Raw genomic sequence first — 57,671 nt, forward strand, 5'->3', positions numbered from 1 at the left:
TTTTCAATATCTTTGGAACTCATAAATTTTGTTTTTTGTCACTCAAAATATATGAAAAAAAGGGCTTACTTTTAAAAGTAGCCCTTTCTGTTTAAAAATATTAATCGGTTAGTAGTGTAATTCTTTATAAACAAAAAAGGTTTTTTAATCTTCTATAAAATAACCGACAACTCAACTTGAAGGGCGCGAAAAAACGCTTTGAAAGAAGTGCTTTTTTAATTTTTCACAGGGAATTCCTAATAATTAAAGCACATCTATTCTCTATTTGTTTTTTATTACCCTGCAAAATCATTTGGGCCAGGATTTTTCCCATCGCTTCAAAATCGGTTGAAATAGTAGTGATTCCATTTTCTACAATCTTTTTCAATGGGGTTTCATTGTAGGACACAATACCGTAATCACTGCCCGATTTTAGGTTTTGGACCTTTGATTGTTCAATTACGCTTACTAAATCTCGATCGTTCGGAATAATGTACACTTCTCCTTTCTTTATTGCTCTGTTTCTAAATTCGGGGATTATTTCATAACAGAAATTATGGTCTGTACAGAAATTTTCGAAACCTATTTTCATTCCTAACGGCTCCCGAAATCCTGGGAATATCAATATGAGTTTCTCATATTTGTTTAACTTGTATTTTCCTTTTAGTAAGCCATTGTAGATGTCGCTAAGATGGTTTTGGTATATGGCAGGATATGATTTTAAATCTGGATTTGTTTGGTCTAATATATAGACGTCGTTAACTGGTAGGGTTTTTATAACGGAGGCCGCCTCAACTAAATTGGTGGGCATTATAATATATTTCGTATAATTTCCATTACTTTCATTTATTAGTTTTTTAAAAACCTGAATGTTAAAATGATGGAAAAAGATGTCAACTTGAGCCTTTTTTCCGATGTTTTCCAAAAAAGAGTTGTAGATATCCTCCTTGAAAATATTGAGCTCCTCAAATAATAAGAAAATCCTTTGTTTAGTACTTATTTCAATGCTTTTTATGTAGTACCCTTTTCCAAGAATAGCGTAGATTATTCCCCTTTTTTTTAATTCTTCATAAGCCTGTAAAACAGTATCGCGAGACAATGAAAATTCTAAGCATACTTTGTTTATTGAAGGTAATTTTTCATCTTTTTTCAGTTTGCCATCTTCTATAGTTTTTTCTATTGATGAGATGATCTGTTTGTATTTGGGTATTCCAAGATTGCTTTTAATCGAAATTGTTTTCATGAGACTGATTTTTTTGCAATATACAAAACTGGTAGGTACTGGTGTGTAAAATTTAATTATTATTTTAATTTCGCTTTTAGATATTGATAAAAAAAGAATAGAAAAAAAACACATATCATATTTTATGGCTAATTATATAATGAAATTCTTTGGTTTAACAGCTGTCGAGGACGTTATTGAGTCTTTTGATTTAAGTAACAAAAACGGCATGAAATTAACGGTTATAAACTATGGAGCCACTGTAGTGTCCTTAAAAATGCCATTAAAAACGGGTGAAGTCATTGATGTTGTTTTAGGGTTCGATAATTTAGAGGCATATCTAAAATCTTTTCATTTGAAAAGTCCTCCATATTTTGGAGCAACGGTGGGAAGATTTGCAGGAAGAATAAATAACCGTTTATTTAATTTAAATGGGAAACCCTTTCTATTAAATAAAAACAACAATAATCATTCTCTTCATGGAGGAATTGAGAATTTTAGCCAGAAAATTTGGATTGTAGAAAATATAAATGAAGGTGAAAATCCATCGATAACATTAAGTTATTTAAGTCCTGATGAGGAAGAAAATTATCCAGGAGATTTATCAGTAAAGTTAACTTATATCCTTTCTGAAGAAAACGAATTAATTATAGAATACCAGGCAAGTTCAAGTGAAGACACTATTGTGAATCTGACACATCACAGTTATTTTAATCTCGATGGGCACAAATCAGACATATTGAAGCAAGAGTTAATGGTTAATTCTAAAAAAATATTGGAAACTACAAATGAAAATATTCCAACAGGAAAGTTTTTAGACATTAGTGATTCTTCATTTGATTTTAGTAATCCTAAGAAATGCCCTTCTGAAATTGACACCACCTTTGTTTTCGAGAATAATGAGGAATTTGCAGCTTCCCTTTTCAGCAAAAATAATATGTTAAAAATGACTGTTTATACAGATCAACCAGGAATTCATATTTATGTTGGAGGCAATTGTTTTAATATTATAAAAGGAAAAGAAAACGTAGATTATCATTCACTGAGCGGAATTTGTTTTGAAACACAAAACTTTCCTGACGCCCCTAATCACAAACATTTTCCAAGTCCAGTTTTGAAAAAAGGGGAAATATATCACCATAAAACTATTTATAAATTTCAATCTTTTTAACAAAAAATAATTATAATAATTGCCAACAATTGGAGGCAATCCGTTAAGATTCTATGGAATAGTATCAGCATTATTCTTAAAAAATCAAGTTTAAAAAAATCAATAAAAATAACGTCAAGTTCCGAAGGATTACAAAAAGGAACACTTGCAATTTCTAAATAATGAATGACATTTTAATTAAAAATACAACTGCTTTTTTTAAAGAGGCATTTAATACTGAGCCACAAAAAGTAGTGCTTTCTCCCGGAAGAATTAACATCATTGGCGAACATATTGATTACAATGACGGTTATGTTTTGCCAGCTGCTATTGACAAAATTATTTGTTTTGCTTTCGAAAAAAACAATACAAATCAATCAAGAATAATTGCAATTGACCTTGGTGATGAATTCGAAATTAACCTTGCGAATTCCATTGAATTGTCTGACAATGTGTGGACAAATTATCTGAGAGGAGTTATTAATCAATTGAAAACAAAGGGTTTTAAGTTTGAAGGTTTTAACTGTGTTTTTAGCAGTAATATTCCTGTTGGTTCTGGGTTATCGTCCTCTGCGGCTTTAGAATGCGGCTTCTTATATGGTCTAAATGAGCTATTTAATTTGAATATAAAACCAGTTGATATTGCTTTAATGGGACAAAGTGCTGAACATTGGGTAGGAATCAATTGTGGAATTATGGATCAATTTTCTAGTGTGATGGGCTTAGAAAATAAAGTCATAAAAATTGATTGTAGAACATTGGAATATGAATATCACAATGCTGATTTTAATGATTATTCCTTGATTTTATTCGATTCGAATGTTAAACATTCCTTAATGACATCTGCTTATAATGAAAGACGAGAACAATGCGAAGAAGGTATTGCCATTGTAAAAAATAATTTTCCGGAGATAACTAGTTTTAGAGATTGTAACGAAGAGCATATTTTAGGGTTACAAGATGAAATGAGTCCCAATGTTTTTAGAAGGAGTCTTTTTGTAGTAAAAGAAATCAATCGTGTTATCCAAGCCTGTGAAGCATTAGATAAAGGAAAAATTGATGTTTTAGGGCAATTGATGTTTGAAACGCATGAAGGATTGTCTAGGGATTACGAAGTAAGTTGTGCTGAACTGGACATGATTGTCAATGCACTAAAAAAAGAGGATGCCGTAGTTGGTTCCCGATTAATGGGCGGCGGTTTTGGAGGTTGTACCATCAACTTGATAAAAAAAGGACATGAAGAAAGGATTAAAAAGAAACTTTCGGAACTTTATTTTGATGCTTTTGGAATAGAATTAAAAATTTATAATGTCAAAATCGGAAACGGCACATCACTTTATAACAATAACTAGGATGAAAAATTTTAACATCAACGAAGATCCGCATAGACGTTATAATCCGTTAATTAACGAATGGGTTTTGGTTTCTCCACATCGTTCAAAAAGACCTTGGCAGGGACAAAATGAAACAGTTAGCTCAGATTCTTTACCGGAATATGACCCAACATGTTATTTATGTCCAGGCAATGTTCGTGCGAATGGTGAGGTAAATCCAGCATATGAAAATGATTTTGTTTTTGAAAATGATTTTGCTGCCTTAAAACAGGAAGAAATTGCATTTGAAGAGAATGCAACCGAAACGTTTTTCAAGGCACGGCCAGAAAGAGGTATTTCCCGTGTAGTTTGTTTTTCACCAAAGCACAATTTGACTTTGCCAGAAATGTCTGTTGTTGCGATTGAAAATATCATTCATACTTGGCAAAAAGAATATATCGATTTGGGTAATGTAGATTACATCAATCACGTCCAAATTTTTGAAAATAAAGGAAGTGTGATGGGATGTAGCAATCCGCATCCGCATGGACAAATTTGGGCGCAATCGTCATTACCCACCGAAGTGGAGAAAACGCAAAATAACCAGAAAGCGTATTATGATAAACATGCAACTACACTTTTGCAAGATTATTTGCAAGAGGAATTAAAACTAAACGAACGTATAGTAATTGAGAATGATCATTTTGTGGCATTAGTCCCTTTTTGGGCAATTTGGCCTTACGAAACCATGATAATCAGCAAGCGACATTTTGGTAAAATTACTGATTTTACTGAAGATGAAACGACTGATTTTGCTTTGACATTGAAACAATTGACCACAAAATATGATAATTTGTTTGAGACTTCATTCCCGTATTCGTCAGGAATTCATCAGGCTCCAACTGATGGGGAATTACATCCTGAATGGCAATTTCATATGCATTTTTACCCACCATTATTGCGCTCTGCAACCGTAAAGAAATTTATGGTGGGCTACGAAATGATGGGAGAGTCGCAAAGAGATATTACTCCGGAAAAGAGTGCTGAAATTCTAAAAAACCAATCACAATCTCATTATAAGCATTCCATCTAAATTTCACAAAAAATAGCAAAAAATCAGTACCATAGATAATGAAACTAATAGAACAAATATCAAAAATAAAAGAAATACAAGAATGGGATATCATTGTGATTGGCGGTGGAGCTAGCGGACTTGGCACAGCTTTAGATTCGGCTAGCAGAGGATATAAGACAATTTTACTTGAGTCTGTTGATTTTGCAAAAGGAACTTCGAGTCGAAGCACCAAATTAGTTCATGGTGGAGTACGTTATCTAGAACAGGGTAATATTTCTTTAGTGAGAGAAGCTTTAAAAGAGAGAGGAATAATGGCTAAAAATGCGGAGCATTTGGTCAAAAACCAATCCTTTGTGATTCCAAATTACAATTGGTGGGGAGGTTATTTTTACACTATTGGACTAACTATTTATGATTTACTTGCGGGGAATTTAAGTTTAGGAAGGTCGAAATATATTTCAAAGAAAAAAACCATCGAATTGCTTCCTAATGTTGAAACAAAAGGTCTTGTAAGTGGTGTGATTTATCAAGATGGTCAGTTTGATGATTCCCGTTTAGCTATAAACATCGCTCAAACTGCTGTTGAAAATGGAGCTTGTTTATTAAATCATACCAAGGTCGTTAATTTATTAAAAAATGATGCAAACCAAATTATTGGTGTACTAGCAGAAGATCAAGAATCAGGAAAACGATATGAGATAAAAGGGAAAGTTGTAATTAACGCAACTGGGGTTTTTACAAATGCGATAATGAAACTAAACGATACGGTATATAAGAAATATGTAGTGCCTAGTCAAGGGATACATCTTGTATTTGATAAATCCTTCATGCCAAGTGAATATGCCTTGATGGTTCCAAAGACAAGTGATGGAAGAGTTTTGTTTGCAGTGCCTTGGCACGACAAAATAGTAGTAGGAACAACCGACACTTTAATCAAAAAGCACAGTTTAGAACCTGTTGCCTTAGAATCTGAAATAGAATTTGTTTTAGAAACGGCTCAAAGATTCTTGACAAAAAAACCAACTCGAGCAGATGTATTATCAGTTTTTGCAGGATTAAGACCATTGGCTGCACCAGAAAAAGAAGGAAAAAGCACTAAAGAAGTTTCAAGAAGTCACAAAATAATTATTTCTGAAACTGGATTAATTACAATAACTGGCGGGAAATGGACGACTTACAGAAAAATTGCCGAAGACATCATAGACAAGGCCATAACAGTACATCATCTAGAAAAAAAAGTGTGTAAAACTGAAGATATTGCGATCCATGGAAACAAAAAAACTAATGCTTTAGACCGGGAAAATCATCTATATATATATGGAACAGACATTCCTAAAATAATTGAATTACAAAATACACAACCTGAATTAAGCGAAAAGTTGCATCCAAATTACAACTACACTATGGCGGAAGTAGTGTGGGCAATACATCATGAGATGGCGCGAACGGTGGATGATGTTTTGGCCAGAAGAGTACGCCTGTTGTTTTTAGATGCAAGCGCCGCCATTGCTTCATGCGAAAAAGTAGCCAATTTATTGGCAAAAGAACTTGGTCATGATGAGATTTGGATTCGAAACCAAATATTAGAATTCAATACCATTGCCCAAGGATTTCTTTTAAATGAGCTATAAGAACCAATCAAAAATCTATAAATATTAACCATGCAAAACAAATTAATTTTAGCTCTAGATCAAGGAACAACTTCTTCAAAGGCAATCGTCTTCAATCACGACGGAGAAATCGTAAGCATATCACAAAAATCATTCGAACAAATTTTTCCTAAACCGGGATGGGTAGAACATGATCCAAATGAAATTTGGTCTTCGCAAATTAGTGTTGCTGCAGAAGTAATTGCCAAAGCAGGAATTTCCGGTAAAGAAATTGCAGCGATTGGAATTACTAATCAGCGAGAAACAACAATAGTGTGGGATAGAGAAACTAGCGAGCCTATTTATAATGCAATTGTTTGGCAAGATCGTAGGACAGCAGAATATTGTGATGAATTAAAGGCACAAGGTCATGCGGAGATAATCCAAAAGAAAACAGGTCTAGTTCTAGACGCCTATTTTTCTGGAACTAAAATAAAATGGATACTAGACAATGTACCGGGAGCCCGTGAAAAAGCAGAGCAAGGAAAACTATGCTTTGGAACCGTAGACACATGGCTAATATGGAAACTTACAAAAGGGGCAATGTTCTTGACAGATGTTTCAAATGCCAGCAGAACTCTATTAATGAACATTCATACTTTAGAATGGGATAATGAATTATTGGAATTGTTCGATATACCAAGAGCCATGTTGCCTGAAATAAAAGAAAGCAGCGAAATATTTGGAGAAACCTGTACGACCCTATTTGCTACAAAAATTCCAATCTCAGGTGTCGCAGGAGACCAGCAAGCAGCCCTTTTTGGGCAACTATGCACTGAACCCGGAATGGTCAAAAACACTTATGGGACAGGATGTTTTATGTTAATGAACACGGGAGAGAAACCCGTTTATTCTAATCATAATTTATTAACGACAGTTGCTTGGAAAATAAATGGAAAAACAACATATGCTCTAGAAGGCAGTGTTTTCGTGGGAGGCGCAGCAGTACAATGGCTTCGAGATGGTGCGAAAATAATAGATTCTGCCGAGGAAATTGAAGTTTTAGCGGCAAGCGTGCCAGATAATGGAGGTGTTTATTTCGTCCCTGCCCTAACAGGCTTAGGCGCACCTTACTGGGATCAATATGCGCGAGGAGCCATCCTTGGTATAACTAGAGGCACTACAAACGCACATATCGCTCGGGCTACTTTAGAAGGAATTGCTTATCAAGTATATGACTTAGTCAAAGCTATGGAGGCTGATTTTGGAAAAAAGGGAAAAGAATTAAGAGTTGACGGAGGTGCGGTTGTTAATAACTTATTGATGCAATTTCAATCAGACTTGTTTGATTTTAAAGTAATTAGACCAAAAACATTGGAGACAACAGCTTTAGGAGCCGCTTACCTAGCAGGATTAGCCATAGGATACTGGAAAAGCATAGATGACCTACAAGAACAATGGTCTGTTGATCGTGTCTTTTTACCGGAAATGCCACAAACAGAAGTAGAAAAATTAGTGAAGAACTGGAATAAGGCTGTTGGCCGAACGGTTAATTGGATAAAAGATTAATAACTAAAACTATATATTATGACACCATTTACAGCAGAAATTATTGGGACTATGCTAATGATTTTATTAGGCAACGGTGTAGTTGCAAATGTAGTTCTTAAAGAAACTAAAGGGAATAATTCAGGATGGATTGTAATTACTGCTGGCTGGGCTTTTGCGGTTTTTGTTGGAGTTACAGTAGCAGGTCCTATAAGCGGTGCTCATTTAAATCCGGTTGTCACTCTTGGTTTAGCTTTGATAGGCAAGTTTAAATGGTCTCAAGTCCCCGCTTATATTGCCGCACAAATAATTGGAGCCATGTTAGGTGCTTTTTTTGTTTGGCTTTCTCATAAAGATCATTTTGCCGCAACTGATGATGAAAACAAAAAGCTAGCATGTTTTTCTACAGGACCCGCTATTAAAAACACCTATTCTAATCTGATAAGCGAAATTACCGCCACTTTTGTTTTGATTTTTGTAATTTTTTACATTTCAGACCCCGAGATAATCCTCCATTCAGACAGTACCGCAAAAATAGGTCTTGGAACCGTTGGTGCCTTACCGGTAGCGATTTTAGTTTGGGCCATAGGGCTATCTTTAGGTGGCACAACAGGATATGCGATAAATCCCGCAAGAGATTTGGGACCAAGAATTATGCATGCACTTCTACCTATAAAAGGAAACAGCGAATGGAGCTATGCTTGGATTCCTATTATTGGACCTATAATAGGATCCGTTCTGGCGGCATCATTATATATGTTATTGCTCTAAAATCATAAATCGCAACGAGCTAATCTAGGATCTTATCTTTTTTGGATGAATCTGCGAATTTATTTTATCTTTTTAAAAGATTATCAAAACAAACAGTTACCATTATTAACCAAATTTTAAAACAATGAATCTATGAAAAAATGATATTCAAATCAATCTTGTCTATTTAAAAAATTTTACAAAAAAATAACTATTAATTAAACCAATTAAAACTATGTATTTATGAAAATTAAAAAAAATATAAACCAAATTTTAAGAATTAAAACGTTCTTAAAATCTAAACTCACCCTATCAGTAATTATTATGATCTCGTGTATTAGTTTACAGGCTCAAAATATTATCACAGGAAGTGTTATTGATCAAAAAACATCTCAAACAGTTATAGGGGCTTCTGTAAATGTTAAAGGAACTAATAACAGTACTATTACAGATATTGACGGTAACTTTAAAATTAATGTGGCAGATCCTAATGCTATCTTAATTTTTTCTTATGTAGGATACGCCAAAATGGAAGAAGCGTTAAATGGAAGAAAAACTGTAACTATTTTATTAAAAGAAGAACAGAATACTTTAAATGAGGTTGTTGTCATAGGATATGGTACTGTTAAAAAAAGCAGTGCGACTGGGGCTATAAGCAGTCTTAAAGCAAAACAACTTGATTCTCAGAGTAATACCAACTTAGGTAGTGCGATTCAAGGTAAGGTTGCAGGAGTTTCTATAGAATCCGCTTCAGGTGGTCCAGGTTCTGGAACCAGAATCCAAATAAGGGGAGCCGGTTCATTAAACAATAATACTCCTTTGATTTTGGTAGATGACATTCAAGTTCCATCTCTAAATAGTTTAAGTCCAAATGACATTGAATCAATTGAAATTCTAAAGGACGCTGCTGCTGCAGCAATCTACGGTTCAAGAGCTGCTAATGGCGTAATCATTATCACTACCAAAAATGGAAAAAAAGGCGATATTAAGGTTACTCTAGATGTATTTACTGGTATTTCTAGCGTAACGAAACAATTAGATTTATTGAATCAAGAAGAATGGGCAAAAGTAAGTACTGCGGCATATGCAGCAGCTGGGAAAGCACCATTACCTATTGCTGTTAATCCTCAAGTAGGAGGAGCTGGGGTTAATTATCAAGATGCAATCTTTAGAGCTGCACCTAATCAAAATTATTCTTTAGGATTTTTAGGTGGGTCAGATAATTTAAAATACAGTATGTCTTTAAATTATTTTAATCAAGAGGGTGTAATTAGAGAAACTAATTACGACCGTTTCAACATGCGAGTGAAATCAGATTATAAAAAAGGGATTTTCAAAATAGGAGAAACTATTTTATTAACCAAAGAAAAAAGAAAAGAAATGCCTGGTGTTCCTGGACAAGGTAGAAATGCAATTGGAGGTGCCATTACAATGATTCCAAGTTTTGCTGTTTATGATGAAAATGCAGTAGGAGGATATGGGGGTGCATCTGGTTCTGTAACGGATATTTTCAATCCTGTTGCGGCATTAAATCTTATCGATGTTACCAGTGATACCTACTCTGCTTTATTAAACACTTATGTTGAGGCTAACTTTTTTGATGGGTTAAAATATAAATTAAATTTAGGTGCGAATTTATCAGAATTCAAAAGATACTCTTATACTCCGCGTTATGAAGTGGGGGGTTTCTTTAAAAACTTAGATAATACCTTAGCACAACAAGATGATTTAAGTAAATATACTCAAGTAGAAAACACTTTAAATTATACAAAAACTTTTGGCAAACATTATGTAAATGCTTTGGCAGGATATACAGTATATAATAATACTTTGCAATCTGTAACAGGTTCTGTAAGTGGAATACCTGATGGTATACGTGTGCTTGCGGGTTCAAAACAACCTGCAATTAATGGTTTTAATGTCGAGAACAATTTAGTTTCATATCTAGGTCGTGTAATTTACTCTTTTGATGGTAAATATACTGTGACAGGTACTTTAAGACGTGATGGATCATCTCGATTTAGTCAAAATAACAAATGGGGTAATTTTCCATCTATTTCTGGAGCATGGGGTGTAAGTAAAGAGGCATTTTTCAGTAATCTAAAAACGCCTATATCAGATTTAAAATTACGTGCTAGTTATGGTGTGTTAGGAAATCAGGAAATTGGAGATTATCAATATGTAGGATCAATTACCTCAGGGATAAGTTATGGAACAGGAAATCCTAATTCATTATGGGTTGGTAATATCCAAACAGATTCTCCTGCACTAGGTTTAAAGTGGGAGTCTACTGCAACCACAGATGTTGGTTTAGATCTTGATTTATGGAATGGGAAGTTACAATACACTTTTGACTATTTCAAAAAGCAAACTTCGGATTTACTTTTGAGAGTGCCAATTCCATTGTCAGTAGGATCAAATAATAATCCTTATACAAATGCAGGGAATGTAACCAATAAAGGATATGAGATGAGTTTAACTTACAATGAAAAAATAGGGGAATTTAATTTCAATGTAACAGGTAATTTTTCAAGCATCAAAAACAATGTTGACGAATTGAGTACTGGAAGCCAGGTGTTAGAAGGAGCAAGAGGATCATTTCACGGTGCACCAGTAACATATAGTAAAGTAGGTTATCCTATTTATTCTTTCTTTCTAGTTGATACTGATGGGTTATTTAGATCTCAAGCAGAAATAGATGCACACAGTAAAAACGGAATCCCAATTCAACCAAATGCTCAAGTTGGGGATGTTAGATACGTTGATTACAATGGAGATGGGCAAATTAATGGAGATGATAGACATTATAAAGGAAGTGCTTTCCCTAAATTTGAATATGGATTAAGAATTCAAGGAGATTGGAAAGGAATTGATTGTACGATAGCTTTACAAGGTACACAAGGAAATAAAATTTACAATGGAAATAATACAGATCTTGAAACAGTAAGAGCAAATATTAATTATGCAAGTTCAACATTGGATTCTTTTACGTTTAATCCAAATTCAAATTTTCCAAGACTGGATATTGATGACAAAAACAATAATGGAGCTGATTATTCTGACCGTTTTCTTGAAAATGGATCTTACCTTAGAATAAAAACCATACAGTTTGGATATACAATTCCAAATGGTCTAACTAAAAGATTAGCTATCGATAAATGTAGAATCTATTTTGCGGGAGATAATCTTCATACGTTTACTAAATATTCAGGATATAATCCAGATGTGTCTTCGGATGCACTAGGTGGAAGAGGTATTGATTACAAATCATATCCTTTAAGCAAGACAATTACTTTTGGAATGCAACTTAACTTTTAAATCGATTAAAATGAAAAAGAAATCAATTATACTATTAATGACAGGACTTGTTTTATTAAGTTCATGTGATACTAATCTGGAATTAAACGACCCAAGTAAATTAACAACGGATTCTTTTTGGAAAACTGGCGCCGATCTTGAATCAGGGTTAGCAACAGTTTATAATACTCTTGTTGATAACAATAATGCTGGGTATTGGGAAATTCAGGCAATGCAACTAAAAGAAAACAGAACCGAAAATTTTGTTGCAAGAAACGATGTGCCAGACCGCTATGCAGTTTCTTCTTATAAAAATGATGCCGGTACAGGTGTGCCAGCAGAAATATACAAAGCGTTGTATATTGGGATTTTTCGCGCTAATCAAGTAATTAATAACGCCCCTCAAATCACAAATATCGATGAGACAAAAAGAAAACAATTAGTCGCTGAAGCTACCTTTTTGAGAGGATTAAATTATTTCAATTTAGTTAATGAGTATGGAGCCGTACCTATTTTTACTGAATTACCAAAAACGCAGGCTGATTATTTTAAATCGAAATCTACGGTAGCTGAAGTTTGGAATCAAGTTATAGCTGACTTTCAATTAGCAGCCAATAGTCCTTTGCCAGAAAACTATCCTGATACTTTTAAAGGAAGAGTTACAAAGAATGCAGCAATTGCTTTTCTTGGGAAAACGTATTTATACATGAAAGACTGGGCTAAAGCTGAAGAACAATTCGCTAAATTAGTAAATAACGAAGGAACTAATGGGTATGGGCTTCTTACTAATTATGCTGAATTATTTGACGGAAATCATGAAAATAGTAAAGAGTCAGTTTTCGAAATTCAGTTTAGCAGAGTTGGTGGAGGCACTATTTGGGGAGGAAATCCATCTGAAAGAACAAGAGCAACAACTATGGCTCAAGAATGTGCTCCTGGTGAAGTAGGTGGTTGGAATGAATTGTTGCCTACAACAGTATTATTAAATGCAATGACAAAAGAGAAAGCCGTTGGTGGAGCATTCGACCCAAGGGCTCTGGCTACTCTAGCTTGGAATTATCCAGGAAGCAGATATTATAATTCGGATTTTGCATCAAAATTTGGCGCAAATGCGATTTGGATTAGAAAAAATCAAAATTGGTGGAATAATGATGAAGGAGATTGGAAATCAGAATTGAATGAATATGCGATGCGTTATGCAGATGTTCTTTTAATGCTTGCCGAAGCAAAAACAATGCAGGGCAAGGTTGCTGAAGCAGCCCCTTTAGTTAAAAGAATTAGAGACAGAGCACTGTTAGCAGATATCTCAATGGTAGGATGGACAAAAGACCAAATGATGAAAGAGATTATGAACCAAAGAAATATTGAATTTGCTCGCGAAGGACTTCACTTCTTTGATTTACGAAGATGGGGAACTTTGGAAACAGTGATTAAAACGAGCCAAGTAGGTGGATACCAACTTTTCACTCCTAAATTTGCATATTATCCGATTCCACAAAGTGAATTGAATAATAATCCTAATATGACCCAAAACGCACCTTGGTAAGTGTGGATTTTGTTTAGTTAGTTTGTTTTACATAAGTGTTTGGCAAATGATTTTTTAAGATATTAACTCAATAATCATTTGTCATCTCTTATGTATTTTTTTACAATAGAGGTTTCCGAATAAAAACAAATTAAAATTTGATTAGGGTAGGACAAGTAAACCTTAAAAATAATTACTTTTTGAATTGTTTTAAAAGACGATTTGGAAACTATAAATTTGCTATAAATAATAAGATTCATATGAAAAAAAATACCTTTTTAACCTGCTTTTTTGCATTCACATCTTTAATTGTCAATGCACAAGAAAAGACAGTAAGTAATGATTGGGAAAATCCAGCAGTATTTCAGATTAATAGAGAGCCAGCAAAAGCAGCATTTTTACCTTATGCAGATGATGCTTCGGCGATTGCAGATGATTATACTCGTTCTCCTTGGTTTTTAACCTTGGACGGAAAATGGAAATTTAACTGGGCTCCTACACCTGATGAAAGACCAAAAGATTTTTTCAAAAAAGATTTTAATACTACTAATTGGAAAGAGATTTCGGTTCCTTCAAACTGGGAGTTAAATGGATACGGTATCCCAATTTATACAAATATTACATACCCATTTGTCAAAAATCCACCATTCATTGATCATGCTGACAATCCTGTAGGGTCTTACCGTCGTGCTTTCGAGTTGCCAGAAAACTGGAACGGACGACGTGTTTACCTTCATTTTGAAGCAGGAACTTCGGCAATGTATATTTGGGTAAATGGAGAAAAAGTAGGATATAGTGAAAACACTAAAAGTCCAACCGAATTTGATATCACTAAATATGTAAAAGAAGGGAAAAATCAGGTAGCTGTTGAGGTATATCGTTGGAGTGATGGTTCTTATTTAGAGGATCAAGATTTTTGGCGAATCTCGGGTATCGACCGTGATGTTTATCTTTATAGTACAACAAATACTCGTATAGCTGATTTTTTTGCACGTCCTGATCTTGACGCATCCTATAAAAACGGAAGTCTTTCCGTAGATTTGAAAATCAAGAACATGAATCCAGTTACAAAAAACAACCAAACGGTAGAAGCTAAATTAGTTGATGCAATTGGGAAAGAAGTTTTTAAGAAAATAATAAAAGTTAATGTCGGTTCTAATTCGGTGGAGTCAACCACTTTTGCGCAAAATGTTTCCTCCCCTAAACTATGGAGTAATGAAACACCAAATCTTTATACTTTATTACTTACATTAAAGGATGAAAATGGAAAATTTATTGAAACTGTTGCAACTCAAATAGGGTTCCGAAAAGTAGAGTTAAAGAACGGACAATTATTGGTTAACGGTATTCGAATCATGGTCCACGGGGTCAATATACATGAACATAACCCTAAAACTGGACATTATCAAGATGTAGAAACGATGATGAAAGATATCAAGTTGATGAAGCAGCTTAATATTAATGCCGTGCGATGTAGTCATTATCCAAATAATCTAAATTGGGTTAAACTATGCAATAAATATGGTTTATTCTTAGTTGATGAGGCTAATATTGAAAGTCATGGAATGGGAGACGAACCGTATATGACTGCAGAATTAAAATTAAAACACCCTTCATACCTTCCGGAGTGGAAAGCGGCTCACATGGATCGAATTTATAGCCTAGTGGAACGCGACAAAAATCAGCCATCTATTATTCTTTGGTCAATGGGGAATGAATGTGGGAATGGGCCTGTTTTTCAAGAGGCTTATAATTGGATCAAAAACAGAGATAAAACAAGACTGGTTCAATTTGAGCAAGCAGGAGAACAAGCTAACACAGATTTGGTTTGCCCGATGTATCCAAGTATGGATTACATGAAAGAATATGCTAAAAGAAAGGATGTAAAACGTCCGTTTATTATGTGTGAATATGCACATGCAATGGGTAACAGCAGTGGTAATTTTCAAGAATATTGGGATGTTATTCACAGCAGCAAAAACATGCAAGGAGGATTTATCTGGGATTGGGTAGATCAAGGATTTGAAATGACTGATGAAGTAGGCCGAAAATATTGGGCTTATGGAGGCGATATGGGAGGTCAAAATTATACGAATGATGAAAATTTTTGTCATAACGGATTGGTTTGGCCTGATCGTACGCCACATCCGGGTGCTTTTGAAGTAAAAAAAGTGTATCAAGATATCCTTTTCAAAGGAGTTAATCTAGATAAAGGAATTATCGAAGTCGAAAACGGCTTTAGTTATACCAATCTTGATAAATATCGTTTCAAATATGAAGTTCTAAAAAATGGAATAGTTCTCAAAACAGGATCTGTCGCTATTAGTCTTGCGCCACGATCTAAGAAACAAGTTGAGCTTGAATTGCCAAAATTAGTTGCCGAAGATGGAGTAGAATACCTTTTAAATATTTATGCCTATATCAAAGAAGGAACCGCAGTTTTGCCTCAAAATTTTGAAGTAGCTCGTGAACAATTTTCAATAGGAGAAAACAAATATTTTGTAAAAATAACAGATGCTGGCAAGAACCCAATTGTAAATGATACTAAAGAAGCTATTACTCTTAGTGCCGCAGGTGTTGAGGTGACAATAAATAAGAAGACGGGTTTAATGCAAGATTATAAATCTGAAGAAGTAAATTATTTCAACCAAATGCCAGTTCCAAATTTTTGGCGTGCTCCAACGGATAACGATTTTGGAAATAATATGCAGGTTTCTAGTAATGTGTGGAGAACTGTTGGAAGGTTTAGTAGTTTAAAAAACATTGAAATTAAACAAGAATCAGGGAAAACAATCGTAGTGTCTACTCTTTTCTTAAAAGATGTTGCTTCTACTTACACGATTACCTATACAATGAATTCTGATGGAAGTTTAACAATGTTGAATTCTTTCAAAGCTGGAGAAAATGCATTAGCAGAAATGCCTCGTTTCGGGATGATATTCTCACTTAAAAAAGAGTTTGATAATTTCAATTATTATGGAAGAGGACCATGGGAAAACTATCAAGACAGAAACACAGCATCTTTGAAAGGGATTTATGAGAGTAAAGTTGCAGATCAATATGTTCCTTATACGCGCCCTCAAGAGAATGGATACAAAACAGATGTTCGTTGGTTGAAACTTACCAATAATAATGGCAATGGAATTGAAATTGAAGGATTACAACCATTATCAGTAAGTGCGTTACATAATTATCCAGAAGATTTTGATCCAGGTTTGACCAAAAAATACCGTCATACCAATGATATTACTCCGCGACAAGAAGTTGTAGTGTGTGTAGACTTAGCTCAAAGAGGTCTTGGTGGAGACACCAGTTGGGGAGCTTTGCCTCACGAACAATATTTGCTAAATAATAAAGAATATAGCTATGGTTTTGTTATTAAGCCTATAAAAAAGTAATAGTAATTAAAAATTTTTCACTCCTGTTTTATAAATTATAAATGGGAGTGAACTAAATTGTGCGGGTGAAAGGGTGTCGTTAAAAATAATTATTATGAGAGAAAAATTTAAATTCTGTTTCGATAAAAAGTGTGTTTTTACATTGATTTTTATGTTTGGAACCATCAGTTTATGGGCTCAAAAGGTGACAATTCCTATTGCAACCAATAGCAATTTGATGTTGTTGCAAACAGACAAAGAGAATCGTTTGATGACAGTATATTTTGGTAAACCATTGGCAAATGTTAATGAGTATTCTTCCGTATCAGATACTTATAATTTCAAAGACGAAAATGCAGGAATTTATAATTCAACGTATACTCCAGCGGGCACTTGGAGTCTTTCGGAGCCAGCTATTCAAGTAAAACATGCTGATGGAAATCCTTCCTTGGAACTTAAATACGTAAGTCATAAAACAGAAATGGTTGATGCGAATTCATCTATTACCAGTATTGTTTTAAAAGATCCGGTTTACCCATTTGAGGTGACTTTGTTTTATAAAGTTTGGCCAAAGGAGAACGTAATCGAGCAATGGTCAGAAATAAAGCACAATGAAAAAAAGGCGGTTTTATTGCAAAAATTCGCTTCGGCTAATTTATATTTTACAAATAAAGATTTTTATTTGACTAGTTTTCAAGGTCAGTATCTAAAGGAAATGCAACCGATAGAGTCAAAACTGTTGCCTGGAATTAGAACAGTAGATTCTAAACTCGGTACTAGAGCAATGCTGCTTCAAAATCCTAATTTTATTTTATCTTTTGGAAAACCTGCATCAGAAACAGAAGGGACAGTTATGTTGGGGCAATTGGCTTGGAGCGGAAGTTTTAAGTTGGATTTTGAGGTAGACTCATACAAAAATCTTCGTCTTATCGCTGGAGTTAATCCGTATGCATCTGAATATCTTTTACCAGCAAATCAAGTTTTTAAAACACCATCTCTGATATATGCTTTGTCTAATAATGGTACTGGTGAGGCTAGTAGAAACCTTCACGATTGGGCAAGAAAATATAGAGTTTTGGATGGCGAAGGAGAACGTCTTACGTTGTTAAATAATTGGGAAGCGACTTATTTTGATTTTGATGAAAATAAAATTGCTAATTTGTTTAAAGATGCTAAAGAGATTGGAGTAGATATGTTCTTGTTAGACGATGGGTGGTTTGGCAATAAATATCCTAGAAACGATGATAAAGCAGGTCTCGGTGACTGGAAAGAAAATGCCAAGAAGTTACCTCATGGTTTAGGCTATTTAGTCAAAGAAGCCAAAAAAGAAGGAGTTAAATTTGGAATTTGGATTGAACCAGAAATGGTAAATCCTAAAAGTGAGTTATATGAAAAGCACTTAGATTGGGTAATTCGTCAACCGGAAAGGCCAGAAGTGTATTATAGAAATCAATTAGTTCTTGATTTATCCAATCCAGAAGTGCAGGATTTTGTGTTTGGAATTGTAGACAACCTTTTTGTAAAAAATCCTGAATTAGCATTTATAAAATGGGATTGTAATGCAGTTATTTACAACGCTTACTCAGCCTATCTTAATAAAAAAGGCATTCCACAGTCAAATTTATATGTCGATTATACAAGAGGATTGTATAAAGTACTCGAGAGAATCCGTGCAAAATATCCTAAAGTCCCTATGATGCTATGCTCAGGTGGAGGTGGTCGTGGAGATTATGAAATGTTAAAATATTTCACAGAGTTTTGGCCTAGTGACGACACAGAGCCTATAGAAAGAATATTTATGCAATGGGATTACTCCTATTTCTTTCCTTCTATTACTACAGACAACCATGTAACTGACTGGGGAAAACAACCCCTTAAATTCAGGATTGATGTGGCGAGTATGGGGAAGTTAGGGTTTGATATTGTGGCGAAAAAATTAAATGATACCGATAAATTATTCTGTAAACAAGCAATAGCAAACTATAACTCCTTCAAAGATGTCGTTTGGCATGGTGATTTGTACCGTTTAGTGAATCCACACGAAAATGATATTTCGGCATTAATGTATGTAAATAAAAATAAGAGCAGGGCAATCGTTTTTAATTATTTGGTAAATAATCGATTTATGTTAACCGCAACACCACTTCCTATAGTTTTGAAAGGATTAGATCCTAATAAAAAATATGCAATAAAAGAATTAAACGTATATCCAGGAGTCATTTCGACGATGCTTTCTGAAAATATTTTTTCAGGTGATTTTCTTATGAAAGTAGGAGTAAATCCAAATGTAAATTTATGGAGAACTAGTGTAATACTTGAAATAACAGAAGTGAAATAAAGTCTCAAATGAGGCATCAAAAAGACGTTGCAAAATAAAAAAATTATGAAAATATTAGTTACTGGCGGATTAGGGTTTATTGGTTCGCATACGGTAGTTGAATTACAAAGTGAAGGTTTTGAGGTTGTTATCATTGACAATCTTTCTAATTCGTCTGAAAAAGTTTTAAACGGAATAGTTGCTATAACTGGTATAATGCCAGTCTTTGAAAAGCTGGATTTAAGAGAGAAATCATTAGTACAGGATTTTTTCAAAAGACATTCTGATGTTTCAGGTGTAATTCATTTTGCGGCTTCTAAAGCAGTAGGTGAAAGTGTAGAAAATCCACTTTTGTATTATGAAAATAACATTAATACTCTAATTTATTTGCTTCAGGAATTGCAACAGAAACCGAAAACCCATTTTATTTTCAGTTCTTCTTGCACGGTTTATGGTAATGCCGAAATAATGCCGATTAATGAAAATGCATCGGTTAAACCGGCAATATCGCCTTATGGAAATACCAAGCAAATTGGCGAAGAAATTATTACTGATGTAACAAAAGTAAGTGGCATAAACGCTATTTTGCTGAGGTATTTTAATCCTATAGGTGCGCATTCATCAACAGAAATAGGCGAATTACCTATAGGAACTCCCCAAAATTTAGTGCCATTTATTACACAAACCGGAATTGGATTGAGAAAAGAATTATCCGTTTATGGGGATGACTACCCCACAGCTGATGGGACTTGCGTAAGGGATTATATACATGTTGTTGATTTGGCAAAAGCACATGTTATTGCTTTGCAGCGTTTATTAGACAGCAAAAATTTAGCTAAATTAGAAACTTTTAATCTGGGAACAGGAATTGGAAGCTCTGTTATGGAAGTTATCGCAGCTTTCGAAAAAGTAAGCGGACAAAAATTACCCTACAAGATTGTTGACAGAAGAGAAGGCGACGTGATTTCAGCTTATTCTGACACTAAAAAAGCGAACAGTAATCTGGGATGGCAGACAGAGTTGACTCTGGAAGAATCGATGGCAAGCGCTTGGAAGTGGGAACAGAAAGTTAGAAATAATTAATTCATTTCATATCCTAAAGATAGTCACAGTAAGATTATTTTTGAAAATAACATAAAAGCATTGGATGGTATTTGAAGATTAAAAATCGATTTTAAAGGCTATTTCATTCGAGAAAGCACATCAATTTAAACAACTTTAATTGCACCGTATAAAAAATATAATTCCGCATTACATTCACTGTAATGACGAAACATTTACTAATTCTTATTATAAACCAAATTACCTATGAACCAACATCTTGCCTTTGCAGATTATGCAGTATTTATTATTTATTTTATCATGGTATCTACTTATGGCTATACCATTTATCGGAAACGTAAAAAAACAGAACATGATGCCAAGGCTTACTTTTTGGCTGAAGGAACATTGACATGGTGGGCTATTGGAGCTTCACTAATTGCATCTAATATTTCTGCAGAGCAATTCATTGGAATGAGTGGAGAAGGCTTTTTTTTAGGAATAGCTGTTGCTGCATACGAGTGGATTGCCGCTATTGCTTTGATAATTGTAGCCGTCTGGTTTATTCCTGTTTACATAAAAAATAAAATTTATACGATGCCTCAGTTTTTGAAAACAAGATATAACGAATCAACCGCTTTAATTATGGCTGTTTTTTGGTTGTTTTTGTATGTTTTTGTAAATCTAACATCTATTCTATACTTAGGAGCCGTTGCCATAAACGGATTAGCAGGCGGTGAATATTTACATATTATCATGATTGGACTCGCTCTTTTTGCCTTGATAATCTCTTTGGGAGGGATGAAAGTAGTCGCGTATACCGATGTGATTCAAGTAGCGGTTTTAATAATTGGAGGATTGGTCACCTCCTACATTGCTTTGACTACAGTTGGACATTATTTTGGTGTTGGCGAAAATGCAATTGCGGGGTTTAAAGTACTGATGCGGGAAGCCCCTGAGCATTTCAAGATGATTATTCCAAAACCAACAGTCACTTCTTCTCAAAACGACATCAATAAGTACCTAACTTTTCCAGGAATGCTGTCTTATTTGGCCGGTATCTGGATTATAAATCTTAATTATTGGGGTTGTAACCAATACATTACCCAAAGAGCGTTGGGAGCTGATTTACAAACAGCCCGGACAGGTATTTTGTTTGCAGGGATCTTAAAATTGTTAATGCCCATAATTGTTATGTTGCCCGGTATTGCGGCCTATGTTTTATATCAAAAAGGTTACCTCCCCCAATTGGTGGGGGGCAAAGATGGAGCCTATTCAGCAGTGCTGACTTTTCTTCCAACGGGATTAAAAGGACTGTCGGTTGCCGCTTTGACGGCAGCCATTGTTGCTTCTTTAGCTGGAAAAGTAAATAGTATTTCCACCATTTATACCTTGGATGTTCATAAAAAATACATTCAAAAAGAGGCTGGAGAAAGACAACAAGTCAACATTGGAAGAATGGCAGTTTTTGCAGCGATGCTTTTGGCTGTTTTATTTACCTGGAATGATGTACTAGGAATTGGCGGGGTAGGTGGTTTCACTTACATTCAAAAATACACTGGTTTTATTAGCCCAGGGGTATTTGCTATGTTCTTCCTTGGTATGTTCTGGAAAAGAACTACAGGAACTGCAGCTATAGTGGGTGTGATTACAGGTTTCTTATTGTCAGTGTTGTTTAATGAATTTGCTCCTGCTCTATTTGGGAATGAAACGTTTTTATACACCGCTTACAACAATGGTAAAGGGGCTTTCGAAATCCCATTTCATATTTGCATGGGATTGTCATTTGTATTTACCATGTTACTCATGATTGCAGTAAGTTTTGCTGGACCAAAAGTGAATCCAAAAGCATTTGAATTGGATACTGAAATGTTTAAGTTGAAACCGCAAACCACGGTGTTAATTGTAATCACTCTTTTAATTATTTTTGCATTGTATGTTAAGTTTTGGTAAAATATATGATTTAAGGCAACCTTTAAAAACTCTTCAATTTGTTTAAACTATTGATTATTTGTACCTTATAACAATGGAGCAGTCTAAAAGACATGAGATTAAGGATTTTTTGACCAAGAAATTTGGCTTACCAAACTAAGTCAGCTAGGCGACCCAATAGAAAAGCTAAACGAAGGAGTAGATTTTGAAATATTTAGAATAATTTTAGAGTCAGGCTTTGAGAAAATTGCCAAAGGAAAAGGTGGTCGTCCTAGGTTTGATTATGTAATGATGTTTAATTTATCTATTTTTGTTTAATAATCAATATCGATTATTTAGGACTAGTCATTAATCCAAAAAAACAAGTATGAAAAAAATTCTAAAATTTAGCTTTAGCGCCATTTTACTTTTTTCGGTAAGTCTTATTTATTCTCAAGACAACGATAAAAAAGAAAACTCTCAGAAAAAAGACACGCTAGAAACCCAACTCAACACTCTTGATGAAATTGTCGTTGTAGGAAGTAGAAGCCCTAACAAAAGCAAACTAGAAACTGCTGTTCCTATTGATGTTGTGAATTTGGCAAAAATCAAAAACATTACGCCGCAAACAAGCATAAACGACATTTTAACTTATATGATTCCTGCTTTTAATTCCAATCGCCAATCAGCATCGGATGGAACAGAGCATATTGATCCTGCTTCTTTGAGAGGTTTGGGTCCAGACCAGACTTTAGTTTTGATTAATGGCAAAAGAAGACACACCACATCTCTGGTAAATTATCAAAATACCGTCGGGAATGGGTCTGTTGGAACTGATTTAAGTGCTATTCCGGCTTCAGCAATAAAGCGAATTGAAGTATTACGTGATGGCGCTGCTGCTCAATATGGTTCAGATGCCATTGCAGGAGTTATCAATTTAGTCTTGAAAGAAAACACAGGTCTAGAAGTTAATGGTACTTATGGTCAAACATCCCGCAATGATGGTCAAACCACAAACTTAAATTTGAATTATGGTCATAAACTGGGAAACAAAGGTGGCTTTATCAATCTAACCGCTGAATTTAACAATCGCGAAAAAACCAATCGTTCACAAAATCACAACTTAATTATTTTTGATCAATCAGCTTACAATAACTATTTTGCCTATGATTTTACTGATGACCCAGCGGCTTCCCGTAAAATAGATGATGATTTGCTTGCCTCAAAGGGCTTAAACCGTAATGATTTTAACTTTCAGGTGGGTGATGCCAAAATACAAAACATCCAAGGGTTTGTAAATACTGTAGTTCCTTTGAACGACAATATCGAATTTTATGCTGCCGGTGGTTTCAATCAAAAAAACGGTACTGGATTTGGATTTAGACGTTTGCCAAGTGAAACTTATAATGTTGTCCCTGAATTATTCCCCAATGGTTTTCAACCAGAATTGAAGTCTAATATTCTTGATGCATCCTTAATTTCTGGTTTCAGATTCAAGTTTACTGATTGGAAATTAGATTTAAGCAATACCTTTGGAGTAAACAATTTTCAATACAATGTTGACAACACCAATAATTTTTCTTTAGGAGCGGCTAGCCCAACCAGTTTTGATGCCGGTAGCCACTCTTTTACTCAAAACACCATAAATGCTGATGCTTCCCGCGCTTACAAATCAGTTTTTAAAGGGCTAAACCTAGCTTTAGGAGCAGAATTCAGATATGAGAATTATCAAATTCTTGCTGGCGAAACAGCTTCCTATGAAAATGGTGGAGCACAATCTTTTCCGGGCTTTTCTTATTTGAATGTTGTAAATAAATCTAGAAATAGCACCGGTATTTATGCTGACGCCGAATTGAATTTTACAGATAAATTTATGGTTGGAGCTGCAGTGCGTTTTGAAAACTATACTGATTTTGGCAACACTACAAACGGGAAACTTTCTGCCAGATATAAAATTACTGACAAGTTTTTTGTTCGTGGTTCTGTAAGTACTGGATTTAGAGCTCCTTCATTGCAACAACAATATTTCAACAACATTGCTACCGATGTTGTGGATGGAAAATTATTAAATTCAGGAATTTTTAGAAACGATAGCGATGTTGCCAAACAACTTGGAATTCCAAAATTAAAAGAGGAAACCTCTAATAATTACAGTTTTGGCATTGTATATTCTCCATTAAAAAAATTGCATTTTACGGTTGATGCCTACCAAATTAAAATCGACAATAGAATTATCCTTACCGGAAATTTAGGAAATGATCCTTATGGCGAACCCGTTCCGGAACTACGAGCATTGTTTGCAACTTATGGAGCACAAACAGGTCGATTCTTTACTAATGCCATCAATACAACTACAAATGGTGTTGATTTTGTTGCAGATTATGACTTGAATTTAGGAGCTGGAAATCTAAATATTTCGTTGTTGTACAACTACAACAAAAACAAAGTATCTGATAAATTAAATAATATCCCTGCGGCATTCGTTGGTCAGGAAGATGTTTATTTTGGCCCGCAAGAAAGAAGCTTGATAGAAACAAATACACCCTTACATAAAGGAACATTAGCCTTAAATTATGGGATTAACAAATTCAACTTCTTGTTAAGAAACACTTATTTTGGCGAAGTTACCCGAAATGGATTCCCTTTTGGAGTCTCTCAAACACATGGTGGAAAAGTTGTAACTGACTTAACATTGGCTTATAAAGCAACCTCTAAAATCCAATTTGTTATAGGAGCCAATAATTTATTAGATGTTTTCCCGGACAAACAAGTTTATGAAAACAGTTATTTTGGAGTGTTTAAATATGCTCCGGTTCAAATGGGAACAACAGGTGCTTACTATTTTGGAAGAATAAGTTACCAATTATAAATCATTTTTTTTAAGTTATTTTCATTACTTTGCCAAGGCGAAAACCTTGGCAAAGTCTTTTTTATTAAATACAGAAATTAAGATTGAAAAAAATTACTTGGCTTACTGCCACAGCATTGGTGGTTTCAAATATGATTGGCACCGGGATTTTTACTTCTTTGGGGTATCAGGTTGCTTATTTGACAAATACGTATTCCATAATTTTACTTTGGTTCATTGGTGGAGTATTAGCACTATTTGGGGCTTTTTGTTATTCAGAATTAGGTAATTATTACAAAGAATCGGGTGGCGATTATATCTATTTATCACGAGGTTTTCATCCTATTTTTGGATATTTAAGCAGTTGGATTTCGCTGATTGTAGGTTTTTCCGCTCCTGTTGCTTTGGCGGCATTAGCGATGAGTAAGTATTTGCAGATTTTTGGATTAGAATTAGGGAAGGAATTTTCAATAGGGATTATTGTTCTAATAGCCATTTCACAATCTTTTAGTTTAAGAATAAGCAGTGAATTTCAAAATAGTTTTACCCTTCTTAAAGTCATATTTGTTTTGGGATTAATCGGTCTAGGCTTGTATTTGGCTCCACATACGAACAATGCAATAAATTTTGACGAAACTTGGATAAAAGAAATTCAAATGCCAGAATTTGCAAGTTCATTGGTTTTTGTGTCTTTTGCTTACACCGGCTGGAATTCTGCTTCTTATATTGTCGGTGAGATAAAAAACCCAACTAAAAATCTTCCAAAATCGCTCATTATTGGAACTCTATTTGTGACCTTGGTTTATGTTTTAATCAATTATGTATTTCTAAAACACGCTCCAATTGCTTCATTAGTCAATCAAGAAGATGTCGCATCTATTGCTGCAAAAAGTTTTTTGGGATTGAATGGTGCAAAATGGGTAAGCTTTTTTATTGCGGCTCAATTAATTGCAACCATTAGTGGCTATTTATGGATTGGTTCCAGAGTTAGTTTTGCAACTTCAAAGGAAAATAAACTATGGGGTTTTATGAACAAATCGAAAAATGGTATTCCGTATTTAGCTTTGTGGATTCACGCTTTAATCGCGATTATAATAATTTTGACTGGAGAGTTTGAAGAAATTTTTATTTATGCTTCGTTCTTGCTGCAAATATTAGCAACACTGGCGGTTGCAACAGTTTTTACTATACCTTCAAGCAAAAGATACATTTTCAAAGGGAAATATTTTTGGGTTTTTCCGGTCGTGTTTTTAGCATTTGGTGTTTACATTTGTTATTTTACCTTTATAGCACACCCAAAAGAAAGCATCATTGGACTTTCAACTATTATAGTAGGTTTAATTTTATATTTCTTAGATAAAAATACAAAATTAAACCCTATTCCTTAATTTAATCTTTTTGTTTAAATAACTCTAGACTACAAATCAAATTTTATTCCTTGTGCCAATGGCAATTGCGTTCCGTAATTAATGGTATTCGTTTGTCTGCGCATATAGGCCTTCCAAGCATCTGAACCGGATTCGCGTCCGCCACCGGTTTCTTTTTCTCCACCAAAAGCGCCACCAATTTCTGCTCCAGAAGTTCCAATATTTACATTGGCAATTCCGCAATCTGAACCAGATTGAGAAAGAAATAATTCCATTTCTCGCATACTGTTCGTGAAAATTGAAGAGGAAAGTCCTTGAGGAACTCCATTTTGCAATGCAATCGCTTCTTCAATTGTGGAATATTTCATTACATATAAAATTGGTGCGAAAGTCTCAGATTGAACAATGTCAAAATGATTTTCGGCTTCAATGATACACGGTTTCACATAACATCCGCTTTCGTATCCTTCTCCTTCAACCACACCGCCTTCAACAATGATTTTTCCACCTTCTTTTTTTGCGATTTCTATGGCATTCAAATATTCCTGAACTGCTCCTTTGTCAATAAGTGGTCCAACGTGATTATTCTCGTCCAATGGATTTCCGATTTGCAATTGACTGTAGGCATTTTTCAAAACGCCGATGGTTTTATCATACACACTTTCGTGAATAATTAAACGGCGAGTCGAAGTACAACGCTGTCCAGCGGTTCCAACGGCTCCAAAAACTGCTCCAACCAATACCATACTGATGTCAGCGTGTTGCGAAACGATAATCGCATTGTTTCCTCCCAATTCGAGAATCGTGTTTCCAAAACGTTCCGCAACGGTTTTTGATACGTGACGTCCAATTCTTGTTGATCCTGTAAAAGAAACCAAGGAAATTCTTTTGTCATTATTAATTAAATCTCCAGATTCATTTCCTGTTACAAGGCAACTTACTCCTTCGGGAACATTATTTCTTTTTAAAACCGTTTTTATAATATTCTGGCAAGCAATGCCACATAAAGGCACTTTTGAACTTGGTTTCCAAATAGCAACATCTCCACAAACCCAAGCTATCATTGCGTTCCAACTCCAAACCGCAACAGGGAAGTTAAATGCCGAAATAATTCCCACGGTTCCTATCGGATGGTATTGCTCGTACATTCTGTGTTGTGGTCGTTCAGAATGCATTGTTAATCCGTACAATTGACGTGATAAACCTACAGCAAAATCACAAATATCAATCATTTCCTGAACTTCACCATATCCTTCCTGAAGACTTTTTCCCATTTCGTAAGAAACCAATTTACCTAATGGTTCTTTGAATTTTCTTAATTCGTCTCCCATTTGACGAACGACATCTCCTCTTCTTGGAGCAGGAACCAAACGCCATTCTATGAAAGCTTCTGATGCTTTTTGCATCGTTTTTTCATAATCTTCTTTGGTCGAAGCTCTTACTTTAGCAATTAAAACTCCATCAGCAGGTGAATAGCTTTCGATGATTTTTCCGTTTGCAAAATTGTTTGCTCCCGTTGAAGTTCCTTCGTTTATGGCTTCAATGCCTAAAATTTCTAAGGCTGATTTTATTCCGAATTGATCTGCTATTGTTATCATTGTAACTTTTTTAGTTGTAATTGTTATATTTTTATGTAAAGATATTATTTTAAGATGAATCTAGATGCTATTGAGATGTTAAAATCAAAATAGGCAGAATGTAAGCTCCTAATAAAGCTCCAAAATTAGAATTAAGCTATGGTAAAATTAAAGAATTTCATCAGGTTGCTGTCTGTTTTTACAAAAAAAATGTGTTCATTCAAAAAGAAGGAAGTAATTTTACAATCGAAAATAAAATTTAAAATAATACTCCTCGAATATGATTTCTATTAATAGGCTCCTTATTATTTTGCTTTTAATATCAATGCAATTGTTCGCCCAGAAAGCAGCATTTAAGTTAGTTCCTCTGGGAGTAAAAGGAGGTATTGACGAAAAAAATCTTTCAGCTTACTTGGTTGCTCCTATTCACACCCATGATTTTATCTGCCTCGATGCTGGAACCATAAACGATGGAATTGAAAAAGCGGTGGCTAATAAAGTCTTTACGGTTACCCCGAGTGAAGTGTTAAGAAAATACATCAAAGGATATTGTATCTCTCACGCCCATCTGGATCATGTTTCGGGTTTGATCATTAACTCACCCGCAGATTCATCCAAAACGATTTATGCCACAAAAAAATGCATGGAAATGATGGAAAAGCATTATTTTAACGGAGAGACTTGGGCTAATTTTGGGGATGAAGGCATGGGGTTTCAGTTAAAAAAATATCATTTCCAAACGCTTATTGTCAATGAAGAGACCCAGATTACCAATACCACAATGACAGTTAAAGCTTTTGCGTTAAGCCATGTAAATCCTTTTGAGAGCACCGCTTTTTTAATACAAAACGGAAATGATGCTATTTTATATTTGGGCGACACAGGTCCCGATTCGGTAGAAAAGAGCAATGATTTAAGCTTATTATGGCAAGCCATTGCACCATTGATTCAGCGCAAACAGTTAAGAGGGATTTTTATTGAAGTTTCATTTCCAAACGAGCAACCGGATTCCTTATTGTTTGGGCATTTAACCCCCAACCATTTAATGAAAGAGCTTCACAAACTGGAGGAATTGACGGGAAGAACGGCCTTGAAGAATTTCAAAATTATCGTCACTCATTTGAAACCACCAACCAAAAATATTGTAAAAATTAAAGAGCAATTGCAAAAGCAAAATGATTTAGGCTTAGAGCTCCTATTCCCAGAACAAGGAAAAAGTTATGAATTGTAGTTTTTTAATTTTATTTGGAATTACAGCCATTGAATGCCATTTATTTTTAAACAAATAAGAAATCAAGGTACAATGAAATTTCATACTTGGTAAAACTTTAAGTTATCCGAAATAAGTGCCTTTATGCTTTTACAAAAGAACTGGCAAAGCCTCACTTTTTCTCTTTTATCAAATAGATATATACAGGAAAATGATCGCTGAATCCTACTTCGTTAACAGAATGTCGTAGCGGATATCCTTTATATTGCCCCGTGGTTTGAATCATGAACGGCCTGTTAAAAATTCCTGCTTTCCAATATCGGAAAGAAAAATAATCGTTTCTGATTAATGTTTCGGAAACCATTATTTGGTCAAAAATATCACCTGCATCTCGATAAAATAAGGTTGCATTCCCGTCTTTATACATTTGTTCAAAAGGATTGTAAACTCCAAATTGTTTTACTTCCGATTTTTTTAACTTGGCCCCAACTCCTTCTTTCACGCTTTTATTATAAGTTCCATCGTTTAAATCTCCCATACATATAATTTTTGCTTCGGGGTTTACTTTATAAATTGAGTCCATTATTTTCCTGTCTAATCTTCCGGCAGCTTCACGAAACGGACTACTCTTTTTCTCGCCTCCGGAACGTGAAGGCCAGTGATTTACTAATAAGTTGATTTCTTCACCATCAAGAAATCCAGTTACTAACAAAATATCTCTTGTATAAACTCTATTACTATTTATAATTTCGGTTTTGTCTTCGTCACCTTTATCTTCTTCAGTTTCATTTTCTTTTTTTATTTCTTTGTTAGTTTTACCGCGGTAGATTATCAAAGGAATATTTATAAAACTGGTTGGTTTGAAATGTTTTTTCTGATATAATAATCCAACATCAATTCCTCGCTTGTCAGGAGAATCAAAATGTACAATTCCGTAATCGATTGTTGCAAGATTGGGAGTTTTTATTAAATCTTCCAAAACGCCTCGGTTTTCAACTTCTGAACATCCAATAAAAGTTGGCGCCTCTTTTTGTTGATCATTAGTGCCTATTTGCATCAATACTTTCGAAAGATTTTCTAATTTTTGGTTGTATTTTTTAGAAGTCCATCGTTGCAATCCATTGGGCAACCATTGATCATCATAATTGGCTCCTTTAATGGTGTCAAATAGATTTTCAAAATTATAGAATACAACTGTACGTACAATATATTTTTTGTCTTGCGCTTTAGCGACAATCATTGAAGATAACGCAAAAAAAAGAGCAATTAAACTTAGAATTCTCATGAATTTTAAATAGTATTAAAAATAAATTTAGCAAAATAATAAAAACAAATGTAATTAATAATAATTTAAAATGTACATTCACATTTTATTAAGAATATTATTCTCGTTAAATTAATTGATTTTTATGAAAAAAATTCTTGTTAATATGTTGTTTATAATGCAATTATCGTTTTGTTTTGGACAAACAAATACTGTGGTTTTAGGTAAAATATTAGATTCAAAAAATCAAAAACCAGTCGAAAGTGCAGTTGTTTCAATCCAAAACACAAACTTGACACGACTTACTGATGCAAATGGAAAATTTTATTTAGACCAGATCGCAACCGGAAAGCAATTATTGTTTATTAAAAGTGAGGGTTACAAAGATCAGTTGCTTCAAATCGAAATTATTGAAGGAAACATTTTGGATTTAGGCATACTTGCATTAGAAATTGATTTGACACAAGAAAAACAAACGGCGTTAATAACCATTAGCGAAACTGATTTAGATGACGACAACAGCACTTCAGAAAGTACGACAAGTTTGCTACAATCCTCACGTGATGCATTTTTACAGGCGGCGGCATATAATTTTGGGGCGGCACGATTTAGTGTTAGGGGAATAGATAACAAATATTCTAACGTAATGATTAATGGTGTTTCAATGAACCGTGTTTCTGACGGAAGACCACAATATTCAAACTGGGGCGGTTTGAATGATGCTTCTAGAAACCAAGAATTTACAAATGGATCGGCTCCATCTGATTATGCTTTTGGAGGAATTGCAGGAACGCAAGAAATAAACACCAGAGCTTCTATTTACAGACCCGGGACAAGAATATCCTTTCTAAACACAAATACCAATTATAATTTTCGGGCAATGGCAACTACTTCTTCCGGAATGAATAAAAAAGGCTGGGCATATGTTGTCTCCGGCTCAAGGCGTTGGGCTCAAAATGGGTATTATGAAGGTACTGATTATAGTGCAAATTCTTTATTTGCAAGTGTCGAAAAGAAAATTAATGATAAAAACAGTCTCAACTTCACAGCTATATATGCCCAAAATAAAAGAGGGAAAAACTCTCCAAATACTGCCGAAGCTTCTGATTTAGCAGGCATTAAATACAATTCTTATTGGGGTTTACAAGAAGGCAAAATAAGAAATTCCAGAGAGAAAAAAACAGAAGAACCTCTGTTTATGTTGACTCACTATTGGAAAATAAATTCAAAAACTAATTTGAATACCACAATTTCGTATCAAATGGGTCAAATTGGTAATAGCCGACTAGATTATACAAAAGCAGATAATCCTGACCCAACTTATTACAAAAAATTGCCAAGTTATTATTCCAATTTATTTCTAAATGGAGTGTATGTGGGTGAATCTTCGGAAAATAGTGCCAAAGCAGATTTAACCAAAGTGAGTTTTTTGGAAAACCATCAATTAGACTGGAAAAATATTTACAAAGTTAATGGGCAAAACTTGGCAAACGGAAGCCGATTTGTATTGTATGAAGACCGAAATGACGAAAGCATTGCCATCGCAAATTCTAATTTTTCAACACTCCTTTCGGACTATGTTTTAATGACGGCCGGCGCAAACTACTTGTATTCTAAAACAAAGAATTTTAAAAATATGCTGGATTTGTTAGGAGGAAGTTACTATACTGATATAAGCACTTTTGGTTTGAATGAAGACCAGCAACAATCTGACTTGAACAATCCTTTTAGAACATTGGGTGTGAGAGAACATTATGGCTATAATTACAATATTGCCGTTGCAAAATTGGAGGCGTTTACACAGTTTAAATTTATTTATAAAAAAATAGATTTCTATTTAGCACAATCATTCTCCCGTTCTGCTTATCAAAGAGAAGGCTTTTATAAAAATGGTTATTACCCAACGAATTCCTTGGGGAAAAGCAAAAAAATAAATTTGGATAATTTTGGATTTAAAGGAGGTTTGACATATAAATTGAGCGGAAGAAATTATATTGATTTCAATGCAATTTATATGACAAAAGCTCCAAACACAAAAGATGTTTTCTCGAATTCCCGCATAAACAATTCGGTTACAGACGAAATCACAAATGAAACCATCAAAGGAATAGATTTGAGTTATGTTTTTAAAACCCCAAGATTTAAAGCAAGATTCACGGGATATTTCTCAGAAATAGTAAACTCAACCGACATAAGTTTCTATTATGCCGATGCTGTAAATAGTAGCGGAAAGGGAGCATTTGTTTCTGAAGTTGTAACCGGAATGAACAAAAAAAATAGAGGAATTGAAACCGGTTTAGAATATCAAATAACTTCGACAATAAAGGTTACCGGAGTTGCTGCTTATGGTGAATATACCATCACCAATAATCCGAATGTAAGCTTAACCGACGATGCATCTTCTACCGTCACAAATTACGGTCAAGCCAAATTAGCAGGTTACAAACAAGCCGGAATGCCACAACAAGCTTACTCCATTGGAATAGAATATAGAGATCCAAAGTTCTGGTGGATTGGTGTCAATGAAAATTATTTAGCCTCCAATTATGTTGATGTTTCTTCCTTGTTGAGAACAGATAATTTCTATACAAATGTTGACAATGCCGGAATAACAATAAACCAATCATTGGCAGATAACTATTTGAAACAAGAAAAATTTGATCCTTTCTTTCTGCTTAATTTGGTGGGAGGAAAATCTTGGCGGATGAAGGAAAAGACGTTGGGACTTTTCGCAACCGTCAATAACGTTTTAGACATTGCCTATAAAACAGGAGGCTTCGAGCAATCGAGAAACGCCACCTATAGACAAGAATATGAAGATCATCAAAGCAGTGGGCCAAGTGTTTTTGCTCCAAAATATTTCTACGGATATGGAAGAACTTATATGATAAATATCTATTTAAATTTTTAAAGATTGGGCATTATGAAAAATAAAGTAAAAAATATTTTTATTGGAGTATTAATGGTTTTATTTACGAGTTGCGTAAGTGACACTTTTAAAGCTCCTGTTCAAGATGCATGTATTAGCCAAGGATTATCTAAAACTAAAGAAGTGGCAAACATTTATAAAATGGCAATAAATCCTGTTGTAAAAAGCCCAAGTGTAGTCCCAAATACTCCCATTTATACAGCAGAAGACATCATAGAAGGCTATGTAATTTCAAGCGATGAAGGCGGCAATTTTTACAAAAGCATGTACTTTCAACCTTTGGATGGTACAAAAGGATTTAATCTCTCGATAGATGAAACTAATATATATACAAAAAATTTTCAGCCTGGAAAAAAAGTGTTTCTAAAACTAAAAGGACTTGCTTATGGAAATCCAACTAGTTTTGCCGTGGGATTAACTTTTGGCGCTCCTCCGACAGAACAATATGTCGTTGACAGATTATCTGGTTTATCCTATAAAAATTATTTGATTCCTTCCTGTGATGTGATTAGCGAAGATGCCATAGTCCATAAAATAACACTGGCGCAAGCAACAAGTGATGTCTTTTTGAATACATTAGTAGAGTTTGATAATGTACAATTTACAGATGAATCTTCAAGCGGAACTTATGACACATTCAGAAATGATGATTATGATTCAAGTATATATATTACAAACGGCATCAATTCACTTATCGTGAGAACCAGTAGATTTGCAAATTTTGCGGGTTATAAAGTTTCTTCCGGCAAAGGTAAAATACGAGGTGTTTTGACCAAATATAATTCTAGCTACCAAATTATTTTAAGAACGGAACGCGACGTTAATATGCCGAATCCAAGGGTGGATTACATTTTGCCCATAGGCGGAACAACCATTAAATATCTCTCCACTTTAAAGGAAACTTTCGAAAGTTATGCAGTAACAACAGCTGGAGCAATCTTTCCAAAATATGTAAATGACGCTTTTTTTGGTTCCAGATATTGGGACGTGAAATCTTTTAAATCAAACAAATACATCCAAATGTCATCGTTTGGTTCTGGGGGAACAAACAAAACTTATTTGGCAATACCAGTGGCTTTTACACCAGGAAAGAAACTTTCGTTTAAAACCAAAGATGGTTTTTATCTCGGACCTGTACTAAAAGTATATTATTCCACTAATTATATTCCTAATGGAGACATAAGCAAGGCAACGCTTGTGGATATTACTTCCAATTTTCTGATTTCGAGCGGAACATTGAATGGGTATGCAACTAATTTCATAAATAGCGGAAGCTATCTTATTCCGGCAAATTTAACCGGAAATGGTTTCTTTCTTTTCGAATATAGTGGAACTTCAACCGTAACAACTTCAATTGAAATAGATGATATTATCATAAATTAAATGCTGTGACTTATATTTGTCATAAGAATGAATAAAATTTAAACAAAGATGAGTGCCTTTCGATTTCCCTTTATAAATAGTACCGCTGTTTTTTATAAACTTCTAATGCTTATTTTTGTTTTACAATTTTCCAATATTCAAGCTCAAACACAAATGAAAATACCGCCCCATTTACAAAAAGGAGATACAATTGCTATTTTGGCAACAGCCAGAAAAAATATTGATGACAACCTTAAACCCGCTATAGATTTGTTGCACAGTTGGGGATTGGAAGTCGTTATAGGAAAAACCATCGGACTTGATGATAATCAATTGGCAGGAACTGATGCACAACGCGCCGAAGATTTTCAGCATCAGCTCGACAATACAAACATCAAAGCGATTTGGTGTGTTAAAGGTGGTTATGGCACGGTAAGAATAATAGATTTAATAGATTTTACTAAATTTAAGCAAAACCCAAAATGGATTATTGGCTTCAGCGATGTCACAGTAATTCACAGTTATGTTAATAAATTAAATATTGCTTCTATCCACGGCGCAATGCCTATAACGGTCGAAAGAGCAACACCTGAAACCATAGAAAGTTTGCGAAAAGCACTTTTTGGCGAAAGCCTGGAATACAACATTCCCTTCGATTCCGTTAATAAGTTAGGAAATGCCAAAGGTGAAATCGTGGGCGGAAATTTATCTATTTTATATAGTCTGATGGGTTCCAATGCCCAAATTGATTGCAAAGGAAAAATACTTTTCATCGAAGATATTGATGAATACTTATACCATATCGACCGAATGATGATGAGTCTGAAACGTTGTGGTTGCTTTGATAACCTGAGTGGTTTGATTGTTGGCGGAATGACAAAAATGAGAGACAATGATATTCCTTGGGGAAAAAATGCCAACCAAATTATTGAAGATATTACCAAAGAATATTCATTCCCTATTGTTTATAATTTTCCTGCAGGACATTTTCACGATAACAGAGCTTTGATTTTTGGCAAACAGGTTTCATTAGAATTAACTGCAGCAACTTCAAAGTTGACTTTTGAGTAATCGTAATTTTAAGATTAAGCATTATCAAACTGAACACTGCGACTGAACACTGAATACTAAACTATGGCCGATCATAACGAATTAGGAAAACTAGGCGAAGAATTGGCTGTTGAATTTCTACAAAAAAATGGCTACGCAATTCTGGAAACCAACTGGACTTTTCAAAAAGCCGAAATTGATATTATCGCCCAAAAAGAAAACACACTTGCCATTGTCGAAGTAAAAACTCGTTCTTCATTAGATTTTGGGTTACCTCAAGACTTTGTAAAACCTAAAAAAATCCAACTTCTGGTAAAAGCCGTAAACGAATATGTTATTTCAAATAATCTGGATATTGAGGTTCGTTTCGACATCATTGCCGTTCACAAAGAAGGTCAATCTTTTGCAATAGAACATTTAATAGATGCTTTTTATCATTTTTGAGCCTAAATTATTGCTAATATTTTTATAACAAATTGTTTTTTTATTTATCTTTGCGGAAAGTTTTGTTAGATTACCACAGTTTTATGCATTGGTTTTTTAGGAATAAAACGATTAAAAAGAAAGTTTCCCATTAAATAAATCAATATAATTATGAAAACAGTTTCTTCAATTGTAGAAAATTACATCAAAACAAAGCCTTTTTTATTGAATGCATTGTCACTTGGAATAATCAATTTAACCTCTTTGTCCAGGAATATTATGATTGAATTGGAGTCTGAATTTGGCAAAGAAGTCAAACAAGGCGCGGTTGTAATGGCACTAAAAAGACTCACCGAAGAGTTGGACTTTAGACTCAATCATAAAATTAATAAAGTAATAAAAAACATTGGCGAAATCACCGTTCGTTCGTCACTAACAGATTATACTTTTGCAGCATCAGACACTGTTTTGAACAAACAGGCCGATTTAATTACGGATATCAATACTTTTTCAGATATATTTTATACCTCATCACGTGGTGTAAATGAAACTAATATTGTGGTAAGCAACAGTGTCAATCATCTTGTTGACAAGCATTTTGCCAATGAAAAGTTGATTCAAAAACTGGAAAATCTGGCTTCGATTACCGTAAAATTACCAAAAGAAAATATCGTTGTTCCAGGAATTTATTATTTTATTTTCCAACGTTTGGCTTGGGAAGGAATCATCATCAACGAGGTAATTTCGACTTCAAACGAATTCACCATTTTAGTAAGCGAAGACGAAGTAGATGTTGCTTTTAAAGTGATTAAGGATTTGAAGAATTAATATTTCTTGTTCTATATTTTAAAGCTTCCAGCCTTTTAAAGGATACTAAAAATTATACAACTACCAAAGCTTCCAGCCTTTAAAAGGCTGGAAGCTTTTTTAAAAATAAACAATTTAATTATGAATCCAATTCCTCTTGAAAATGGCAAATATTATCATATATACAACAGAGGAAATAATGGAATTGATTTGTTTTTTGATGTTGAAAACTACAACCATTTTTTAAGACTTTACGAAAAGTATATTGACCCAATTGCAGAGACTTTCGCCTGGTGTTTAATGAAAAATCATTTTCATATTCTGGTTTATATCAAGGAAACGAATGAAATTGACACAACAAAATTAGAATATTCTTCAACCGAGAAACCAAAAATGCTAAGTGCATCAAAACAGTTTTCAAATTTATTCAACGCTTATACTCTAGCAATGAATAAACGTTATAACCGAACTGGAAGTTTATTTGAGAAAAACTTTAAAAGAAAAGTTGTCGCTTCAGAAAATTATTTTCAAAAACTGATTTTTTACATCCACAACAATCCTGTTCATCATAAATTTACCGAAAATATCTTAGAATATCCTTGGACTTCTTATGGTACAATCATTTCAACAAAACAAACAAAATTACAACGGAACAGAGTTATAGAATCCTTTCATGATTTGGAAAACTTCAAATATTATCATTCTATAAACCAGGATTTAGATGAGATTGAAGATTTAATTATTGAATAATTTTTTTTCAAAAAACTACCAGCCTCGAAATTAAGTATAGTTTACCAAAGCTTCCAGCCTTTAAAAGGCTGGAAGCTTTAAAAAACTCAAAAACTACTCTTTCATAAACTTACTTGAAAACTTTTCTTCTCCTGAAAACGCCTCGATAATATACATTCCATTTGCCAAATGCGCTACATCAACTTGACTTGTATTTTGTGTTTGTTCCAACACTTTTTTACCTGTTAAATCAATAATGCAAACTTTATCAAGAGTAGTATTGTTTGGTGTTTGAATATCTAGAAATGAGTTGGCAGGATTAGGATATAGCTTTAACACTTGCTTATTAAAAGTAGTTATGCCAAGTGTAGTAGTTGCAATAACCACCGTTGCACTACTGCTACCGGCGACATTATAGGCAGTTACAGTATAGCTAGTAGCTACTGAAGCTACTGTAGGTGTGCCACTAATAATTCCTGTTGTGTTGTCAAAATTCAAACCCGCTGCTAATACAGGAGCAATGGTATATCCAGTAGCTAAAATTTTTCTAACTTTATAATTGTTCCTATCGGCTACATACACATTGCCTGCAAAATCAACTTCCACACCTGAAGGATTAAAAAAACTCGCTGCTGCACCCGTGTCATCAGTTGCCCCAATAACACCACTCCCTGCCACGGTAGTTACAACTCCTGCTGGGGTTATTTTTCGGATTTTTCGATTACTAGTATCCGCTACATACACATTGAATGCCGAGTCAACCGTCACGCCTAAAGGATTATAAAAACTCGCCGCTGTACCTGTGTCATCTGCTGCCCCAATAGCACCACTCCCTGCCAGGGTAGTTACAACTCCTGCGGGGGTAATTTTTCGGATTTTATTATTACCTGCGTCAGCTACATACACATTGCCTCCTGCATCAACGGCTAAGTTGTAAGGATATTTAAAACTTGCCGATGCGCCTGTACCGTCTGTCGACCCAATGGTGCCAATTCCTGCCAAGGTAGTTACCACTCCTGCGACGGTAATTTTTCTAACTTTATTATTGCTCTGATCGGCTATATACACATTGCCTGCAGAATCAACCGCCACGCCTGAAGGATTATAAAAACTCGCTGCTGTACCTGTGCCATCAGCTGCTCCAGCAATACCAGTTCCTGCAAAGGTAGTTACCAATCCTACTGGGGTTATTTTTCGAATTTTTTGATTGCCTACATCAGCTACATACACATTACCTGCCAAATCTACTGCAACTCCAGTAGGAGTTTTAAAACTCGCTCCTATCCCCGTGCCATCAGCTGTCCCAGCAATACCACTTCCGGCCAAAGTAGTAACCACACCTGCGAGGGAAATTTTTCGGATTCTATTATTAAATGTATCGGCTACATACACATTACCCGCTGAATCAACAGTTACATCCAAAGGTTCATTTAAACTCACATTTGTGCCAAGCCCATCTGTAGAACCAGGATTACTTTGATCCCCAGCCAAGGTAGCTACTACTCCTGCTGGGGTAATTTTTCGGATTTTATCATTAACCCTATCTGCTACATACACATTACCTGCAGAATCAACCGCCACGCCTGAAGGATTATAAAAACTCGCTGCTGTACCTGTGCCATCTATTGCCCCAATAACACCACTCCCAGCCAAGGTAGTTACCACTCCTGCAGGGCTAATTTTTCTAACTTTATTATTGCTCTGATCGGCTACATACACATTACCAGCACTGTCAACTGCTACATCGGCAGGGCCATTAAAACTAGCTGCATAACCTGTACCGTCCGCTGAACCAGCGGTATTACTCACATTGCCTGCAAAGGTTGCAATAATTCCCGTAGAAGTGATTTTTTGAATTTGATTATGGCCGTAATCAGCTACATATACATTGCCTGCGGTGTCAACAGAAACGCCTGTAGGATAATTAAAACTTACAGCTAAAGTAGTTACCACTCCAGAGGAGGTAATTTTACGGACGGCATTATTCATAGAATCTGCTACATACACATTACCAGCCGAGTCAACAGCCACGCCATAAGGATTATTAAAACTCGCAGATGTACCTATGCCGTTTACAAACCCATTAGTTCCACTACCCGCAAAAGTTGTTACAACTCCTGCTGGGGTGATTTTTCGAATTCTATTATTCATAGAATCAGCCACATAAACATTGCCTGCAGAATCAACAATCACATCTGTAGGATTATTAAAACTTGCAGCCATACCTATTCCGTCTGCTGAACCAGCTATTCCACTTCCTGCAAATGTAGTTACCACTCCTAAAGGAGTAATTTTTCGAATTTTATTATTTTTATAATCAGCTACATACACATTACCTGCTGAATCAACAGACACTCCTGAAGGCCAGGAAAAGCTTGCTGCAACAAAAGGACTGCCTACTTGTCCATAAATTGTTGCAGGAACTGCACCACCTGTGTTTATGGGGCTTAATGGAGTTATGACAGTTCCCGTACCAAAAGTTTGTGTTCCAGTAGGATAACTAATGTTTGGGGCTTGTGCAAATATTACTATACTGCTCCATAAAAATAGTTGCTTTTTCATAATTTGAATATTACTTTGTATTTATATATTGCTTAAAATCAGTTCGTGTATTTTAGTTATTCTATTTTTCCAATTCACATCTTGTTTAAATGAGTTAGGATCTTTTTCATCAACTAACGGTATAGGATTGATTCTTTCGGTGTATATTAGTTCGCTAAAATCATTTAAGTCTTTAATAGTGTTGAAGCCTTCTTTTCTTTCGCTTGTTCTTTTTGAAACTAATAAAAAGCTGATTTTAATATTAATTTCAAGGCAAATTTCTATCAAATCTTTCAAAGGCTTACCTTGTTCTGGCGGGGCTCCAGCAACCACAAGAATAAATTTTCCATTAACTTCAATTATAAAAGTATTGTTGTAAATATCGTTTACTTGAGCATTTTCTATTATTTTTTGATTCGTATTAAGCTTGTAAACTTTTGTGGGATTTAGCATTTTACATACTTCTGTGATGGTTGTGGATTTCCCTCCATCTTTTGTGCCAATTATTAAAATTGATTTCATGATTATAAAATTTTAACGCAACGAATATACGAAAAATTCTATAATATAGGGTACTTTATCATAGAGTACCATAGAAAAGAAAAAATAATGAGTTTTGAAGAATGAAAAATTCTTCAAATAACAAAATAGAGGAACTAAATGCAATTGCTTTGCGATTGAAAGAACTACGAAAGTCGAAAGGATATTCTAATTACGAACACATTGCTTTTGAGTTAGGTATGAGTCGTTCTGCCTATTGGCGCATAGAAACAGGAGCAAATTTTGAATTAAAAACGCTGATAAAAATTTGCAGATTGCTTGATGTGAGTTTAGAGGAATTCTTTCAAGGAATTAAAATCCCAAATAACGCAGCTAATTTATAAAATTGAATCTCTTAATCCTTCCCCAACATCTCCATCAACTCCAAAGCCCTTCTCGTAGTTTTTACATTCTCGAAAGTCAATAAAAGTCTTAATCCAGCTGGAGTTTGTTTTTCTTTCATCACACAAATAGCGCTATTTTTTTGGACAAACTGCAACATTTGTTGGAAACGTTTCGAAGTGTAATAATCCGAGTTTTGGTCGGCAACAAAATAGCCGATCATCTTGCCTTTTTTCATCACCAGTTTTTCGATTCCCACTTTGGTGGCAACCCATTTGATGCGAATACTGTTCATTAAAGCAAGTGCTCTGGGCGGCATTGGACCAAAACGGTCAATCAATTTGTTTTGGAAAATAACCAATTCTTCCTCGTTGGTCACATTGCCCAGTTCGTTGTACAAACTCAATCGTTCCGTAACATTGTTGATGTATTCGTCCGAAAACAACAACTCAAAATCGGTGTCGATTTGAAGGTCTTTTACGTATTCTTTCTCTACTCCGCTATCTTCGTTTTCATACAAATCCTTGAATTCATTTTCCTTCAATTCATCAATGGCCTCGTTCATGATTTTTTGATAGGTGTCAAAACCTATTTCGTTGATAAAGCCAGATTGTTCGCCTCCCAATAAATCTCCGGCGCCACGAATTTCCAAATCCTTCATCGCAATGTTGAAACCGCTTCCTAGTTCCGAAAATTGTTCCAAAGCCTGAATTCGTTTTCGAGCATCATCCGTCATCGCCGAATACGGCGGACAAATGAAATAACAAAATGCTTTCTTGTTGCTACGCCCTACCCGACCACGCATTTGGTGCAAATCGGACAGCCCAAAATTATTGGCATTATTGATAAAAATAGTATTGGCATTTGGAACATCCAATCCGCTTTCGATAATGGTGGTGGCCACCAAAACGTCGAATTCGCCGTTCATAAAGGCCAACATCAATTCCTCAAGTTTATGACCTTCCATTTGCCCATGACCAATTCCAACTCGGGCATCGGGAACCAAACGCTGAATCATTCCGGCCACTTCCTTGATGTTTTCTATTCGGTTATTGACGAAGAAAACCTGTCCGTTGCGCTGAATTTCATACGAAATCGCATCCCGAATCAACTCTTCGCTAAAACCAACAACATTCGTTTCTATTGGATACCGATTGGGCGGCGGCGTTGTAATCACCGATAAATCACGGGCTGCCATTAACGAAAACTGCAAGGTTCTCGGGATTGGTGTTGCCGTCAATGTCAGCGTATCAATATTGGCAGCGATGGTTTTGAGTTTGTCTTTTACGTTGACTCCAAATTTTTGCTCCTCGTCCACAATCAACAATCCCAAATCTTTGAAAACCACATTTTTGTTTACCAATTGGTGGGTTCCAATGACAATATCGAGTTTTCCCTCGGCAAGTTGTTTGAGGGTTTCCGCTTTTTGTTTGGCGGTTCTAAAACGGTTTAAATAGCCCACAGAAACCGGCATATCTTTCAATCTTTCGGTAAAAGTCCGGTAATGTTGGTATGCCAAAATCGTCGTTGGAACTAAAACCGCAACTTGTTTTGAATTGTCAACGGCTTTGAAAGCGGCGCGAATGGCAACTTCGGTTTTACCAAAACCTACATCACCACAAACCAATCGATCCATCGGGCGGTCGCTTTCCATATCAGCTTTGACTTCCGCGGTTGATTTGGTTTGATCAGGCGTGTCTTCATAAATGAAGGAACTTTCTAGTTCGTTTTGTAAGTAACTGTCAGGCGCAAACTGGAATCCTTTTTCCAATCTACGTTTAGCGTACAATTGAATCAAATTGAACGCAATATGTTTGACTCTCGCCTTGGTTTTTTGCTTCAGAATCTTCCAGGCGTTCGAACCGAGTTTATAAATTTTAGGCGGCGTTCCGTCTTTTCCTGTATATTTCGAAATCTTGTAAAGCGAATGAATACTCACATAAACAATGTCATTATCAGCATAAACCAGTTTGATCGCTTCCTGGGTTTTGCCTTCGACCTGAATTTTTTGCAAACCGCCAAATTTCCCGATTCCGTGATCGATATGCGTCACATAATCGCCAACGGACAAAGCGGTGAGTTCTTTTAAAGTGATATTTTGCTTCTTCGAATAATTGCTTTTGAGGTTAAATTTATGGTAACGTTCAAAAATCTGGTGGTCGGTGTAACAGGCAATTTGGTTTTCTTCGTCAATAAAACCTTGGTATAATGGCAACACAATCGTGTTATATTGTTTTCGAATATTCTCGGAATTGGCTTCGTCCAAAGTTTCGAATATATCGTGAAACCGTTTGGCTTGATTTTCATTCGAACAAAACAAATAATTCTTGTAACCGTTAAAATGATTGTCATTCAAATTATTCAGCAACAAATCAAATTGTTTGTTGAATGACGGCTGAGGTTTGATGTGAAAATCGAACGCTTTATCTGTTTTATAAATAGGTTTTGAACTCAATTCCGCAATTGAAAAATTGAGACTTTTCTTAATGAACTCCGCCTGATTCAGGAACAATTGACTTGGTTCTATATGGTTTACGGTGGCATCGAGGTTTCCGAAAATTTCTGTGGCTTTTGCAAATAATTTATCTAATTTAGAGAAAAGCAAATCAGTATTTTGAATGAAAATAATGGTTTTGTCATTAATATATTCCAAAAAACTTTCTCGGTTTTCCTGAAAGAATTTGTTTTCGACATTGGGAATTATCGTGATTTTCTTCTGTTTTTCGATGGAGAGTTGTGTTTCCACATCAAAGCTTCGAATGCTGTCCACTTCATTGCCGAAAAACTCTATTCGGTACGGATTATCATTCGAAAAAGAAAACACATCGACAATTCCGCCACGAACCGAGAACTCCCCGGGTTCCGTAATAAAATCGACTCTTTTGAATTCGTATTCAAACAAAACTTCGTTGATAAAATCGATGGAAACTTTGTCGCCAACGGAAACTTTCAAAGTGTTTTTATCGAGTTCTTTTCGAGTAACCACTTTTTCGAAAAGTGCCTCGGGATAGGTGACAATAATCGCAGGTTTTTTGCGGGAATTGATGCGGTTCAATACTTCGGCACGAAGCAAAATATTGGCATTATCAGTATCTTCTATTTGGTACGGACGACGGTAAGAACCGGGATAAAAAAGCACGTCTTCTTCGCCAATCATTTGCTCCAAATCATTCAAATAATAAGCGGCTTCTTCCTTGTCATTAAGTATAACTAAAAAAGGTTTTTCGGTATTTTTGAAAAGGGATTGCACCACAAATGACAGCGACGAACCTATCAATCCGCTAAGCTGGATTTTTTGTTCGGCTTGTTGTAAACTATCGACAATTTGCTTGATTTTTGGCGAATTATCGTAGGTCTTGTATAAGATTGCTTTACTCAACGTGAGGCAGATTTGGATCAGGTTTAACATTTGGAATTGCTCTTGCAGTATCCAGCATTTTTAATAAATCGGATTCTCCTTCTTCAAGCGGAATTTTACTTTTTTGAACAATTTTATCCATTTGATTTTGCAAGGAAACTAATTCTTCGTTGATTTCGCCAACCAAAACAAGTACTTTCTGGTCGGGAATGTCATTCAAATGGATGAATAAATCCAACATCCTTACTTTGGTAACAAGAGTCGAAATTCGGGCTTTTATTTGTGGTTTGTTGAATTCTACTGGCGTAAAATTATTTAATGCCATTGCTTTTTTGGAAAGTTCTGTTGATTTTTTTTGGAAAGCACCAATAGTCCTCTTGGGTTTTTGATCCAATTCCGCCAAAAACAAACGCCACTCGTTCCAGGATAAGGTATTAGCTTTTGAAGTTGCATTGATGGGATTTGTATTAAAAACCCAGCCTTTATTGATATTCTCAAAAATGACTTCCTTCTTTTTGGCTGCTTTCTCGGTTTCAACAAGTCGTTTTTCAGTATCGTTTTTACACGAAAACAAAACAAAGACCAGAGAAAAGAGATATATAAATTTAAATTTCATTTGTAATTTCTTAAGATGCAAAGTTACAAAGTAAATTTACAATTACGAATTACAACTTCAGAATAAGAATCTGATATCCCGCAGATTCTTTTCTTAAATTTACAATAGAAAAATTAAGAAATTAAACAAGATTATTACTGTCATTTTACTAAATTTGAAAGATTTTTCGTGAAATTTAAATGTTTACGAAAACGTTATCTTTGTTTTTTTAAAATCATAAAAATGAATCCTAAAATACTGATTATAGGTGCTTGCGGGCAAATTGGAACAGAACTTACCCATAAACTTCGGCAACTATACGGAACCGAAAATGTCATTGCTTCCGATATTAGAAAGCTAAATAACGACATTGTAAATACCGGAACTTTTGAAGTCGTAAATGCATTGGATTTTAATCAGATTGAACATCTTGTCGAAATTCATCAAATAACCGATATCTATTTGATGGCCGCATTGCTATCGGCAACAGCCGAAAAAAACCCTGCATTTGCTTGGGATTTGAATATGAATTCGTTGTTTCACGTATTGAATTTGGCGAAAGCCAAGAAAATAAAAAAAATATTCTGGCCATCAAGCATCGCTGTATTTGGACCTACAACTCCGCGGGAAAATACTCCGCAATATACTATTATGGAACCTTCAACGGTTTATGGAATCAGCAAGCAGTCTGGCGAAAGATGGTGCGAATATTACCATTCTCATTTTGGTGTTGATGTGCGAAGTGTGCGATATCCCGGATTAATTAGCTGGTCAACTCCTCCGGGTGGCGGAACGACAGATTATGCTGTGGATATTTATCATAAAGCATTGAGTGATAGAAAATACGAGTGCTTTTTATCCTCAGAAACAAAAATGCCAATGATGTATATGGACGACGCCATTGCTGCAACAATCCGAATCATGCAAGCGCCGGCGGAACAAATCAAGATTCGTTCCTCTTATAATTTAGCGGCAATAAGTTTTACTCCGACCGAGATTGCGGCTGAAATAAAAAAACATATTCCTGATTTTACTGTAACATATCGTCCTGATTTTCGTCAAACAATCGCCGATAGTTGGCCCGCAAGCATTGATGATTCTCACGCCAGAGAAGACTGGAACTGGCATCACGAGTTCAATTTAGAAAGTATGACTGTCGATATGTTGAAGAATCTGCGATAAAGAAATTGCTTTAAAAAAAACTTATATTTATCTAAAAATTACTACCCATAAATCATAAATCAACTAAAACTAATGAAGAAACTATTTATTCTTACCTTATTCGCAATTGGCGGAATTATTCAAGCACAAAATATACAATCAAATATCCTTCTTAGGCATGACAATAAACCTATTGATTTTCCAAAAGTAAATGCTGCTACATTAAAAGAAGCTGTAGCAATTGTAATAAAATCCTCGGATGAAAAAGTCAAAAAAATCGTTGAAGCTCAACCTCAAACTATTTCAAACATTTTAGTTGCTTATGACGATTTGCAATATGAAATTAATGATTTGTCAATGAAAATAGGATTGATTTCTTCGACTTATGCAAATGAAGCCATTCGTAATGCTGCTTATGAAGAAGATGAAAAATTATCCGTTTACGGAAGCGCTCTCGGCTTAAACGAACCTTTATATAAAGCAATAAAAAGATTTTACTCAACCAATGGTTCTACTTTATCCAAAGTTCAAAAAAAGTTTTTATCCGAGGAAATTATTTCATTTGAAAAAAATGGCATGAAACTTAGTACTGTTGATAGAAAGCCATTGGAGGCATTGAATAAAAAGCTAATTGAATTAGGAAATGCATTTGATAAAAACATAGCAGAGAGTAAAGATAGTTTGGTGTTTAATGAAATTGACGTAAAGGGAATTGATGTGGAAACACTTAATTCTTGGAAACGACCAAATGGCAAATATGTAGTTTATGTAAATGGTCCGAATAGAATAAAGATTGGTGAAAATGCAGATAATAGCAAAACCAGAAAAGATTTTGGTTTGCGTTACAATAATAGAGCTTACCCTCAAAACATAACGGTTTTAGACAGTTTATTGTATTACAGAAATGTGTATGCCAATAAATTAGGATTTACTTCTTATGCTGCTTATGCTCTTGCAGATAAAATGGCAGCAAAACCCGAAAATGTTTGGACATTTGAAAATGATTTGATAAAAAAGCTAAGCCCTTTAGTTACGGATGAAGTAAAAACGCTAAAAGCATTTAAAAATGAAGTGAATCCAACAGAATCAGACACGCTATATGGCTGGGATTTTAGTTATTACAGCAAAAAAATGCTTAATACCAAGTATCAATTAAACAAAGATAAGGTAAAAGAATATTTTGAGATGAATAACACCATAAATGGGATGTTCAAGGTGTATGAAACTTTGTTGGGCATACAAATAAAACCGGTCACTAATATGCCTGTTTGGGACAGTAAAGTAAAAACTTTTGAAATATGGAGCGAAGGCAAAAAAGCAGGAAGTTTTTATTTAGATCTATTTCCAAGGCCAAACAAATATACCCATTTTGCTTGTTTTGCAATTAGCCAATACTCAAAGAAAGGGAATGTTGAAACATTACCAGTAGCGGCTCTTATTTGTAATTTTCCAGAAGGAACAGCAAATGAACCATCATTACTGCCACACGAAGATGTAATCACAATGTTTCATGAATTTGGTCATTTAGTTCATCGCTTGTTATGCCATCCTGCAATTGCTTCACAAAGTTCTTCTGCAGTTAAAAGAGATTTTATAGAAGCTCCTTCCCAATTTTTAGAAAACTGGTGTTGGGAATATGATGCTTTAAAAATCTTTGCAAAACATTATAAAACGGGGGAAACACTCCCGAAAGAATTATTCGATAAAATGAAACTAACTCAACTGGTAAATATTGGAAGTCAATATATATCGCAAGTTGGATTTGGTCTTATAGACTTTGCCTATGAAGACAAATATGAAGAGACAAAACAGAAAGGAACTTTACAGATCTTTAAAGAAAAAATGTCTTTAAATCAATTGCCTTTTAATGAAAACAATCATATGATTTGCAGTTTTGGTCATCTCAACGGATATGGAGCTAATTATTATGGTTATTTGTGGTCTAAAGTCTATGCAGAAGATATGTTTTCAATTTTTAAAAAGAATGGTGTTATGGATACGGCAACCGGAATTAGATACAAAAAGGAAATTCTTGAAAAGGGCGGTACAGTTCCAGAAACTGAAATGGTAGAAAAATTTTTAGGCAGAAAGTCGAATTCAGATGCTTTCTTAGAGTCATTGGGTATAAAAAATTAATGAATTGATATTAAATTTTATGAAAAAAATTATTCTGCTTTTACTAGTTATGACCTTCGGTTTTATTGGATGTAACAAAAACGATAAAAATTCCGCTTCGGGCGACAAAGCCTTTCAAAAAATATCCAAAGAGTTTTTAGATGGATATTTGAATTGGCGCCCCCAATCTGGAGTTTCATTGGGTTTTCACCAATATGATGGTAAAATTTCCGATTATAGCAAGGCTTCTCTAGCGGCTGAAGTAGCAAGATTAAAAGGATATGATAAAAAACTTTCCGAAATTGATTCTGCTTCTTTAAGCACTCAAAACTATTACGATTGGAAAATGTTGAGTTCTAATATTAAGCGCGAGTTATTCAATTTTGAAAATTTGAAAATTTACACTAAAAATCCTATGACTTATGCAGGAGCAATTGATGTGAATATTTATATCAAAAGAAATTTTGCTCCCATAGAACAACAAATAAAATCCATCATTGCTATTGAAAATCAAGCTCCAAAATTATACGAAGATTCAAAGGCAAATTTGCAGGATTCATTGGCGTTACCACATATTCAATTAGCGATTGAGATTGCAAAAGGCTCCGCCTCTTTTCTAGGGAATGATCTTTTGTTAGCATTGAAAGACGTTAAAAATGATTCCCTGATGAAGGCTTTCAATACTGCCAATAAAAAAGCAATCGACGCCATAAATGGATATGCTTCCTTTTTAGAAAAAGAAAAATTGCCAAAAGCAAATACTAAATATGCAATTGGAAATGAAGACTACCAAAAAATGCTTTTGTATGGTGAAGGAATTACTATGTCAGCAGATGACATTTTAGCCATTGGAATGAAAGAATTACAAAAAGAACAAGCTGCATTTAATGCTGCTGCTAAAATTATCAATCCAAACAAAAAACCTGTTGATGTTTATAATGATATGCAAAAAGAGCATCCAACGGCTGAAAGTTTAATTCCGGATGCCAAAAAAAATATAGAAGCTATTCGCCAGTTTTTGATTGATAATAAAATTATAACAATGCCATCAGAAGTTCGGGTTAAAGTTGAAGAAACTCCAGCTTTTGCCAGAGCGACCAGCACCGCCTCAATGGATACTCCGGGCCCTTTTGAAACAAAAGCCACAGAGGCTTATTATTATATCACTCCAGTAGATTCAAAATGGACAGCTAAACAAAAAGAAGATTGGTTGGCACAATTTAATTTTTACACCACAGATGTAGTTTCAGTTCACGAAGCATATCCGGGTCATTACACTCAGTTTTTACATTTGAATGCTTCTGATGCGTCTAAGATTCAGAAGATTTTTGGAAGTTATGCTTATATCGAAGGTTGGGCGCATTATACTGAAAAAATGATGCTGGATGCTGGATTCGGAAATTCTGGTGATCCAATTAAAGCCGCGAAATATCGAATGGCACAATCTGGAGATGCTTTGTTGCGTATTTGTCGTTTGTGTGTGTCAATTAATACACACTGTCACGGAATGAATGTTGAGGATGCTACTAAGTTTTTCATGAATAACTGGTATCAAGGGGATAAACCATCACGTCAGGAGGCATTGAGAGGCACATTCGATCCCGGATATTTATTCTACACTTTAGGAAAATTACAAATCCTAAAACTTCGTGAAGATTACAAAAAACAAGAAGGAGACAAGTATAGCTTACAAAAATTCAATGATGCAATGCTGGATAACGGAATGCCGCCTATTCGAATTATGCGCGAATTGTTATTGAAAGACAAAAAAACTTGGAATGAAATTCTGTAAATAATTACATCATTCTTCATTTCATAAAAAGGTCTAGTTCTATACTTTTAGAATTAGACCTTTTTTGTATCAGATGCTTTCAGTATTATTTTATCTCATAAGTATTGTCTGCCTGCTTTACATCAGCCATTAATCCACTTGGATCAATGGTTATTTTCTTAATCGTTGTTTTTAGTTTAGAAATAGCAAACTCATACGTTGGATATGCCCAAGCCCAATCGCTCAACACAGTTCTTTTTACATTTGGATTTGGGTTTTCTTTTTCGAAACTCATCATGCGTAACGGAATGTAAAAACTTTCTTTTGAACCATCGATATATTCAACTTCTAAATCGATTGGCATTGGCATTCTGCCAAATCTCTCTAAGGTAATTATAGTCTCCAATCCTTTATTACCTGCATCTTCGCGTAAGCCTGTAACCCCATAATCTATAGTATTTGTAGTTTGTGTCCAATCGGTCAAATACCAATCTAAATTTGCTCCTGAAACTCGTTCAGCAGTTCTCATGATGTCATTGGGAGTTGGATGTTTGAATTTGAAATCTTGAAAATATCTTTTCAGAGTTTTATTTACGTTCTCTTTTCCAATCACATATTCTAGCTGCGACAAGAAAATTTCTCCTTTGCTGTAGGAAGAAATGCTATAAGGTCTATTCTCGTCATAGCGATCTCCGTGGGTACTTTGAGACTGTTCTTTGCCCGATTCCACCAATTTATAATAGGCTTTATAGGAAGATTCAAAAGGGTTTGCCTTTTTATTGACAGCCATTTCATTTAATGCCAAATCTTCAATATAAGAAGTAAATCCTTCGTCCATCCAAGGATGTTTGCTTTCATTAGAAGCTAAAATATGCTGAAACCAGGAATGCCCCAACTCATGTGTTGCAGTTCCCAAAATCCCTTCCAATTTACCATTTCCGAGCATCAAAGTACACATCGCATATTCCATTCCGCCATCGCCACCTTGAATAAACGAATATTGTTTATAAGGATAATCGCCAACGGTCTTGTTGTAAAAATCCATAACTTTTACCATCAAGGGCTGCAAAGCTTTCCAGTTTTCAATGATTTTTGGATTGTTTTTATAAAGAAAATGTAAATCAACATTGTTAGGTCCTTTAACCATATCATGGAGGTAATTTTTATCGGCAGCCCAAGTAAAATCGTGAACCATTGGTGCATAAAAATGCCAAGTCAGGGTTTTTGTGTTCTTTGGATATACAACGGCAACTCCTGCCTCCTGATATCCATGACCCATTTCGTTTGGGTTTTGCAAATAACCACTTCCGCCCAATACATAATCCTTATCAATGGAGATTTTTACATCGAAATTCCCCCAAACTCCGTGAAATTCTCTTGCAATATAGGGATCTGCGTGCCAGCCTTCGAAATCAAATTCGGCCATTTTTGGATACCATTGTGCCATAGACAATTCGACACCTTCAATATTATTCCTGCCGGAACGACGAATTTGAACTGGAACTTGTCCGTCAAAATCCAACTTGAACGTAGTTTTTGAATTGGGTAAAATGGGCTTTGCCAAAGTTACTTCAAGAATTGTTCCCACTGTTTTTGTATTGGCAACAACTCCATCTTGGGTGAAATTTGAAATATTTAAATAGCCAATTTCATCCGGCTTCAAAGTTTTGATTCGGCTTTCTTTAATTTCCTTGCCGTCCACTTTTATTTTGTTGACCATTCTGCCATCTGGATCCTTAATGCTTTGAAGTCTGGCATCCATCTCGCTTCCGGGTTGAAATGCATTGTTGAATAAATGATAAAAAACACGTTTTAAGGTATCGGGTGAATTATTGGTGTAAATTAATTCCTGTTTTCCATTGTATTGGTAATTTTTCACGTTCATAACTACGTCCATTTTATAGTCAACATGTTGTTGCCAATACCCTGAACTTTGAGCAAAAAGATTTCCAAAACTTAGAAAAAGAATAGAAAGTAAAAGATTTTTTTTCATAATAGGTAAAATAAAAAACGGAAGGGCTTTCGCCCTTCCATCTTGAAGTTAAAAAAGATTTATTATTATTTTGACATTTTTTCAGCCATTAACAAAGCGTTGTAAGCATTTACCATTTTTCCAGATTTAGAAGATTCTGAAGCCGATTTTTTTTCGTGAGACGATCCTAATTCAACAATTTCAGGAAGTGGTGTGCCGGAATCCATTAAAATTTGTTTCACTTGTTTAGCTGATAATTTTGGGTAATACGATCGGATTAAGGCTGCAACTCCAGCTGCATTTGGTGAAGCCATTGATGTTCCTTGTTCATATTTGAATTTGTTGTTGGGTACCGTTGAATAAATTTCTGTACCAGGAGCATATACATCTACGTTAAAAGCACCATAATTTGAGAAATCGGCAATGACACCATCTCCGTAATTATAATTCAAGGCTCCAACAGTCAATACATTTGAAACAAATTCTTTTTTATTGTCATCAGAATCATTTGGAAAATTAGCATTTTCAGACAAATCAATGTTTAGCCCATCGTTTCCAGAGGCATGAACAAAAAGAACATCTTTCTTTTCAGCATATTTTATGGCATCATACACCCATTGTTTGTGAGGAGAATAACTTTTTCCGAAACTTCCGTTGATTACTTTGGCACCATTATCAACTGCATAACGAATGGCTAAGGCTATATCTTTATCGTATTCATCTCCATTAGGTACAGCTCTTACGGCCATAATTTCTACATTATTGGCAATTCCATCACCTCCAATGTTGTTATTACGCACTTGGGCAATAATTCCGGCTACGTGCGTTCCATGAAGCGCTTCTTCTTTGTCAGGACCATAAACCGTGTTATTTCCATATTTGTTGTTTTTTATGTCTTCTGGATTGTCTCCAACTATTTTTCGTCCATCAAATTCTTTGTTAAGGTTGTAGTTTATTTGATCATAAACATAGTCTGAATATTCTTTTAATTCAATTCTAAAATCAGGACCTGCATTGGTCAAGATACGAGTCATAATCTTTTTACTTTTGTTCAAATCGGCATCTGTGGTTACAATTCCATTTAAATCTTCAATGGTATATTCTTCCTTGTTTAATTGTTTTTGAATGGATTTGTCAGTAGCCATCAAGAAATCGACTTGCATTTTGTCGTTCATAGCTTTGTTGTATTTTTCATCATAAGCAGTAAGGGCACTTTTATAGGTTGCCGATTTATCGTCACCTTTTTTTAAGATTCTGGTCATTTCCAGGGCTTCTTTTCCTGCATTACCTAAAAAATTCCATCCGTGAATGTCATCAATATATCCGTTTTTGTCATCGTCAATTCCGTTACCGGCGATTTCCTTTTTATTAGTCCAAATAACAGATTTCAAGTCTTCATGGTCAATATCAACACCAGAATCTACAATCCCAACAATTACTTTGACTCCTTTTCTGTTTTTCAACAATTCTGAATACGCTCTATCAACGCTCATCCCCGGTATCGTGTCTTTAATCAAATCCAGATGCGACCATCGTTGCAATTCGGTTTCGGTTAGTTTTTCTTTTTTGGCAATAAAATTATTAGTGCTTTGGGCACTAACGGAAATTGATACCGTTAAGAATGCAATAATTGATAAATAGGGCAATTTGAAACGTTTCATTGTGAGTTTAAATTTAAAAATTAGAATTCAAAAGTATATTCTTTTACATTAAAAAACCAAGTGATTAACACTAACTTAAGATTTCCTCACAAGTAAAAACATCCTTCAATCGAACACCTCTTTCGGTTTTTTCGACTGTTATAATTTGATTGTGTGCATCGTGCTCCAAGAAAAGATAGTAATTGTTTTCGGCGGCGGCGTTCAGGAATTTTGACTTTTCAGGCATTGTCAACAATGGCCTCGTGTCATAGCCCATCACATAAGGCAAAGGAATATGTCCAACCGTTGGCAACAAATCCGCGCAAAAAACAATCGTCTTACCCTTATATTTTATGTGCGGAATCATCATTTTTTCGGTGTGACCGTTCACAAAGAAAATCCCAAAATCGAGTTCTGATTTTTCGGCAAAATCACCCTCGGGCAGTTGCAAAAAATGCATTTGTCCACTTTCTTGAATCGGCAAAATGTTTTCGGGGAGAAAGGAGGCTTTTTCGCGAAGATTTGGTTTTGTCGCCCATTCCCAATGGTTTTCGTTCGTCCAATATTTGGCGTTTTTAAACGCTACTTCATATCCGGTTTTGTCTTTATTCCATTGCACGCTTCCACCGCAATGGTCAAAATGAAGGTGTGACAAAAAAACGTCGGTAATGTCATCGCGATGAAAACCGTATTTCGCCAAGGATTTGTCTAAAGAATGGGTTCCCCAAAGCGAATAATAGCCAAAAAACTTCTCGGATTGCTTGTTCCCCATTCCGTTATCGATCAAAATCAGGCGATTTCCATCTTCGATGAGCAAACATCTTGCAGCAAGATCAATTAAATTGTTTTCATCTGCAGGATTGGTTTTGTTCCAAATTGTCTTTGGCACAACGCCAAACATTGCGCCACCATCAAGCTTAAAATTGCCAGTTTCAATAGGATAAAGTTTCATTTTTTTAATTATATAGTTTGAAAAAACCGAAAATTTAATATCTGAAAAATTTCAGCAATCTAATAAGTTTGCAATCTAAGGAAATACATTTGCTTATGCAGAAAGCCAAATAAACTTTTTCGTATTGTAACTTGGCGATGTGGCGGATTAAGGAAACCTATACTTTTCCTTAAAACTAATTTTACAAGTACAAAACCTTCTTTAAATAACCTTAAAGCCAACATATTACTTTAGGGAGCTTCTTTTAGAAAGATGATGTTTTGCAGACATCAGCTATTCAGCTACAATTAAAATTTCAGAAGATTTTTTATTACTTAAAGCGTATTTCATTTCGTTGCTTTCGTGTATAGTTATTTTTTTACCATTTAGTATTAAAATATCCTTGATTTTTTCAATTGAAGGAATTCCATCCGAACGATAAGATATAACAAGTATGCTATCTCTGTATTGTTCAATTAATGATTCAAATGCAAATTGAATTTTGTCTTTCTTACTCCAATCAGATTTTTTTAATTTTAATCTTTTATGTTTTGATTTAGAATCAATCATTTCTGCCCAATCGTCATAATTCATTATTCCTTCTAAAAAATGATAAAAATCTAAATAATCTAACCCGACACCATTTTCTGAAATATACGGACTGTCAATGTAAACAAGGTCAAAATTGTTTTTTATTGACGAAATATCTTTATTGATGGAAATGTTTTGTTGGCCATTTGAAAAAACAGCATTATTCGCTTCTTGAATAAAGTTTTTGAAATGTGCCTCAAAGGGAGTGTCCCAAGTGACTTTATTCCCAAAGCTTCTTTTAACTTCTTGAAATCGTATATAGAGATTTTTCCTGTGGAATAAATTGTAGGGTCTTTTTATAATACAAGATTGAAATAACGCAAAAAAAGCTATTGCTTTTTTGTATTCATTAGGAATCAATCTAATATTCGTAATAACTATGTCTAACCATTTATTTTCATCATCGGTATAATAAACATTATTAAATGTCGCTTCGATAAAATTTGGATAATCAATATTTTCGTGTTTTGTTAAGATGAAATCCAAATCTTCAATGTCAATCTTTTCATTATCATTTTCAATTAGTGCTTTACCGATAATATGATTAAAAAACAAAATATCGTTATACGTAACAATTTTTTCGTTTTTTTTCATTTTATATGCCACTGCCGAGGTACCCCCAAAAGCATCTAATACCGTATAAAATTTCAAATCCTTAATACAATTCCAGATCCAATCAACATATTTCAATTTACTTCCTTGATATCTTGTTGTAGGAAATTTTGAAACTGTTGGAACAGAAAATAGTTTTGTTTGCAAAATATTTATACTATTATTCAATGTCATCATCTTCATCATCTACGTTAATTTCTTCTTCATTGAGTGCATTAATTTGATCTTGATGCTCTTTTAAAACATCAATTCCTCGTTGCTTATATTCTAAATAAGATTTTAAATTTGTGTACGGTCTTTCGATTTCTAAGGCCTTTGCCATATCTTTAGTTAGATAATACTTCCAGAAATCACGATAAATATCCTCTCCAAGTTCTGAAAATATCCCTTTCCCATTAATTAATTCATCTATTTTGATAGTTGCTCCGATATTTTTAGTATTCCCACTTCCTGGTGACGCAGATGCAATCTTATATTTTGGCTGAACAAAGAATTGAAAATCTTTTATGACAGATACAATATTTTCAATATCCTTTAATTTATATATGTTTTTTTCGTTCTGCTTCTCTTTGTTTTGTTTGTAGATAACTCCTAAAACTAGATGGGCTTCATAAGATTCGTATGGGTATGAAATATTTTTGGTACTACCACTATTTCTAAAATAACCAGTAAATGCACCAAGGGTCATACTTTTAATTTTATTGCCGGAATCAATGAAGGTGCTTTTGATGTCAACTGCAAATTTTGCTTGAGTTTTGTTACATATAAATGTTAAATCAGGATAATGATTTTGTTGAGCAGGAAGCTCTAACTTTAAATCATACTTGATCGCAAAATTTTCGAAAGCTGGTATTAATAGTAGTTCAATGACTTTTGAAACGACTTTTGTATCTATTGAAATGGTATAAATATTTTTGTAAATATCAATAAATCCTTTAACAATCCAATCTCCTTTTTCGGTAGCAATTATCTCGTTAAATCCTTTTACTTCCTTTTGAAGTGCTTCTAAAATTTGTTCTTTTTTCATAAACACAAATGTAACAATTCAGTTTGTTTTTAGATATAGATTTGAAAACATTTAAAATACAACTTTGAGGTGTTGTATCAGAAATGTTGCTTTACTGTTTCCTGCTACTGTCCAAATTGTGGTAAAAAAATGTTATATGTTTGACATAAACGTGAAATTGTAATATCTTTGTGCTCTATTTAGACAAATTCTATATAAGCTATGATTAAAGTTTCTGATACTGCCAAAAAGAAAATCATCGATTTAATGAAAGACGATGGTTTTGATGCTGCAATTGACTATGTAAGAGTAGGCGTGAAAAGCGGCGGATGCTCTGGGTTATCTTACGATTTAAAGTTTGACAAAAGCAAAGGCGAAGACGATAAAATTTTTGTGGATAACGAAATAACAATTGCCGTAGAGAAAAAATCGTTTCTCTATTTAGCCGGAACAATTTTAGAATTTTCAGGAGGGTTAAACGGGAAAGGTTTTGTTTTCAATAACCCAAACGCAAGTAGAACATGTGGTTGCGGAGAATCGTTTTCTCTATAATATTAACCCTTTCAGGGTATAATAAACAATAAAAAAATGTCAAAATACACCGAAGACCATTTACGAGTTGAACTCGAAAGCAAAGAATACGAGTACGGATTTTATACCGATATAGAATCGGACACTTTCCCCATTGGTCTGAACGAAGATATTGTTCGCGCCATTTCCCACCGAAAAGAGGAGCCACAATGGATGACCGATTGGCGCATCGAGGCTTTTCGTGCTTGGGAAAAAATGACTGAACCGGAATGGGCAAATGTGCATTATACAAAACCCGATTTTCA

At 34.7% G+C, this 57,671-nt stretch carries 39 protein-coding genes (1 of these 39 running past the window's edge); 27 read left to right on the plus strand and 12 right to left on the minus strand.

Features of this window, described 5'->3' with window-relative positions; all coding sequences use genetic code 11:
- Nucleotides 1-223: 223 nt before the first annotated feature.
- Nucleotides 224-1,222, minus strand: a complete 999-nt coding sequence (locus IR213_RS10145) for a GntR family transcriptional regulator (RefSeq protein WP_194312204.1) — start codon at nt 1,220-1,222, stop codon at nt 224-226.
- 124 nt (nt 1,223-1,346) lie between these two features.
- Here IR213_RS10145 and IR213_RS10150 point away from each other — a divergent pair, with 124 nt between their 5' ends.
- From IR213_RS10150 to IR213_RS10215, 14 genes are all read left to right on the plus strand, one after another.
- Nucleotides 1,347-2,372 (plus strand): aldose epimerase family protein, encoded by a 1,026-nt coding sequence (locus IR213_RS10150; RefSeq protein ID WP_228479159.1) that lies wholly within the window; start codon nt 1,347-1,349, stop codon nt 2,370-2,372.
- A 161-nt stretch (nt 2,373-2,533) separates the two neighbouring features.
- Nucleotides 2,534-3,703 (plus strand): galactokinase, encoded by a 1,170-nt coding sequence (galK, locus tag IR213_RS10155; protein ID WP_194312205.1) that lies wholly within the window; start codon nt 2,534-2,536, stop codon nt 3,701-3,703.
- Nucleotide 3,704: 1 nt separating this feature from the next.
- Nucleotides 3,705-4,757, plus strand: coding sequence for a UDP-glucose--hexose-1-phosphate uridylyltransferase (locus tag IR213_RS10160; protein WP_194312206.1), 1,053 nt, complete (start codon nt 3,705-3,707; stop codon nt 4,755-4,757).
- 38 nt (nt 4,758-4,795) lie between these two features.
- A complete protein-coding gene (locus tag IR213_RS10165; RefSeq protein WP_194312207.1) occupies nt 4,796-6,370 on the plus strand; it encodes a glycerol-3-phosphate dehydrogenase/oxidase in 1,575 nt (524 codons plus the stop codon).
- A 30-nt stretch (nt 6,371-6,400) separates the two neighbouring features.
- The gene (gene glpK, locus IR213_RS10170) at nt 6,401-7,897 is read left to right on the plus strand and encodes a glycerol kinase GlpK (protein ID WP_194312208.1); all 1,497 of its coding nucleotides are present in this window, start codon (nt 6,401-6,403) and stop codon (nt 7,895-7,897) included.
- 18 nt (nt 7,898-7,915) lie between these two features.
- Nucleotides 7,916-8,647, plus strand: a complete 732-nt coding sequence (locus tag IR213_RS10175; RefSeq protein ID WP_194312209.1) for an MIP/aquaporin family protein — start codon at nt 7,916-7,918, stop codon at nt 8,645-8,647.
- Between the two features lie 303 nt (nt 8,648-8,950).
- Nucleotides 8,951-11,944 (plus strand): SusC/RagA family TonB-linked outer membrane protein, encoded by a 2,994-nt coding sequence (locus IR213_RS10180; protein ID WP_228479160.1) that lies wholly within the window; start codon nt 8,951-8,953, stop codon nt 11,942-11,944.
- A 10-nt stretch (nt 11,945-11,954) separates the two neighbouring features.
- Nucleotides 11,955-13,469 (plus strand): RagB/SusD family nutrient uptake outer membrane protein, encoded by a 1,515-nt coding sequence (locus IR213_RS10185; RefSeq protein WP_194312211.1) that lies wholly within the window; start codon nt 11,955-11,957, stop codon nt 13,467-13,469.
- Nucleotides 13,470-13,708: 239 nt separating this feature from the next.
- Nucleotides 13,709-16,846: a glycoside hydrolase family 2 TIM barrel-domain containing protein gene (locus IR213_RS10190; RefSeq protein WP_194312212.1), complete on the plus strand. Its 3,138-nt coding sequence runs from the start codon at nt 13,709-13,711 to the stop codon at nt 16,844-16,846.
- Between the two features lie 94 nt (nt 16,847-16,940).
- Nucleotides 16,941-19,163, plus strand: a complete 2,223-nt coding sequence (locus IR213_RS10195; protein ID WP_194312213.1) for an alpha-galactosidase — start codon at nt 16,941-16,943, stop codon at nt 19,161-19,163.
- A gap of 45 nt (nt 19,164-19,208) precedes the next feature.
- Nucleotides 19,209-20,225 (plus strand): UDP-glucose 4-epimerase GalE, encoded by a 1,017-nt coding sequence (gene galE / locus IR213_RS10200; protein WP_194312214.1) that lies wholly within the window; start codon nt 19,209-19,211, stop codon nt 20,223-20,225.
- A gap of 225 nt (nt 20,226-20,450) precedes the next feature.
- Nucleotides 20,451-22,136, plus strand: coding sequence for a sodium/sugar symporter (locus tag IR213_RS10205; RefSeq protein WP_194312215.1), 1,686 nt, complete (start codon nt 20,451-20,453; stop codon nt 22,134-22,136).
- A 346-nt stretch (nt 22,137-22,482) separates the two neighbouring features.
- Entirely contained in the window at nt 22,483-24,963 is a 2,481-nt protein-coding gene (locus tag IR213_RS10210) for a TonB-dependent receptor plug domain-containing protein (protein ID WP_194312216.1), read from the plus strand.
- Between the two features lie 83 nt (nt 24,964-25,046).
- The gene (locus tag IR213_RS10215) at nt 25,047-26,330 is read left to right on the plus strand and encodes an APC family permease (RefSeq protein ID WP_228479161.1); all 1,284 of its coding nucleotides are present in this window, start codon (nt 25,047-25,049) and stop codon (nt 26,328-26,330) included.
- Nucleotides 26,331-26,359: 29 nt separating this feature from the next.
- Here the strand turns inward: IR213_RS10215 and amaB are convergent, their stop codons facing one another.
- The gene (gene amaB, locus IR213_RS10220) at nt 26,360-27,907 is read right to left on the minus strand and encodes an L-piperidine-6-carboxylate dehydrogenase (protein ID WP_194312217.1); all 1,548 of its coding nucleotides are present in this window, start codon (nt 27,905-27,907) and stop codon (nt 26,360-26,362) included.
- A gap of 304 nt (nt 27,908-28,211) precedes the next feature.
- Between amaB and IR213_RS10225 the strand changes: the two genes are divergently transcribed.
- Complete coding sequence (locus IR213_RS10225; RefSeq protein WP_228479162.1) at nt 28,212-29,117, plus strand: MBL fold metallo-hydrolase; 906 nt, start codon at nt 28,212-28,214, stop codon at nt 29,115-29,117.
- Nucleotides 29,118-29,268: 151 nt separating this feature from the next.
- Here IR213_RS10225 and IR213_RS10230 read toward each other — a convergent pair whose 3' ends face one another.
- Complete coding sequence (locus IR213_RS10230) at nt 29,269-30,381, minus strand: endonuclease/exonuclease/phosphatase family protein (protein ID WP_194312219.1); 1,113 nt, start codon at nt 30,379-30,381, stop codon at nt 29,269-29,271.
- Nucleotides 30,382-30,505: 124 nt separating this feature from the next.
- Between IR213_RS10230 and IR213_RS10235 the strand changes: the two genes are divergently transcribed.
- From IR213_RS10235 to IR213_RS10260, 6 genes are all read left to right on the plus strand, one after another.
- Nucleotides 30,506-33,271 carry a carboxypeptidase-like regulatory domain-containing protein gene (locus IR213_RS10235; protein WP_194312220.1) on the plus strand — a complete coding sequence of 922 codons (2,766 nt, stop codon included), beginning with the start codon at nt 30,506-30,508 and terminating at the stop codon, nt 33,269-33,271.
- A gap of 12 nt (nt 33,272-33,283) precedes the next feature.
- Entirely contained in the window at nt 33,284-34,672 is a 1,389-nt protein-coding gene (locus IR213_RS10240) for a DUF5689 domain-containing protein (protein ID WP_194312221.1), read from the plus strand.
- A gap of 153 nt (nt 34,673-34,825) precedes the next feature.
- The gene (locus tag IR213_RS10245; protein WP_194312222.1) at nt 34,826-35,722 is read left to right on the plus strand and encodes a S66 peptidase family protein; all 897 of its coding nucleotides are present in this window, start codon (nt 34,826-34,828) and stop codon (nt 35,720-35,722) included.
- A 63-nt stretch (nt 35,723-35,785) separates the two neighbouring features.
- Nucleotides 35,786-36,145, plus strand: coding sequence for a YraN family protein (locus IR213_RS10250; RefSeq protein ID WP_194312223.1), 360 nt, complete (start codon nt 35,786-35,788; stop codon nt 36,143-36,145).
- 150 nt (nt 36,146-36,295) lie between these two features.
- Nucleotides 36,296-36,952 carry an aspartate kinase gene (locus IR213_RS10255; protein WP_194312224.1) on the plus strand — a complete coding sequence of 219 codons (657 nt, stop codon included), beginning with the start codon at nt 36,296-36,298 and terminating at the stop codon, nt 36,950-36,952.
- A gap of 120 nt (nt 36,953-37,072) precedes the next feature.
- Nucleotides 37,073-37,681, plus strand: coding sequence for a hypothetical protein (locus IR213_RS10260; RefSeq protein WP_194312225.1), 609 nt, complete (start codon nt 37,073-37,075; stop codon nt 37,679-37,681).
- Nucleotides 37,682-37,774: 93 nt separating this feature from the next.
- Here IR213_RS10260 and IR213_RS10265 read toward each other — a convergent pair whose 3' ends face one another.
- Both IR213_RS10265 and IR213_RS10270 read right to left on the minus strand, forming a co-directional pair.
- Nucleotides 37,775-40,222, minus strand: a complete 2,448-nt coding sequence (locus IR213_RS10265; protein ID WP_194312226.1) for a T9SS type A sorting domain-containing protein — start codon at nt 40,220-40,222, stop codon at nt 37,775-37,777.
- Nucleotides 40,223-40,243: 21 nt separating this feature from the next.
- Nucleotides 40,244-40,723, minus strand: coding sequence for a hypothetical protein (locus IR213_RS10270; RefSeq protein WP_194312227.1), 480 nt, complete (start codon nt 40,721-40,723; stop codon nt 40,244-40,246).
- Nucleotides 40,724-40,824: 101 nt separating this feature from the next.
- Here IR213_RS10270 and IR213_RS10275 point away from each other — a divergent pair, with 101 nt between their 5' ends.
- Nucleotides 40,825-41,085, plus strand: coding sequence for a helix-turn-helix domain-containing protein (locus IR213_RS10275; RefSeq protein ID WP_194312228.1), 261 nt, complete (start codon nt 40,825-40,827; stop codon nt 41,083-41,085).
- 11 nt (nt 41,086-41,096) lie between these two features.
- Here the strand turns inward: IR213_RS10275 and mfd are convergent, their stop codons facing one another.
- Nucleotides 41,097-44,462: a transcription-repair coupling factor gene (gene mfd / locus IR213_RS10280; RefSeq protein ID WP_228479163.1), complete on the minus strand. Its 3,366-nt coding sequence runs from the start codon at nt 44,460-44,462 to the stop codon at nt 41,097-41,099.
- On the minus strand, nt 44,455-45,057 hold the full coding sequence (locus IR213_RS10285; protein ID WP_194312230.1) for a hypothetical protein: 603 nt from the start codon (nt 45,055-45,057) through the stop codon (nt 44,455-44,457). The genes mfd and IR213_RS10285 overlap by 8 nt, the downstream gene beginning before the upstream one ends.
- Before the next feature lie 222 nt (nt 45,058-45,279).
- On the opposite strand from IR213_RS10285, the gene IR213_RS10290 reads away from it, so the two are divergent.
- The 3 genes from IR213_RS10290 to IR213_RS10300 all read left to right on the plus strand — a co-directional run bounded on the left by IR213_RS10290 (nt 45,280) and on the right by IR213_RS10300 (nt 50,104).
- Nucleotides 45,280-46,218, plus strand: a complete 939-nt coding sequence (locus IR213_RS10290) for an L-threonine 3-dehydrogenase (protein ID WP_194312231.1) — start codon at nt 45,280-45,282, stop codon at nt 46,216-46,218.
- Between the two features lie 72 nt (nt 46,219-46,290).
- Complete coding sequence (locus tag IR213_RS10295) at nt 46,291-48,333, plus strand: M3 family metallopeptidase (RefSeq protein ID WP_194312232.1); 2,043 nt, start codon at nt 46,291-46,293, stop codon at nt 48,331-48,333.
- A gap of 19 nt (nt 48,334-48,352) precedes the next feature.
- Nucleotides 48,353-50,104: a DUF885 domain-containing protein gene (locus IR213_RS10300; protein ID WP_194312233.1), complete on the plus strand. Its 1,752-nt coding sequence runs from the start codon at nt 48,353-48,355 to the stop codon at nt 50,102-50,104.
- An 85-nt stretch (nt 50,105-50,189) separates the two neighbouring features.
- On the opposite strand, the gene IR213_RS10305 is transcribed toward IR213_RS10300, so the two are convergent.
- The 5 genes from IR213_RS10305 to IR213_RS10325 all read right to left on the minus strand — a co-directional run bounded on the left by IR213_RS10305 (nt 50,190) and on the right by IR213_RS10325 (nt 56,856).
- Complete coding sequence (locus tag IR213_RS10305; protein ID WP_194312234.1) at nt 50,190-52,076, minus strand: M1 family metallopeptidase; 1,887 nt, start codon at nt 52,074-52,076, stop codon at nt 50,190-50,192.
- Between the two features lie 65 nt (nt 52,077-52,141).
- A complete protein-coding gene (locus IR213_RS10310; RefSeq protein ID WP_194312235.1) occupies nt 52,142-53,716 on the minus strand; it encodes a S8 family peptidase in 1,575 nt (524 codons plus the stop codon).
- A gap of 70 nt (nt 53,717-53,786) precedes the next feature.
- A complete protein-coding gene (locus IR213_RS10315; protein ID WP_194312236.1) occupies nt 53,787-54,647 on the minus strand; it encodes an MBL fold metallo-hydrolase in 861 nt (286 codons plus the stop codon).
- Between the two features lie 273 nt (nt 54,648-54,920).
- Nucleotides 54,921-55,976 (minus strand): DNA adenine methylase, encoded by a 1,056-nt coding sequence (locus IR213_RS10320; RefSeq protein WP_228479164.1) that lies wholly within the window; start codon nt 55,974-55,976, stop codon nt 54,921-54,923.
- A 13-nt stretch (nt 55,977-55,989) separates the two neighbouring features.
- On the minus strand, nt 55,990-56,856 hold the full coding sequence (locus IR213_RS10325) for a type II restriction endonuclease (protein WP_194312237.1): 867 nt from the start codon (nt 56,854-56,856) through the stop codon (nt 55,990-55,992).
- Nucleotides 56,857-57,057: 201 nt separating this feature from the next.
- Between IR213_RS10325 and IR213_RS10330 the strand changes: the two genes are divergently transcribed.
- Nucleotides 57,058-57,387 carry a HesB/IscA family protein gene (locus IR213_RS10330; RefSeq protein WP_194312238.1) on the plus strand — a complete coding sequence of 110 codons (330 nt, stop codon included), beginning with the start codon at nt 57,058-57,060 and terminating at the stop codon, nt 57,385-57,387.
- Between the two features lie 36 nt (nt 57,388-57,423).
- Nucleotides 57,424-57,671 carry the 5' portion of a Fe-S cluster assembly protein SufB gene (gene sufB, locus IR213_RS10335; protein ID WP_194312239.1) on the plus strand. 1,201 nt of this gene lie beyond the right edge of the window, so only the first 248 of its 1,449 coding nucleotides appear in the window; the start codon lies at nt 57,424-57,426; its stop codon lies beyond the right edge, outside the window.

This window comes from Flavobacterium soyangense (assembly GCF_015277675.1).
GTDB classification, from domain to species: Bacteria; Bacteroidota; Bacteroidia; order Flavobacteriales; family Flavobacteriaceae; genus Flavobacterium; species Flavobacterium soyangense.

Excerpts from the sequence above, each read along its gene's own strand:
- IR213_RS10315 (WP_194312236.1), bottom strand. The coding sequence starts at position 54,647 with ATGAAACTTTATCCTATTGAAACTGGCAATTTTAAGCTTGATGGTGGC.
- IR213_RS10185 (WP_194312211.1), top strand. The coding sequence starts at position 11,955 with ATGAAAAAGAAATCAATTATACTATTAATGACAGGACTTGTTTTATTA.
- IR213_RS10275 (WP_194312228.1), top strand. The coding sequence starts at position 40,825 with ATGAAAAATTCTTCAAATAACAAAATAGAGGAACTAAATGCAATTGCT.
- IR213_RS10265 (WP_194312226.1), bottom strand. The coding sequence starts at position 40,222 with ATGAAAAAGCAACTATTTTTATGGAGCAGTATAGTAATATTTGCACAA.
- IR213_RS10245 (WP_194312222.1), top strand. The coding sequence starts at position 34,826 with ATGAAAATACCGCCCCATTTACAAAAAGGAGATACAATTGCTATTTTG.
- IR213_RS10255 (WP_194312224.1), top strand. The coding sequence starts at position 36,296 with ATGAAAACAGTTTCTTCAATTGTAGAAAATTACATCAAAACAAAGCCT.
- IR213_RS10260 (WP_194312225.1), top strand. The coding sequence starts at position 37,073 with ATGAATCCAATTCCTCTTGAAAATGGCAAATATTATCATATATACAAC.
- IR213_RS10295 (WP_194312232.1), top strand. The coding sequence starts at position 46,291 with ATGAAGAAACTATTTATTCTTACCTTATTCGCAATTGGCGGAATTATT.
- IR213_RS10235 (WP_194312220.1), top strand. The coding sequence starts at position 30,506 with ATGAAAAAAATTCTTGTTAATATGTTGTTTATAATGCAATTATCGTTT.
- IR213_RS10165 (WP_194312207.1), top strand. The coding sequence starts at position 4,796 with ATGAAACTAATAGAACAAATATCAAAAATAAAAGAAATACAAGAATGG.
- IR213_RS10175 (WP_194312209.1), top strand. The coding sequence starts at position 7,916 with ATGACACCATTTACAGCAGAAATTATTGGGACTATGCTAATGATTTTA.
- IR213_RS10240 (WP_194312221.1), top strand. The coding sequence starts at position 33,284 with ATGAAAAATAAAGTAAAAAATATTTTTATTGGAGTATTAATGGTTTTA.
- IR213_RS10310 (WP_194312235.1), bottom strand. The coding sequence starts at position 53,716 with ATGAAACGTTTCAAATTGCCCTATTTATCAATTATTGCATTCTTAACG.
- IR213_RS10195 (WP_194312213.1), top strand. The coding sequence starts at position 16,941 with ATGAGAGAAAAATTTAAATTCTGTTTCGATAAAAAGTGTGTTTTTACA.
- IR213_RS10225 (WP_228479162.1), top strand. The coding sequence starts at position 28,212 with ATGCAATTGTTCGCCCAGAAAGCAGCATTTAAGTTAGTTCCTCTGGGA.
- IR213_RS10180 (WP_228479160.1), top strand. The coding sequence starts at position 8,951 with ATGATCTCGTGTATTAGTTTACAGGCTCAAAATATTATCACAGGAAGT.
- IR213_RS10290 (WP_194312231.1), top strand. The coding sequence starts at position 45,280 with ATGAATCCTAAAATACTGATTATAGGTGCTTGCGGGCAAATTGGAACA.
- IR213_RS10270 (WP_194312227.1), bottom strand. The coding sequence starts at position 40,723 with ATGAAATCAATTTTAATAATTGGCACAAAAGATGGAGGGAAATCCACA.
- galK (WP_194312205.1), top strand. The coding sequence starts at position 2,534 with ATGAATGACATTTTAATTAAAAATACAACTGCTTTTTTTAAAGAGGCA.
- IR213_RS10205 (WP_194312215.1), top strand. The coding sequence starts at position 20,451 with ATGAACCAACATCTTGCCTTTGCAGATTATGCAGTATTTATTATTTAT.
- IR213_RS10300 (WP_194312233.1), top strand. The coding sequence starts at position 48,353 with ATGAAAAAAATTATTCTGCTTTTACTAGTTATGACCTTCGGTTTTATT.
- IR213_RS10210 (WP_194312216.1), top strand. The coding sequence starts at position 22,483 with ATGAAAAAAATTCTAAAATTTAGCTTTAGCGCCATTTTACTTTTTTCG.
- amaB (WP_194312217.1), bottom strand. The coding sequence starts at position 27,907 with ATGATAACAATAGCAGATCAATTCGGAATAAAATCAGCCTTAGAAATT.
- IR213_RS10160 (WP_194312206.1), top strand. The coding sequence starts at position 3,705 with ATGAAAAATTTTAACATCAACGAAGATCCGCATAGACGTTATAATCCG.
- IR213_RS10145 (WP_194312204.1), bottom strand. The coding sequence starts at position 1,222 with ATGAAAACAATTTCGATTAAAAGCAATCTTGGAATACCCAAATACAAA.
- IR213_RS10330 (WP_194312238.1), top strand. The coding sequence starts at position 57,058 with ATGATTAAAGTTTCTGATACTGCCAAAAAGAAAATCATCGATTTAATG.
- IR213_RS10250 (WP_194312223.1), top strand. The coding sequence starts at position 35,786 with ATGGCCGATCATAACGAATTAGGAAAACTAGGCGAAGAATTGGCTGTT.
- IR213_RS10305 (WP_194312234.1), bottom strand. The coding sequence starts at position 52,076 with ATGAAAAAAAATCTTTTACTTTCTATTCTTTTTCTAAGTTTTGGAAAT.
- IR213_RS10325 (WP_194312237.1), bottom strand. The coding sequence starts at position 56,856 with ATGAAAAAAGAACAAATTTTAGAAGCACTTCAAAAGGAAGTAAAAGGA.
- glpK (WP_194312208.1), top strand. The coding sequence starts at position 6,401 with ATGCAAAACAAATTAATTTTAGCTCTAGATCAAGGAACAACTTCTTCA.
- IR213_RS10190 (WP_194312212.1), top strand. The coding sequence starts at position 13,709 with ATGAAAAAAAATACCTTTTTAACCTGCTTTTTTGCATTCACATCTTTA.
- galE (WP_194312214.1), top strand. The coding sequence starts at position 19,209 with ATGAAAATATTAGTTACTGGCGGATTAGGGTTTATTGGTTCGCATACG.
- IR213_RS10285 (WP_194312230.1), bottom strand. The coding sequence starts at position 45,057 with ATGAAATTTAAATTTATATATCTCTTTTCTCTGGTCTTTGTTTTGTTT.
- IR213_RS10230 (WP_194312219.1), bottom strand. The coding sequence starts at position 30,381 with ATGAGAATTCTAAGTTTAATTGCTCTTTTTTTTGCGTTATCTTCAATG.
- IR213_RS10150 (WP_228479159.1), top strand. The coding sequence starts at position 1,347 with ATGGCTAATTATATAATGAAATTCTTTGGTTTAACAGCTGTCGAGGAC.